Origin of the sequence: Micromonospora palythoicola (genome assembly GCF_036689795.1) — a bacterium.
GTDB lineage: Bacteria > Actinomycetota > Actinomycetes > Mycobacteriales > Micromonosporaceae > Micromonospora > Micromonospora palythoicola.
In genome coordinates, this window is sequence record NZ_JBAGKI010000046.1 from 1 (window position 1) to 47,234 (window position 47,234).

General features: G+C 71.5%; 26 protein-coding genes. 13 read left to right on the forward strand and 13 right to left on the reverse strand.

Going from position 1 to position 47,234, the window contains the following annotated elements; genetic code table 11:
• Nucleotides 1-459 precede the first annotated feature (459 nt).
• Complete coding sequence (locus tag V5O40_RS19490; RefSeq protein ID WP_332906800.1) at nt 460-711, reverse strand: SCO4848 family membrane protein; 252 nt, start codon at nt 709-711, stop codon at nt 460-462.
• 69 nt (nt 712-780) lie between these two features.
• Between V5O40_RS19490 and V5O40_RS19495 the strand changes: the two genes are divergently transcribed.
• Nucleotides 781-1,323, forward strand: a complete 543-nt coding sequence (locus V5O40_RS19495) for a hypothetical protein (RefSeq protein ID WP_332906801.1) — start codon at nt 781-783, stop codon at nt 1,321-1,323.
• 16 nt (nt 1,324-1,339) lie between these two features.
• On the opposite strand, the gene V5O40_RS19500 is transcribed toward V5O40_RS19495, so the two are convergent.
• The 5 genes from V5O40_RS19500 to V5O40_RS19520 form a co-directional block, all read right to left on the reverse strand.
• Nucleotides 1,340-2,230, reverse strand: coding sequence for a DUF6406 domain-containing protein (locus tag V5O40_RS19500; RefSeq protein WP_332906802.1), 891 nt, complete (start codon nt 2,228-2,230; stop codon nt 1,340-1,342).
• Nucleotides 2,231-2,380: 150 nt separating this feature from the next.
• On the reverse strand, nt 2,381-3,223 hold the full coding sequence (locus V5O40_RS19505; RefSeq protein WP_332906803.1) for a DUF6406 domain-containing protein: 843 nt from the start codon (nt 3,221-3,223) through the stop codon (nt 2,381-2,383).
• 27 nt (nt 3,224-3,250) lie between these two features.
• Nucleotides 3,251-20,272 carry a toxin glutamine deamidase domain-containing protein gene (locus V5O40_RS19510; RefSeq protein ID WP_332906804.1) on the reverse strand — a complete coding sequence of 5,674 codons (17,022 nt, stop codon included), beginning with the start codon at nt 20,270-20,272 and terminating at the stop codon, nt 3,251-3,253.
• 45 nt (nt 20,273-20,317) lie between these two features.
• A complete protein-coding gene (locus V5O40_RS19515) occupies nt 20,318-20,659 on the reverse strand; it encodes a hypothetical protein (protein WP_332906805.1) in 342 nt (113 codons plus the stop codon).
• Nucleotides 20,656-21,048, reverse strand: a complete 393-nt coding sequence (locus tag V5O40_RS19520) for a YbaB/EbfC family nucleoid-associated protein (protein WP_099852692.1) — start codon at nt 21,046-21,048, stop codon at nt 20,656-20,658. The genes V5O40_RS19515 and V5O40_RS19520 overlap by 4 nt, the downstream gene beginning before the upstream one ends.
• A gap of 149 nt (nt 21,049-21,197) precedes the next feature.
• Between V5O40_RS19520 and mycP (V5O40_RS19525) the strand changes: the two genes are divergently transcribed.
• Nucleotides 21,198-22,496 (forward strand): type VII secretion-associated serine protease mycosin, encoded by a 1,299-nt coding sequence (gene mycP, locus V5O40_RS19525; protein ID WP_332906806.1) that lies wholly within the window; start codon nt 21,198-21,200, stop codon nt 22,494-22,496.
• Nucleotides 22,497-22,594: 98 nt separating this feature from the next.
• Here the strand turns inward: mycP (V5O40_RS19525) and V5O40_RS19530 are convergent, their stop codons facing one another.
• From V5O40_RS19530 to eccB, 3 genes are all read right to left on the reverse strand, one after another.
• On the reverse strand, nt 22,595-22,885 hold the full coding sequence (locus V5O40_RS19530; protein WP_164449590.1) for a WXG100 family type VII secretion target: 291 nt from the start codon (nt 22,883-22,885) through the stop codon (nt 22,595-22,597).
• A 15-nt stretch (nt 22,886-22,900) separates the two neighbouring features.
• Complete coding sequence (locus V5O40_RS19535; RefSeq protein WP_164449591.1) at nt 22,901-23,230, reverse strand: WXG100 family type VII secretion target; 330 nt, start codon at nt 23,228-23,230, stop codon at nt 22,901-22,903.
• A gap of 156 nt (nt 23,231-23,386) precedes the next feature.
• Entirely contained in the window at nt 23,387-24,814 is a 1,428-nt protein-coding gene (gene eccB, locus V5O40_RS19540) for a type VII secretion protein EccB (protein ID WP_332906807.1), read from the reverse strand.
• A gap of 140 nt (nt 24,815-24,954) precedes the next feature.
• Between eccB and V5O40_RS19545 the strand changes: the two genes are divergently transcribed.
• Together V5O40_RS19545 and V5O40_RS19550 are read left to right on the forward strand one after the other, a co-directional pair.
• Nucleotides 24,955-25,701 (forward strand): SUKH-3 domain-containing protein, encoded by a 747-nt coding sequence (locus V5O40_RS19545; protein ID WP_332906808.1) that lies wholly within the window; start codon nt 24,955-24,957, stop codon nt 25,699-25,701.
• 69 nt (nt 25,702-25,770) lie between these two features.
• Nucleotides 25,771-26,517: an SUKH-3 domain-containing protein gene (locus V5O40_RS19550; protein ID WP_332906809.1), complete on the forward strand. Its 747-nt coding sequence runs from the start codon at nt 25,771-25,773 to the stop codon at nt 26,515-26,517.
• Between the two features lie 8 nt (nt 26,518-26,525).
• Here the strand turns inward: V5O40_RS19550 and eccD are convergent, their stop codons facing one another.
• A complete protein-coding gene (gene eccD, locus V5O40_RS19555; RefSeq protein WP_332906810.1) occupies nt 26,526-27,914 on the reverse strand; it encodes a type VII secretion integral membrane protein EccD in 1,389 nt (462 codons plus the stop codon).
• Between the two features lie 129 nt (nt 27,915-28,043).
• On the opposite strand from eccD, the gene eccCa reads away from it, so the two are divergent.
• The 5 genes from eccCa to V5O40_RS19580 all read left to right on the forward strand — a co-directional run bounded on the left by eccCa (nt 28,044) and on the right by V5O40_RS19580 (nt 36,445).
• Complete coding sequence (gene eccCa, locus V5O40_RS19560) at nt 28,044-32,006, forward strand: type VII secretion protein EccCa (RefSeq protein ID WP_332906811.1); 3,963 nt, start codon at nt 28,044-28,046, stop codon at nt 32,004-32,006.
• Nucleotides 32,007-32,138: 132 nt separating this feature from the next.
• Nucleotides 32,139-32,759, forward strand: coding sequence for a hypothetical protein (locus V5O40_RS19565; protein WP_332906812.1), 621 nt, complete (start codon nt 32,139-32,141; stop codon nt 32,757-32,759).
• A gap of 34 nt (nt 32,760-32,793) precedes the next feature.
• Complete coding sequence (locus tag V5O40_RS19570; RefSeq protein ID WP_332906813.1) at nt 32,794-34,536, forward strand: WXG100 family type VII secretion target; 1,743 nt, start codon at nt 32,794-32,796, stop codon at nt 34,534-34,536.
• Nucleotides 34,537-34,642: 106 nt separating this feature from the next.
• Nucleotides 34,643-35,914 (forward strand): type VII secretion-associated serine protease mycosin, encoded by a 1,272-nt coding sequence (gene mycP, locus V5O40_RS19575; RefSeq protein WP_332906814.1) that lies wholly within the window; start codon nt 34,643-34,645, stop codon nt 35,912-35,914.
• A 24-nt stretch (nt 35,915-35,938) separates the two neighbouring features.
• Nucleotides 35,939-36,445: a hypothetical protein gene (locus V5O40_RS19580; RefSeq protein WP_332906815.1), complete on the forward strand. Its 507-nt coding sequence runs from the start codon at nt 35,939-35,941 to the stop codon at nt 36,443-36,445.
• Nucleotides 36,446-36,448: 3 nt separating this feature from the next.
• On the opposite strand, the gene V5O40_RS19585 is transcribed toward V5O40_RS19580, so the two are convergent.
• The 3 genes from V5O40_RS19585 to V5O40_RS19595 are packed head-to-tail and all read right to left on the reverse strand — an operon-like array spanning nt 36,449 to nt 38,564.
• Nucleotides 36,449-37,705, reverse strand: coding sequence for an SseB family protein (locus V5O40_RS19585; RefSeq protein ID WP_332906822.1), 1,257 nt, complete (start codon nt 37,703-37,705; stop codon nt 36,449-36,451).
• Nucleotides 37,699-38,184, reverse strand: a complete 486-nt coding sequence (locus tag V5O40_RS19590; protein ID WP_332906816.1) for an SUKH-3 domain-containing protein — start codon at nt 38,182-38,184, stop codon at nt 37,699-37,701. The genes V5O40_RS19585 and V5O40_RS19590 overlap by 7 nt, the downstream gene beginning before the upstream one ends.
• Complete coding sequence (locus V5O40_RS19595; protein WP_332906817.1) at nt 38,181-38,564, reverse strand: YwqJ-related putative deaminase; 384 nt, start codon at nt 38,562-38,564, stop codon at nt 38,181-38,183. Before V5O40_RS19595 ends, V5O40_RS19590 begins: the two co-directional genes overlap by 4 nt.
• A 189-nt stretch (nt 38,565-38,753) precedes the next feature.
• Here V5O40_RS19595 and V5O40_RS19600 point away from each other — a divergent pair, with 189 nt between their 5' ends.
• The 4 genes from V5O40_RS19600 to V5O40_RS19615 all read left to right on the forward strand — a co-directional run bounded on the left by V5O40_RS19600 (nt 38,754) and on the right by V5O40_RS19615 (nt 47,118).
• Nucleotides 38,754-40,433 carry a right-handed parallel beta-helix repeat-containing protein gene (locus tag V5O40_RS19600; protein WP_332906818.1) on the forward strand — a complete coding sequence of 560 codons (1,680 nt, stop codon included), beginning with the start codon at nt 38,754-38,756 and terminating at the stop codon, nt 40,431-40,433.
• A 31-nt stretch (nt 40,434-40,464) separates the two neighbouring features.
• Entirely contained in the window at nt 40,465-41,946 is a 1,482-nt protein-coding gene (gene eccE / locus V5O40_RS19605; RefSeq protein WP_332906819.1) for a type VII secretion protein EccE, read from the forward strand.
• A complete protein-coding gene (locus tag V5O40_RS19610; RefSeq protein ID WP_332906820.1) occupies nt 41,943-42,635 on the forward strand; it encodes a hypothetical protein in 693 nt (230 codons plus the stop codon). The genes eccE and V5O40_RS19610 overlap by 4 nt, the downstream gene beginning before the upstream one ends.
• Nucleotides 42,636-42,744: 109 nt before the next feature.
• The gene (locus tag V5O40_RS19615; RefSeq protein WP_332906821.1) at nt 42,745-47,118 is read left to right on the forward strand and encodes an ExeM/NucH family extracellular endonuclease; all 4,374 of its coding nucleotides are present in this window, start codon (nt 42,745-42,747) and stop codon (nt 47,116-47,118) included.
• Nucleotides 47,119-47,234 lie beyond the last annotated feature (116 nt).

A 47,234-nucleotide genomic window follows, 5' to 3' on the forward strand; every position in this document is an offset into this window, starting at 1 on the left:
TTACCCTCTGCGGCGAGTCAAACCGGCTTGTCCCGGTCCGTCACGCTTCAGGCGGTTCGGCACCCGCGATCGAGCGCAGCGGTTGCCCGCTCGACTCGGTCATCGGATTTGGCAGGCCGGCCGCTGCGGTTGCCCGCAGGCTCGCCCGGTTCCCTGCCGGTCGTAAACCTTACCCGGTCGGTTCCGCCCCACCAAATCCGCCCCTAGGCAGCTCGGCAGAGCCCCACCCGGCCGTGTCCACAGAGGAGATCCCTGGTGGACCCGGTGCACTCGGCGGATTGTGACGCTCAGAGCTTTCGCCCTGTTTGCCCCTTCCGCGCTGGCAGAGAGAAAGTTACGCGTCCGGCGGATTGATCGTCAAATCGGCTGGGAGCGGCCCCCGTCACATTGAGCACCTGAACCTGAAGCGGCTGCTCCAGCCCTCACGGGTGGAGCACGGCCTGGCCGACCTACCGTGACTCACGGCGTACCACGTCGGTGCGCCCGCCACCCCCGCAGGCCCAGCAGACCCACGGCCGTACCGATGGCCAACGACGCCGCGATGAGCAGTGCGTGCACCCACAGGAAGCCCGTCGCCGGCCAGTCCCCGACGACCCCGCTCGACCACGACCTCGGGTCGTTCCAGATGGCCACCGCGAACCTCGGCCAGATCACCCAGGTCCAGATCCCCACTCCCGCGAGGAACACCGCCCAGCCGCGTGACAGCACCATGGTCGGCGAGTATGCCAGCGGGCTGGACCGGGACGCCGGCGAAAGCCTCCGATCGGTACGGTGGGTCGCATGAGCCCGCTGCTGAGCCGCACCAACGCGGAGGCGCATCTCTACATGGATCTGCACCCCTGCACCTGCGGGGAGACACGTTTCCCACGAGAGAGTGCGGTCGTGGTGCTCGACGACGGCGACCTGGCCAGTCGGTACACCGGTGCCTGCGCCGGCTGCGGTCAGGAACGGGAGTTCCTCTTCCGGCTGCCACCGACGGCCACTTCTGCCGGCGGCGGATTCCGCTACGGCGGTGACGAGCCCTCACAACTGCTCGACCCCGGCGAGTGGCTGCTGGTCTCCGACGCGTACGCCGGACAGGTGCCGGCCGACCCCGGTGCCGGCGAGGCAGGGCAGCGGGCCCGAGCCGCGCTTACCCGAGCCGTGGCCGCCCTCGACGAGGTCGGCAAGTTCATTCCACCGGACGCGGCCGTTGTCCCGGCGGATGCCTTCAGCAGCGACCGGGGTCGGCGGCTGCACCAGCGCGAGCCCGGGCGGTTCCGGCGAGACCGACTCACCGCCGTCCGCGACGCGTACGCCGGGATGCTCGCGCGGCTCGCCTGACGCACCCCCGCCGCGGCTACCTCGCCCCGTCCTCGTAATTGGGAGGATCGGTGAAGGTTCCCGGCGGCAGCAGCTGAGCCGGCGGCAGGTCGCCCAACTCCACCGGGGTCAGCCGGCCGATCAACTCCCACATCGACCAGGCGACCGCGCGGAGCTTCCGTTCCCGAGCGGATGAGGCTGCTGGCCCGGGTGGGCCGACGAGGTCCAGCTCGTGCATGAAGTAGACCATCTCGTCACCTACGTTCCCGACCGCGACCACGAGCAGTCCGCCGGACGGATTGGCGATCACCAACCAGTCCGGCGACAGCCAAGGGTCCCGGTGTACGCGCTGAGCATGCACCAGGTCGATCGGTGGGTGACCGGGATGCACGCCGAACAGCGGGCGCTCCGGCAACAGGGAGAACGGTTTGCCCGGAACGTGGTGTTCAGTCTCTGGCTCGGCACCGTTGGTCCGGCCGAGCCAGTGGCGGTAACTCTTTGGAAGTCGAAGCCCGAGCGCAGCCTCCAGTGACTGGAGTTGGGTTTCGTCCAACTGGCCGTACGGACGCAGCCGCGCCCGCTTCCACAGCCGCCCGGTCGGCGGCTCCATCACCTCGTTCTCGTCCACCCGCCGGACGGTGACCTCCCAGTCGTCCGCGCTGGACATGTCGAGATCCGCGAACCGCCAGATCTCCTCACCTACCGGGAAGGTCTCACCGAGCGTGACCTCGTGGGCGAAACTCTCGTCGCGCTGGAACGGCATGACGATGATCTCGGCACGCACCGGCGGCCCCACGTCGACCCAGCGCACCCCGAACCGTGCTGGTCCAACGCTTGCCGTCGCGTTGCTGGGCACAGCGGCTACGTGAGTGAACGAGCGCAACGGTCCTGCCCTCCCAGTTTCCTCAGGCACGATCAGGTCCAGCATGTCGTTCGGCGCCGGCTGGACGCTCGGGCAGGCACGTCGCGTGCGAGGCGTTCCCTGGCCGTGGACCGGCTGGCGCGGCCGGCTCCGCGCACTGCGCAACGATCGGGTAGCTCAGCGAATCGGCGGCTGTGCTGTCCACCCGTGCCGCTCTCATGGCTGCCCGTGCTCGTAGTTGGCGGGATCCGTAAACGTCCCGGGCGGGTGGATCTCGACGGGGGGGAAGTGATCCATCTCCATCGGGGTCAGCCGGCCGATGAACTCGTACATCGACCAGGCCACCGCCCGCAGCTTCCGCTCCCGGGCGGCCGCCGCAGCCGGGGAAGGTGGGCCGACCAGGTCAAGCTCGCTCACAAAATAGACGCTCTCGTTGCCCAACTCCGCCGAGACAACGAGCAGCCCACTGGCCGTAGTCGCGATTACCAGCCAGGCCCGCGACAGCCAGGGGTCGCGGTGACGACGCTGGGCGTGCACCAGGTCGAACGGGGGATAGTCGGGGTGGACGCCGAACAGCGGAGCCGACGGAAGCAGGGCGACAGGCATTCCGGGGATGTGGTGCGGCACCTCGGGTTGCGCACCATTGTTCCGCCCCAGCCAGACGCGGTACTCACGCGGGAGCTGGGCCCCGAGCGCCGCCTCCAACGACTGGAGCTGAGTTTCGTTCAACTGGCCGTAGGGTCGCAGCCGCGCCCGTTTCCACAGCCGCCCGGTCGGCGGCTCCATCACCTCGTTCTCGTCCACCCGCCGGACGGTGACCTCCCAGTCGTCCGCGCTGGACATGTCGAGATCCGCGAAGCGCCAGGTTTCCCCGTCCACCGGGAAGGTCTCACCGAGCGTGACCTCGTGGGCGAAGCTCTCGTCACTTCGGAATGGCATCACTATGATCTCGGCACACACGGGCGGACCAACATCGACCCAGCGCACCCCGAACCGGGCCAGCCCGACTTCCGCAATCGCATTGTTCGGGACTACAGCCACATGAGTAAACGAGCGCACCAGCTCTCCCGGTTTTCTCAGGCACGATCAGGTGTCCAACATGTCGTATAACGTCGGCTCGGCGGGAAGCTCGAAACCAAGCACGTCGCGGGCGATCCGTTCGGCCTCCGCACGATCGACCGGTGCCGGCGTCGCCTGCCCTACCCTCTCGCCACCGGCCGTCCAGTGCAGCGAGCGTCCCGAGCCGCTGACCTCGGACACCATCAGGCCAGCCACGCTACCGTCGGCAGCGAGCAATGCGAAGTAGCCGATCGCGTACCGCTCGTCATCGAGGTGGGTGCGACCAAGGGTGCGCGGGGACGACGCGGGCTTGGCCAGCGGGCCGGGCTGATCGACCAGCGGAACGCCCCGGGTCGGAACGGCCAGCGGGCGGTCGACGATCTGCTCGGCGGACGATCGGGGTGACGGCACGAGTGGTTGGACGTTCGCTGCGAGACCGCCGTACTCCGAAGGCGACGGCCGAGCGGCAGCCGGTGACTGCTCCAGGTGCGCGCACCACGGCCCCATCAGGTCCAGCATCGCCCGCACCGACATTGGCGGCGGATGCTCCTTGTTCCAGGGGTTACGTAGCTGCACCTGGCCGTTCTCGACCGTCACGATTTCATAGACATGCTTCGCCTTTAGCCCGTACGGCAACCTGCGCCCGGGGTAGTTTTCCTCTGGCCAGGTCGCGATGGTTATCGGGCTTCCCGACTTGAGCACGGCCGCCAGGTATCGCTCAACCGCCGCCTCCCGACCTGGCGTGTTATCGAGCGGCGTCTGCCGGGCTGGCAGGCCGGTGAGCTGGGTGAGCAGTTCGGCCTGCATCAGCGGAGTGCTGCCGACGTTGAGCCGCGCATAGCCCATTGGGGCAGAACGGTGCGGGTCGTCCTTGCTCTCCCACCCGCGCCAATCGTGCTGCCACTGCTCGTGCCGCTCCTTGGTCCACGTTCGGTCGACGGCCGCGAGCGCCTTCTCCAGCATCGCCGCCCAACTCGTTCCGACCAGTGCCTGGTTCGCGTAGGCGGCCCACGAGCTGCCGAGGTGCACCGGGACGTCAGGGTGCACGTTGATCCGGATGCGCCGACCAGTCGCCGCCGATCCGTCTCCGCGCAACACGGTTTCGTGCAGCAGGATGTCCACCGTGCCGTCCGGCTGCGGCTCGAACAACTGGGGAAGGCTCTCCGGTCGATGCCCGGCGAGGGCCGCCATCGTGGCCAGCATTCCGCAGTCGCCCAGGATGCCCTGCTGCACCTGCGTCGGGCGGGGCTGGCCGTCGAAGAGCGGTGCCGGCTGACCTGTTGCCGGGAGCAGTGAGCGCCCGTACTCGATCGGGTACTTGGGCTTAGGATCGGGCAGGGTCACACGGTCGGCGACCACGGTGACCTCGTCAGCGGTCACCGTCGGGGTGACCTCGACCTCGACGGCCGGGTCGGGCGGCATCATCGCCTGCAGTGCCTCGGTCAGCGCCGTTGGTACCAGCCCCATCCGCCGCGCATCGGAGAGGTAGTGGAAGCTGTGCGTGGCGAGCACCGCCATGGCCGCCGGATTCGACCCGTACTCGACGTTGAAGGCCGCATGGGTTCGCGATCGGTCCTCGGTCAGCAGCGCGTGCCGGCCGGCCGGGGTGTTCAGGTCGTACGCGGGTACGGACCTCTCCAGGTTGAACTCCGGAGCACCTTCGAGGGTGTACGGGCGCAGGTCGAAGCGGCCGGTCAGGTCGACGTAGATGCCCTCGGTGGCGAGCCGATCAGCCAGCTGTGGGTCGTGCTGGCGGACCTGATCCAGCAGGTTGGGTGGCAGGCCGATGAGCTGCCCGGCGAGGGCGGGCATCCGGGGTAGCGAGGACTGGCTCTGCTCCCCGTGCACGGCCAACTCCCGCAACTTCGCGGTCAGCTCGGCGGCGGGCGGCGGCTGGAAGTCGGGAGCCAGCCGGCCTCGGTAGTCGATGGCGCGGAACCGCTCGACCATCGTCTGGTTGGGGTTGAACGCCAGGGCGTCGGCCACCGCCTCCGGTGTGATCATCGGCAGGCTCAGCTGCATCACGTGGGTCCACACGTCGGCAGGCAGGACGGCGAGGCGGGCGGCTGCGTCGGGCGTACCCCAGCGGAGGCCCAAGCGGTCGACCAGGGTGTCGATCTCGGCTCGCAGGGCGAGCCGGGCGGCGGGGTCGGCCTGTGCGTACCAGGCGGCCATGAGGCGCAGCTCGGCCACCCGACCCCGGTCCCGTACCGAGACGCCGGCGGGATCGATCGGCCCCTCCGCCGCGCCCTGATCGAAGAGCCCGACCTGGGCGGTACCAGTCTCGTGCCGGGCCAGTAGTTCGGCTGCCTCGTGCGCCACCGCACGGTCGACCGCCATGTCTCCGGCACGGTCGGAGACGGTGAGGGTGAAGGTGCCGTCCAGATTGCGGATGGTCTGTGCCACGACGCCGTCGGCCAGCGGGGCGGCGGTGACCCGGACTCGCAGCGGCTCCACACCGGACGCGCGCAGCTCGAAAGCGTCGGGGCCGACCGCCACGATCTGATCCGCGCCGACCTGCTCAGCCAGGCTGGGCAGCACCAGCGTGGCCCGGTCCACCACGGCCGGGGCGTCGGCGGCGGGTCGGCCGTGGCCGTGGAACGCCGAGCCGGGCAGCGCCCCCACGGTGCTACGGGCCAATTCGACGTGGGCGTACCACGGGCTCATCAGGTCGAGGAAGGCGCGCAGCGGCATCGGGGCCGGATGCTGCGCGTTCCACGGGTTACGCAGCTGCACCTCGCCGTTCGTGACCGACACGATCTCGTACGCGTGCCCCGCGACCAAGCCGTACGGTGGCTTGCCGCCCGGTTGGGCAGCGTAGGCGGCGGCCGGCCGGGTGCCGGTGATCAGCGGGCTGCCGGCGTCCAGCAGGGCTGCCAGTCGTGCCTCGACGTCGGCTTCCCGGCCCGGTGTCGGGTCCAGTTCACTGACCCCGGTCGGCAGGCCGGTGAGCTGGCTGAGCAACTCGGCCTGCACCAGGCGGCTGCTGCCGTTGTCCAGCCGGGCATAGCCGAGCGGTGCCGCCTGGGCGGCGTCCACACCCGGCCGGGCGGTCCACTGTTGCTGCCACTGGTCGTGGCGCTGCTGGGTCCAGGTACGGTCGATCGCCGCGATCGCCTTCTCCAGCAGCGACGCCCAGGCCGATCCGACCACTGACTGGTCGGCGTAGGCGCTGTGGCCGTTCGAGTTCGGGTGTAACGGCACGTCCGGGAAGACGGTGACCCGCAGCTGTCGACCGGTGGGTGTGATCGCGCGGTCGGGACCACTCGTCTCGTGCAGCAGCACGTCGACCGAGCCGTCCGGGTTCGGGTGGAACATCTGCGCGACGCTGTCCGGAAGTCGACCGGCGACCGAGCCGATCACGGCGATCATGCCGCAGTCGCCGAGCGCCCCCTGCTGTACGTCCTCCCGCTTCGGCGGCCCGTCGAACAGCGGCGGAGGTTGCCCGGTGCGGGCGTCCAGTGCCGACCCGTAGACCGGGCCGGGCTGGTTGGCCGATTCCGGTGGCAGAGTCACCCGGTCGGCCGAGACCCGGATCTCTCCCGCCGTCTCCTGCGTCGCGGAGTTCTCCACGGTCGCCGCGGTGGCCGTCGGCGCCGGGGTGATGCTGCGCAGAACCTCGGTCAGGACGTCCGGCACCAGTCCCATCCACCTCGCGGTGCCCTGGTAGTGGAATTCGTGTCCGGTGAGCAGAGCGGCTGCCTGGTCACCGTGGAGGCCCCGCAGCGCCGCGCGGGCGCGTTGTCGGTCCTCGTGCAGTTGGGCGCGCCGCCCGGCCTCGGTGGTCAGGTCGAACGTCGGGCGTGCCGCACCGAGGTCGACGGCGGGCACGTTCGGCACCATGTACGGACGCAGGTCGTAGCGGCCGGTCAGGTCGACGTAGATGCCTTCGGTGGCGAGCCGGTCGGCGAGTTGCGGATCCACCGCCCGGATCCGGTCTAACTGCGCCTGCGGGACACCGACGATCTGTCCGGCGAAGGCGGACATCCGTGGCATCCCGGCCTGCGCGTGTTCGGCCTCGGTCGCCAGTTCCCGCAGCCGGGCGTCCAGGTCCGCCTGCTGGGGCACCTGGAAGTCCGGAGCCAGTCTGGCCCGGTAGTCGATCATCCTGATCCGCTCGACCTCGGTGAGGGTGGCGGCACCGGCCAGCACGGTGGAGACCGCGTCGGGCGTGATCGACGGCACGCTGAGCCGCATGAGGTGCGCCAGCACGTCCCGGGGTAGCAGCGCCCACCGCGACCGGACGTCCGGGTCACCGACCCGCAGGCCGAGATGACCGGCGAGGGCGTCGATCTCGGCGCGTACGGCCGGTCGGGCGGCCGGGTCGGCGGCGGCGTACGTGGCGGCGAGCAGCCGGATCTCCGCCAGTCGACCTCGGTCGTGGGCGGTGAGCCCCGCCGGGTCGATGGGGCCCTGGATGTTGCCCGGGTCCAGCGGACCGACAAGCGCCCGACCGGACTCGTGCAGCGCCGCCAGCTCGGCGACCTCGTGCGCCAGCGCCCGCGCCACCACCGGATCGGCGGCCCGGTCGGACACCGTGACGGTGAGGACGCCGTCCGGGTCGCGGGTCGACTGGGCCACCAGACCGTCGGCCAACGGACCACTGCTGAGCCGTACGGTCAGCGGATGCTGCCCGGCGGACCGGATCTCGAACAGGTCCGGCCCGACCGGGGCCACCGCGTCCACCTCGGCGTACTGCGCGACCTGTGGCAGCGCGGACCGGGCCGACTCCAGCACCGCCGCCGGGTCGGCGACCGGGCGACCCAGACCATGGAAGGTGGATCCCGGAACGGCACCGGCGGTGATCGAGTCACCCGTCGATACGCTGCCGTCATGGCCACGCCCGCCGACCTCTACGCCGCCGTCCTCGGGCGACGGAGTGGGCGAGACGCCGCGGTAGGGGCCGTCGAGCGTACTCAGGGTGACGGTGCTGGTGGCCGGGTCGATCTGAGCGCCGCCGGGCAACGCTGCACCGCCCGGTGCGGCCTGAACGGCCTCCCCGGTCCGGACGGAATCGGCGTCGAGCAGTGCGCCGCCGAAGGTCGTACCGGCGGCGGCCCGCCGTAGGTCGGGCCCGTCGGCGTCGGTTCCCGGGCCGGTGCCCACCGGTCCCTCGGTACCACCGGGGCCGGCTGATCCCGCATCCGGGGCAGCACCGTCCGACGGTGTCGAGCCGTCGGTCCGGGTCAGGCTGTCTGGTCCGCCTCGGGCCACACCTGCCGGCCCTTGATCCTGCCCTCGCGTCGCGCCTGCGTGTACTCCCGCATCACCCGCCGCGGTGGCAGGCTGGTGTGCGCGGTGACCACTCCCGAGCGGTCGATGATGTAGCTGCCCTGGCCCACGTGCATCCCCGAGGCCCGCTCCTGCTCCGAGAGTCTCTCCCGGGCCAGCCAGCCGAACTCGAACTCCCGTAGCACGATCGGATTCCCGGTCCGCAGCAGTCGACTGATCAGCGTCAGCGCCTCGTCCTCGGTCAACTCGCCCCTCTCCGTCAGGCACCATCATCGCCCAGAGTGCGTGGGTTTCCCGCACATCGGCGGCGGGCATCTCCGCCGACGTCGTTCCGGTCTGCGGATCCCACCACACCGGCGCGTCGGCTTCCGCCGGAAAGACGATCACGAAGGCGTGGGAGCTGTCGACCTCAGGTCGGCCGGCCTGGTCGAGCAACACGTCCCCGGCAGCGTCGAGCAACAGCCAGTCGGCCACTACCAGCGCCGACGCTCCGGGGCCGGCATCCGCCACCTGCCGGTAAAGGTTCTCGTACTGGGCGGCCACCGCGTCGGTACGGGCGGACAGGTCCGTCGGCAGGTTGCCGGGACCACCGATCCATGCCCCGCCGATCCACGCCTCGGCGCGCTCCAGTCCGCCCCGCTCGCCGGTGACGCGATCGATCGAGCCGTCGTCGAAGCGGTCCGCCCAGCGGGGTACGGACACCTGCGGGTCGCCGTGGAAGCTGGCCAGCGCCGCCAGCGACGAGTCGAGGCAGTTGTTGCCCCGCCCGGGTTGTTCCGGTCCGCCGTCGTTCACCAACAGCCCGTACGGATGGGTCGACGGATCCGCGAAGACCGCGTACCCCTGCCCGGTGGTGAGGCTCGCCGCGAGATCGACCTGGAAACGTGGATCCTCCAGCGGTGCCAGCTCGCCCGGCCCGAACCGTCGGCTCTCCGGCAAAGACGGGCCACCAGGGGCGTTGCTCGCGCCGTCCGTCGATACGCTGCCGTCATGGCCACGCCCGCCGACCTCTACGCCGCCATCCTCGCCGACCCCGACGACCTCGACCTGCGGCGACGCTACGCCGACGCCATCGAGACCACCGACCCCGAGCACGCCGAGCTGATCCGCCTCGACCTCGACGGCGGAAGTACCCCCCGACGTCTGCTGCTCCGGCGGAGGATCGGACCACGGCTCGCCCGTCCCGTCGAGCGGCTGGTCGACGACTGGCGGCTGCGGCGCGGATTCGTCGAGTCGGTGACCATGCGTGCCGACGCCTTCCTCGACCACGGCATCGAGGTCTGGCGAAGCGTTCCCGTCCGGCACCTGGTGCTCACCGATGTCTCCGGACGCATCGCCGACATCGCCCCGTCGCCCCTGCTGGGACAACTGGTCGGACTGGACCTGGGCGGAAACCCCATCGGCGACGCCGGTGTGCGGCACCTCGCTGGATCGGCCTGCCTGGGCCGGCTGCGTTGGCTCGGTCTGTCCCGCTGTGACATCGGCGCCGACGGCGCCGATGCGCTGGCCGCCAGCCGCAACCTCCCCCACCTGCGCTACGTCCAGTTCGACCGCAACCGGGTCGAGATCCTGCCGTACGGCGTCGGCCAGGACATCGACGGCAGACCGGTCGGCGTCGACGTGCCTGCTCTCGGGCAGCGTCTGATCGACCGGTACGGACCGCTGCCCTGGCTCGACGTCCGCTGGGCCTGGGAGGGGCCCCCGAGGTACCACGACGTCTAGATCGTCCGGCCCGGACGGGGCATCGGGTACGGTCCGACCGTCATACGGTGCGGTCGGCGGTGCGGGTCGGTTGGCCTCGGCGATCCGTTGCGCATGGAAGCGGATGCTGGGCGCGATACCCCGGGAGTCGTCGGGCAACGCGTTGGCCTGGGCGGTGAGGAGGGCACGTACCTCCGACGGGGTGGACGTCTCGGCGACCACACCCGGAGCGACACTGGCCGCACCCAGGACGCGGAGCCGCCCCGAGACGTCCTGTAGGCCCAGCAGGTCGGTCTCGGCGTCCGCAACGGCCACCGGTCCGTCCAATGGCTCCAGGCCGAGCCCGGTGACGAGGTTGGCGACACCCCCGGGGAACTCGGCCGCCTGGCCGATCGAGAGCACCACCCGGTCGTACGCCTGGCGGCTGCCGTCGGTGAACTCCACCAGGAAGCCGCCGTCGACCGTGTGCCGGAGACTGACGATCTCCCGGAGCGATCGGTCGACCTGGCGCTGCACCGTGTCGGCGTAGGCACCGACGTCGGGCAGCGTGTTCCGCCGGTTGTAGCCGCCGCCGAAGCTGTACCGCAGACGCGCCTCGGCGTCCTGGTCCGGGTCACCGGTGAGCTGGTCGGGCGGCGGGTCCACGGCTCGGGCTGACCAGTCGACGCTCGCGGCGGGGGACGCCACTGCCTGCTCGATGTCCCACGCGCCGGAGGCGCCCGCGCCGAAGACGAGCACCCGGTCACCGGGACGGTACGCGTCGGCGAGGTTCTGCCCGCCGAAGTCGACATGCGGCGCGGCCGGCCGAGGATCAGTGAAGGACCCGTCCGGAGCGAAGCCCAGCCGGGCCCCGACGTCGGCGGGCACGGCACCGGTGTCCACCGGCGAGCCGTCGGGGTCGACGACCTGGCCGGTCGTGACGTCCACCGCGTACCCGGACGTCGGGTCGACCACCAGCGGATCGGTGGGTCGCCCGGTCAGGTCGGCGAGCAGCGGCAGATCACCCCGGCTGGCGCCCGGGCCACCGAGGACCGCTCGGACCTGCGGCGGCACGCTCTCCGGCGCGATCTGGTTGCCGTCCGGGTCCTGGAACAGCGGCGTGCCGCCGGAGCGGTCGACGCGGTACCCGGTGTCCGGGTCGACGTACGTCCCGGTGGCGTTCGTCGGGACGCTGGGTACCCGGGACGGTCCCGGCCCGCTGGCGATGTCGACGGAGGTGGTGTAGATGTCCCGGCCGTTGACGGTCACCCGGAAGTTGGCGCCGTCGGGCCAGCCCGTGGCGTCGGCCGGTCGAGGGGTGATCGAGGTGGCGGTGCCCTGGTAGGTCGGCATGCCGGAGAGCGCACGGGCCGCGCCCACCGCGTCGGCGAAGACGTCGGAGGGGGTGAACTGGGTGCCCTCCTCGGCCAGGTCGGCCGGCTGGAACGGCAGGCCGGGAAGTTCCAGCTCGGACGGGACCTGCCCCATCAGCAGCGCCTGCCGCTCCGCCCACGGGTCGTGTCCCTGGGACACGCAGAGCACCGGCGGCAGGCCGTGGCCGGCGTCCCCGGCGGCCCCCATGGTGACGAAGTCGGCGGTCGCGGCCCAACCACCACCGATGACGAGCCGGTCGAAGACGTGGTCGGGCGCCACGCCCAGGGTGGCGTCCACCCTGGCGGTCAACGCCAGATCGGCCGCGTCGCGCAGGGCGGTGGCCTGCTGCGCCCAGGCCCGCGCCTCGGCGCGGATCGCCGACTGGGCCGCCCGGATGTCGGTCACGAGCTGTTGACCACCACCCTGCGCGAGCCCGATCAGGGTCTCCACCTCGGTGGCGAGCGGACCGAGGAGATGGTGGATCAGGTCGAGGCGGGCACGGGCCGCTTCCGGCCCGACCACCGGCGTGTTGCCACCGAGCCCGTGCACGACGTGTGCCGGTTCCTGTTCGAGGAGACCGGAGGCGACGAGCAGACTCAGCGCCTCGGCACGGAGTTGACCGGCGGTTCCCGGATCGGCGGCGGTGGCGCTGTCGGCGAGCACCACCCGCAGCTCGGCGAGGTGTCCGAGGTCGCGTGCGGTCAGCACGCGGGTGCCGTCGCCCTCCGGTCGGGCGCCCTCGGCGAGTGCGGCGGTCGCGTCGAACCGCAGCCCCTCGGCCCGTTGCTGGGCGATCGCGTCCACTTCGGCGAGCGCCGCCGCCACCGCCCGCCGGACGTGGTCCGGGTGGGCGCTCGTGGACACCTGCACGACGGCCCCGTCGGAGGTGTAGCGGATGGCGGCCACCGGTGCGACCGCCGCGTCCGCCGCGACCGGGGCCGGCTCGACGCGTACCGGGTAGGGACCGTCGAGGGTGGCCAGGGTGACTGTGGCGGTGGCGGGGTCGGCACTCGCCCCGCCGGGTAGTGGCCCGGTGGTCAGGGCCGCCTCGACGGCGATCGCGGTACGCGCGGGGTCGGCGTCGAGCAGCGCGCCACCGAAGGTCGTACCGGCTGCCGCCTGCCGCAGGTCGGGGCCGTCCGGGTCGGCTGCGGGCCCGGGGTCGCCCGGCGGCGGGTCGACAGACGATGGCCCGACCTCCCCGGCCGGTTCGACCGGCGGCGTCAGGCCGTCGGTTCCTCCGTCGGCCAGACCTGCCGACCCGTCATCCGGCCCTCCCGGCGGGCCTGCGTGTACTCCGCGATCAGCAGCGGTACCGGCAGACTCATCTGAACTGTGATCACTCCCGTCCGGTCGATGATGTAGCTCCCGTGGCCCAGTTGCCTGCCCTCCGCCCGTTCTTGTGGGGACAGCTGTTCCTTCGCCAGCCAGCCGAACTCGAACGGGTGCAGCTCGATCGCGTTCGCCGTGCCGAGCAGGCGCCTGATCAGCGTCTGCGCCTCGTCCTCCGTCATCGGTAACCCTTTCCGCCGCGGTCTCCATCGACCACAGCGCGTACGTCTGTGCCAGGTACGCGGCCGGGGGCCGCGGCCACGTCGTCCCTCGTTGCGGATCCCACCAGACCGGCCCGTCGGCACCCTCCGGATACACCAGAACGAAGGCGTGCGAGTCCTGGACCTGCACGTGTCCCCGGTCGAGGACGAGCTCTCCGCTGAGGGGATCCGTCCGGACCCATTCGGCCACGACGAGGGCCGCCGAACCCGGACCGGCCGCCGCGACACGCTGATGAAGCTGCGCGTACTGCTCGGCCACGGCCGCCGCGTGCTCGGCCGGAGTCGTCGGCAGCCCCTCCGATCCGCCGGACCACTCGACGCCGAGCCACTCCTCGGCGCGGTCGAGCCCACTCGCCTCGCCGGTCACCGTCTCGATCGAACCGTCCGGCCGGATGTCCAGCCAGCGGGGGAAGGACACCCGGGGGTCTCCGAAGAAGCTCGACAACGCCGAGAGCGCGGAGTCCATACAGTTGTTGGCGCGACCCTGCTGGCCTGGGCCGCCGTCGTTGACGAGCTGACCGTACGGGTGGGTGGACGGGTCGGCGAACAAGCGATAGCCGTCCGGCGTACGCAGGCTCTGCTCGACTTCCCACTGGTAGCCGGGATCCTCCAACGGTGCCAGCTCACCCGGCCCGAGGCGCCGGGTCTCCGCCAGACCGTGGTCGGTGTCGAGCGGTACCGACGGGGTTTCGGCCGTGACCGGCGAACCCGGGCTGGCCTGGCTCGACTCGCCTGGGTGAGCCGGCGCACCTGTGCCGTCTGCGGTCAGACCGCCGAGCGGCAGATCTCCGTCAGCTCGTCCTCCGTCGGCAACGGCACCGTCGCGAAGTGCGCCACCTGGCGCTCGGCCGTCGCCCGGTCGACCCGCTGGATCTCGTGGCGTTCCGGATTCGCCCACAGGATCGCCGCCGCCACGTCCGGGCGGAACGTCCACGCCCGCTTCGGTCGGTCCCAGATCACCGCCTGGGTCGGCCCGGCGCTGTCCGCCTCCGCGATCAGGTTGACCGGCGGGCCGTCCGGATCCTCCGGTCTCCGCAGGAGGAAGTAGCCGAACGTCAGCGCTGCCATGCGCGCCCCCCATCAGGTCAGGGTCCAGACCCGGCAGGTCGGACAGGGCCAATCCTCGCGCGGCGAGCACGTCGGCGAACGTCAGACCCTGCTGTCCGAGCCAGTCAAGGTACGACTCTCGGATGCTCGCCTGCCGGGGTGCGGCCATCCACTTGGCGAAGCTGGTGTCCTTCGGCGTGTCGAACCGGGCGCTGTCCATGCCCCCCGGCATGCTCGCCGCGATGCCGTTGGCCTTGTTGACCGCCAGGATGTCGAGGAACGCGTGTACGCGGGCGGCCGGCGTCTGCGCCGGATCGCGCATCACCTCGTACTGGTCGTGGGTCTGTCCGCCGACGTGGTAGCTGGTGCCGGTCGGGAACTGCAGCTCGAAGGTACGCCCCGACGGCGCCGTGAGCGTGCAGTTCAGGCCGAAGAAACGGTTTCCCGGGTGCCAGAAGTTCTTCAGGTCGGTGACCTGGTAGCCCCGGGCCTCCAGCGAGGTCAGCAGCGCGTCCACCGCCGGCCCGTACGCCTCGGACTCCGGTCCCCGTACCGAGAACCGCACCACGTCGTTCACGGTGTCCAGCGCCGGACCGATGTCGTACCCGAGAGGCTCCAACTCGGTGCGGTACTTGCGGGCCAGGGACTCGGCACCCTTGACGCGGTGCTGCTCACCGAGCGTGCTGAGCGCGTCCGCGCCGGTCAGTCCGAGCTGCGCGTTCACCTCGGCGTTTACGCCGCGCACATCGGCCAGGATCTGATCGGCCTCGGTCCGCGCCTCGGCCAGGGCGTCGAGCAGGGCGGCCCGGTCGGTGTCCGGCAGCCCGTCCAGGTAGGGACTGTCAGGTGTGGCGTCGGAGTCGCTCAGCCCGTCGGATCCGGAGCCGGCCAGACCTGCCGGCCGGTGATCCGGCCCTCCCGGCGGGCCGCCGCGTACCGCTTCATGATCAACGGCGGCGGCAGGCTGGGATGCACGGTCACCACCCCCGTCTGGTCGATGATGAAGACCCCCTGGCCCAGCTGCCGGCCCTGGGTCCGCTGCTGCGGGGAGAGTGTCTCCTGGGCCGCCCAGCCGAACTCGAACGGGAACACCGCCACCGGGTTGTCCGTCCCCAGCAACCTGGTCATCAGTTGCCGGGCTTCCTCCCTGCTCATCGGCATGGGCGGGCTGCACCTCCATCGACCACAGGTTGTGCGTCAGTCCAACATAGTCGCCCGGCAGTGGATCGGTGGTGGTGCTGCCGAACTGCGGATCCCACCACACCGGCCCGTCCGCGCCTTGCGGGTAGACGAGCAGGAAGACGTGTTCACCGGCCGGCTGGGTGTTGCCCTCGGCGTCGAGCAGCGGGTCGCCGGTGTTCTCGTCGAACAGGATCCAGTCGACGGCGATGACCGCGGACGCGCCCGGGCCGGCGTCGCGAACCCGCTGATACAGCTGCTCGAACTGGTCAGCCAGCGCGGCCGTCCGCTCGGCGGGGGTGCCCGGTAGGGCGTCGTTGTCCCCGGTCCAGTCGCCGCCGATCCAACTCTCGATCCGGCCGAAGCCGTTCAGTTCGCCTAGTGTCGTGTCGACGGTGCCGTCGTCGAGCCGGTCCGGCCAACGCGGATGCGAGACCTGCGGATCGCCGTAGAAGCTGGCCAGGGCCGCGAGGATCGTGTCGACACAGTTGTTGGCCCGACCGGGCTGATCCGGCCCGCCGTCGTTGATCAGCTGACCGTACGGATGGGTCGAGGGGTCGGCGAAGACCTCATACCCCTCCGGAGTACGCAGGCTGTCCTCGACATCGTCCTGGTACCGCGGATCCTCCAGTGGGGCCAACTGCTCCGGCCCGAACTGGCGCGTGTCCGGCATCGGCCAGCCCTGCATGTCCGGCCAGGCGACCGGAGCGGGGTCCTGATCGGTGTTCGCATCCGGGGTGCTCGGATCAGCCGGCAGGGCATCCGGCGTGCTCGGGTCAGTCGGCGTTGGGTCTGGCCTGGTCGGGTCGGTCAGTGTCCCGTCGGTACCGTTCGGGTCGTCCGGTGTGCGGTCGGGGTTGTTCGGGTCGACGGCTGCGCCAGGCCGCCCGGTGGGAGAGTCGTTCTGATCCCGACCTCCGGTCGGTAGGTCCGCGGTCGAGGCCGGCGGGACCGGAGCCGGTGTGCTGGCTTCGGGTGTGGCCCTACCGACCGGATCACCTTCGGCATCCAGCACGATCGACCAGACGCCGTCCACCTCACCGGCGTAGAGCGGGGCGATATCGGAGACCACACCACGCTGCCCGTCAACCCAGATGATCGTGCCGTTGTGGTTCACGGCGTTCCAGGTATGGGCGCGGCCATCAGGGCCCGGCCACTGGCCGATGATGAGGGCAGCGGCCCCGGGACCAGCCGCGCGGAGAGCGTCAGCGACCGCATCCAACCCGCGAGCGCCACTGCCGTGGTGTCCGAAGGTGGAGCGCAGTGCCTGCTCCTGCCGGCTGGTGCTGCCCCGTTCCACCTCGGCTGACGGGACTGTCGGCGCCGCTACCTCGGGACGTCCGTACCAGGCCGACAGGACGGACAGCCCAACATCGGCACAGTTCGTTGCGCGTCCTGGAACGGTCGGCCCGCCATCGTTGAGCAAGTCGGCCCACGAACCGATCCGTGGATCCGGGTGCACGGCAGGTCGTCCCGTCGCCGGATCCCGAATAACGGCCGCGTCGAGCGCATCCTGATCGGCTTGGTCCGGCGGCAGCAGACCCTCCGGCTGCCCGTACGGCCGGCCGTCGCTCAGTGGCAGCCCATTGCCCACCACCCCGGGTACCGGCGGTTGGTAGACGGTGACGTCTCGCTCGGGATCGGCGATCGGCTCGACATTGAACTCTGGCAGGAATTCCGCGCATGATCGGCACGGCGGCCGGTTGCGCCCAAGCTCGTACGTGACGCCGCCGGACCGAGCTGGCTTGATCTGATGCGTGACGATTTTGGCACCCTGTAGCGAGTCCAAGGCGTACTGCTCGAAGGTGCCGGGCTCCCCTGCGTTCCGCCATTGCTGCTCTAGCAGGTATAGCTGATCGGAAACCAGGGCCACCTCGGCACACTTGCCATGCCCGCCGCCCACGCCGTCGACGAGTCTTGCTGCGATCCGGTCCAGTGCAGCCTGCGCGAGCGGATGCACCCGGGGTTGTGTCGGTGGTTTCGTACCCCTGTCGGCGGTCATGCTGGTGTGGGTGGTGATGCTGCCGTCGGGCATCAGCAAGGCACCGGCCATGCCGGGCTGCTTGCTCCTAGAGACCGAGGCGGACTTGACCGCCGTCCGTACGGTCTCGGCAAGCGTCCGGGACGCCTCGATCAGGGCCTGCTCCGCTTCGGGACCGTTGGGGTCGCCGTCCACCGATGTCGGCTCCAGCTGCCAGCTGTGGGTACCGCGTCCGGTCGGTCCCTCCGACCGCCTGAGGGTCTGTGGGTCGACCGCACCGGTCGCCGTCTCGGGGCCGGGGATCGTCGGCCCGCTCTGGACGGTGCCACTGCTGGTGGGCACCGGGATCACGACCGGCCCGTCGGTGCGCTGCTGGGCCGGATCGGTGGGCCCGGAGTTCGGGTCCGTTTCCGTGTCGGCGGTCGGAGCCGCGTCCAGGGACGGCGTCGCCGGCTCGACACCCGCCGTCTGTGCCGGCACCGTCGGGGTGGGCTGGTCGGCCGGCACGGGTGTCGGCGCGTCCGGCCTCGACTGTCCCGGTTGGGCCGGGGTGGCCTGTTGGGCCGGCGTGCCCGGCTGTTGAGTGGGCCCGACCTGTTGCGTGGATGCGGTGGGCTGCGCGGGGTTCGCCGTGGTCGGGCCGGTGGCGGGCGCGAGGGAGACCGAGCCGGCCGTGTTCGCCGCTGTCGGGTTGACGGTCGGTCCGACCGGCGTACCCCGGCCGGGGGTCGGTTGCGTGGCGGTGTTGCCGGGCTGCTGGGTGCCCGTGGTCTGGGTACCGCTCGTGGTCGGCGTCGAGCTGTTGGGGGTGTTCGCCACCTGCGGGCCGGCCGCGGCAGGTGCACCAGTGGGGGACGCCGGGTTCGTCGCGGCGGTCGGGCCCGTTGGCGTAGCCGTGGCAGGAGGTGTCCCTACCGCCGGAGCGGAGGGTGCCGTCACCGGGGCTGCGGTCGCCGTACCCGGTAGCACGGCGGCCGGCATGTCCCCGGTGACGGAGGAGCCAGCGGTGTCGACGTCGGTGACGTCGGATATCGGGCTGCCGGTCGTCGTCCGGCCGGACCCGGTCGAGCCGTCGCCGGCCGGGGCGGCGGTCACCTCCGACGGTGCGGCGGTGACCAGACCGCCGTCGGTCTGAACCGTCGCCTCGCTCGTCGACCGGTCGCTGACGGCGGTTTCGGTGTTCGTATCGGTGCTGGTCCGGTCCGTGCCGGGTGATTCGGTGACCGGCGTGCTCCGGCCATCCGGTGCGCCGCCCTGGTCGTTGGCGGTGGTACCGCCGTCACTGACGGCCGGAGTGCCGTCCGGCGCCGTGGCCGTCACATCGGCAGGGACGGCCACCGGGATGCCGGTGTTGCCGCCGACGTGCGACGGGTCGGCGGTCGTGGCCGTGTCTACGGTCGCCGGCCCGCCATCCGCCGCCGGCCCGCCATCCGCCGCCGGCCCGCCATCCGCCGCCGGCCCGCCATCCGCCGCCGGCCCGCCATCCGCCGCCGGTGCGGCGGAGCCATCGGTCGTCGGTGCCACCGAACCATCCGTCGAGGGGGGTGCGAGGCTGATCGAGCCCGCTCCGCTCTCGGGGACCGTACCGGCGCCGTTCTGGACCGTGCCGCCGCCCGTGTCGGTCGTCCCGGCGCCGGAGCTACCGCCCGCTCCGCTGGAGCTGCCAGCACCGTCCGAACCGGATCCGCCGACGCCCGCCGCGGAGCCACCGCCGGAGGCAGCAGAGCCGCCACCCGCGGCCGAGCCCGTGCCACCACCGGTCGCACCGGCACCCGACGTGGAGCCTCCCCCGGTCGCACCGGCACCGGCGCCGTTGGCACCGCCGCCGAGGTCGCCGAGGCCGTTCGCCCCTCCGACGCCCAGGCCGGGGTCGGTCCCGCCAGCTGGCCCGACATTCGGCGCGACGTCGACCCCCAGCCTGCCGAGGAGTGCGTTCGTGCCCCGCGCCATCAGGTTGCCGGTGGCGCCACCGGCGAGGGTCGCGCCGGTGCGGCCGGCGCCACTGGTGAAGCCGCCCAGGAAGGCGTCCGCTCCCGGCATGGCCCACTGTCCGTTGACCGTGCCGTTGGCGAGCACGCTGGCCGCCGGCGAGATGACGGCGTTCTGGGCGCCGGAGGTGAGGCTGGTGCTGCCCCACCGCACCAGGCCGCTGCCGCGGAAGGAGAGCTGCGACGGGCTGAACGAGAACGGCATGCGGGGCGCCGCCCGCCGACCGGCCCAGTTCATGCCGGTGCCGAGCACCGCGCCGTAGGCGCCACCCACGCCGGCGGTGAGGGTCCGGTTGCCATCCCACTCTCGCCGGGTACCGGTGTGCATCTGGTACGCCTGGGCGCCGACGTCGATGATCAGCTCCTCGCCGATCTCCTCCACCAACTCACGACCGAGGCGATTGAGGCCCCGCCGTAAACCTTGGCTGGTGGCCATCTGGCCGAGCCGGGTGCCGGCCAGCCGCAACGCGGCCCGCATTCCCGCCCGGGTCAGCAACTGCCGACCCATCTGGGCGATCAACCGGCGGAAGGCGATGGTGACCGCCTGCCGGCCACCGGCGAGGATGCCCGGAATGGCACCTGCGGACACCCCGCCCAGCCAGGCCATCAGGAGCGCGACGAAGACCGCGATGACGGTGATGATGACCGCGATCAGCACGGTCAGCTTCGCGTACTCGATCTCCAGAGCGGCCTGGTCGCAGCCGGCGGCGTACGCGGCGGAGATCTCCTGGATCAGCGGCAGACCGGTGTTCGGGTCCACACCGATCTGGTTCCACAAACCGCCGAAGGCCTCGCCGGCACCACCGCCCCAGCTCTGCAGGATCCTCATGACCGCGGGGTCGGCCTGGCCGAGCGTCTCGCTGACCGTGTCGGCCAGCGCCTGCCACGCGTCGGCCAACTCCCGCATGCGATCCTCGTCGCCGCTGGGCCACGCCTCCCCGGCGCTCACCCAGCAGATGGCGTCCCAGACCCACGCGTACTCGCCCAGCGAGTTCCTGGGATTGGGTATCGCCACCCCGAAAGCCCCTCTGTCCGATGCCGACTCGTAGCGGGTGAGCTGCTACTTGTCGTCGCCGCCGAACAGCGTCTTCACCATGTCGTCGGTGTCGACGGTGCCCTCGACCGCGCCCTTGACGGTGGGCCCGAGCACCTCGACCAGCGGCACCAGATCCGCAGCGAGGTCGAGGACCCGCTGCGCCGGCTGATCGTCGCCGCCGAGGTAGTTCTTGTTGAACTCGTTGCCCGGCTCGTCGTCACCCCAGGGTCGTGCGCCGTTGAGCGTCCCGATGGTCGCGGCGAGATTCTGCCAGGTCATGGCGAGCCGAGCACCGGCCGCACCGAGCTCGTTGGCACCCTCCAACGCGGCGTCGGGCTTGACGAAGGTCTCGCGTAGCTCGCTCATCGCCGTTCCTCCCCGGGCAGTTCGCTGTCCAGCTGACGGAAGATGCCGTCGAGATCGTGATCGATGTACGCCTGAAACTGGCTGTCCGGTACGAACGGTCGAACCAGCTTCTCGACCTCAGCCATGGCCTGCTCGGTCGCCCGCCGGATCGTCTCGGTGACCGTCGCGGAAAGCTCCTTCGAGTTGGGCCGGCGGTAGATCCGCGGGTCGAACTCGACCTTCGTCACCTGGCCACGGGGACCGACCGTGACGGTGACCAGGCCGTCTTCGGAGGTGACGGTCGCCTTCACCGTCTTGAGCTGTTGCTGAAGGTCGCCGACGCCTGAGCGCATCCGCTCGAACTGCGCCATCAGCTCGTCGGCCCGGGCGCGCAGCGCCTGTACGTCCATGGCGTTCCTCCCCGCGCAGGTCCCGTCCGCCGTCCACACCGGGGCGTGACAACTCGACGATACTGAATGGGCACGACATCGGCGTGCCCGGTTCGGCTGCCGCCCGCCGCTAGGATGCTGCGGGACCGGTTGACGGGAGGCGTACAGACATGTTCCGGCACCGTCCTGTGGCGACGTTCACGCTGCTGGGAGCCATGTTGGCCGCGCCGCTGACGGTTCCGGTGGCGAGCCCGGCGGCTGCCGCACCGGCAATTTGCGACAATCCGAGCGATCCGGGAGAGGTCAACACCGAGACGCCCTGGCATCAGCGGTGGCTCGCCCCGCAGCGGGTGTGGCCGTTCAGCACCGGAGCGGGGGTGCGGGTCGCCGTTGTCGACTCCGGCACCGACAGCAGCCACCCCCAGCTGGCCGGCCGGGTGGCCACCGGCTTCGACGCCCTGCGCGGCACCCCCGGTGGCGATGTGGACTGCGTATCCCACGGCACCGCCGTGGCCAGCATCATCGCCGCCCGGCAGCAGGACGGGGTCGGCTTCCACGGTCTGGCGCCGGATGTCACGATCGTGCCGATCCGGGTCAGCGAACGCAACGCCAACGAGGGCCCGGGCGCGGGCGGCGACACCGTGACCGGGGCCGTCTTCGGGCAGGCCATCCGACGCGCTGTCGACGACGGTGCCGACGTCATCAACCTGTCGGTGACGCTGTACCAGCCGGACCCGGACGTGGAGCAGGCCGTGCGCTACGCGTTGGCGAGGGACGTCGTGCTGGTCGCCGCCGCCGGCAACCAGCATCAGGACGGTGCCCGCCCGGATCCGCTGCCCTACCCGGCGGCCTACGACGGTGTGATCGGTGTGGGCGCCGTCGACCAGTACGGTGCACGGATCCGGCAGTCCCAGATCGGGCCGTACGTGGACATCGCCGCCCCGGGAGGTGCGGTGGTGGCCGCCACCCGGCTGGTCGGGCACAACACCTTCGACGGGACCAGCTTCGCCGCACCGATGGTGAGTGCGACCGCCGCCCTGATCCGCGCGGCGGAGCCGGACCTGTCGGCCCGGGAGGTCGCCAAGCGGATACTCGCCACCGCAGACCCGGCCCGGGGTGACGCCGCAGGCGGCTACGGCAGCGGGGTGGTCAACCCGTACCGGGCGGTCACCGAACGGCTCACCACCGGGGAACCGGTGGCTCAGCCGCCGCTGCCCGACGTGCCGTACGACGCGGCGGCGCAGGCTCGCGCGGAGCGCTGGGCACTGTTCGGTCGACTGGCGCTCTGGATCGGCCTCGCGCTGGCCACGGTTGCGGTAGGAGTCGCGGTGCTGGCCGCACTGCTGCCGCGTGGCCGCCGTACGCGGTGGCGACCCACCCGTCCATCGGCCTCTCCCCCGACGGAGCCCGAGATCGACGAGCCGGAGGAAGTCTTCTTCCGGGTACCGAGTTCGATGCCGCGCGGCTGACGCGGTCGCGTTGGTCGTGGGACGGTGGCCACGCGCCACCCGCACAACGGGCGATGGCCCGGCGCGGGCCGGGCCATCAGGTGCTGTGGTGCGGGTTCTCAGCCGCCGAACTTCGCGCGGTTGGCCGCCTCGCGGGCCTGCATCTTCCCGGCCGACTCGCGCAGCGCCTTCTCGATCCGACCAAGCAGGTCACGCAGGTCGTTGGCGGCCGACTCCCACTCCGTCTGCCGCTGGAAGTACGCCTCGCGGGCGTCACCGTCCCAGGTGGCCAGCAGCGGAGCGATGCCGGACTTGAGCCCGTCCAGTTCTCCGGTCAGGTTCCGGACCGCTCCACTGCAACTGTCCGCCGCGGCGTTCAACCCGGCGAAGTTGTACCGAATCTCCGTCATGAGTCTTCTCCCCCGTCAGAGCTTCAGCGCCGCGGTGATCTGGCCGGCGGTGGCACCCGCGCTGTCCATGTCGGCCCGGATCTCCTCGTCGCTGACGTCGTAGTCCTTACCGGCAGATCCGACCGCTTCGGCGATCGCCCGCAGCGCGACGTTGAGGCGGGCCATGTCCTGGTCGAACCGCTCCCGCACCTGCTGGAAGGAACCGGCACCCGCGCCCCTCCACTGGTCGTACAGCGGCGCGAGCTGGTCCATCAGCGAGTTGAGATTGCTGGTGAGCCGATCGGCGACGGCATCGACGTCACCCTCGGTCTTCAGCATCAAGCCGGTGTCGGTGTTCATCGACATGGCGGAAGTCACCCCCGTCCTCAGTTGATCGCCCCGATCCGTCGGGGCGCCTGGTCAGTCGGTGCTCGCGCACCATCGTCATACGAACGGTAACGGGTCGTGTCCAGCCCGCGCTAGACCGCAACTCGGCCCGGTTCTCCATTGTGGCTGGTCAGATCACTCCGGGTCGAGCGCAAGTTTCGCCGTCGTGGGATCGAGTACGGGACCTGTCGGCAGCCGGACCACCAGGCTGGCGGGTAGCCGAACCGGCTGCACCTCCGCGTAGCCGAGGATGGCGGGCACCCCCTCCGAAGCGAGCGGGTAGCGATGGCCCAGGTCGGTGACCAGGTTGAGGGTGCCCGTCTCCTGGTCCGGGGAGGAGACCGCGGCAACCAGGACGCCGTGACCCGGCTCGATGACTACCCGGTCGGCGAGTGGGATGCCGTCACCGGTCTGCTCACCGGTGCGCACCGGCTCCCGCACCGCTTGCACCTGCGCGTCGAGCAGCAGCGTCGGCTCGTCCGCGCCCGGTTGGTAGGCCGCGCAGATCGCCGGCTGGTCTCCAGCCAACCGAGCGATCTCCGGCCGCTGCTCCGGCGCGCGATGCCGACCCTGCGCCGGCGCGCCAGCCTTGGGCGCCGCCGCGGCGGTACCGGCGGCCAGTTCGATCGGGTAGGGCCGCGCCTCGCCCGGGTAGGCCAGCTGGGTCTCCGTGTCAGCCAGCACCACATCCGCCTGCAGCGGGGTGATCGGCACCAGGCGCGTCCGCTCGGCGAGGTAGTACTGGCGGCTGCCGCCCTGACTCTCCACCACGAAGACCTGACCGACCCGAGCATCCGGCAACGCGGTCGAGGAAGCTCCCCGGTCGGCCACCCGTCGAGGCGCGATCGGCTCACCGGCCGGCAAGGCGTTCAACCACGCACCGCCCACCTCCACCACCGGCTCGGCGCTCAAGGTGAGACCCTCCAACACGATCTTCTCGCTGCGGATCTCGTACCGGTGGTCGTGCCAGACCAGGTGCAGCCGGTCCGTCTTGCGGTCGCGTACCAGCAGGGCGCTGTCACCCGGATCCCGTCCCCCGCCGGGCGCCCGCCCGACGGTGAGCACGGTGGTCGCGACGACACCGCCGGCCGCGTTACGCGCCGGCTGGGTGCAGAGAGTCCAGGGCCCGTCCAGGATGCGGCTGGCCGGGGGCAGCGCGTCCGGGGCGAACGGAATGCCGATGCGCGGGCCCCTCGGGGTGCCGACGAGCGAGTTCCGGGAGACCGAGACGGTCGGTGCCGCGGTCTCCATCGCCAGCAGCGCGGAGGCGTAGTTGAGCACCGGGTGCAGCCGGCCCTCCCGGTACAGGTAGCGGGTGCCGGTCTCCTTCTCCAGGATGACCGCGCCGCCCTCCTTCCACTTGGTCGCGCCGCCGGGCCGCAACAGGCCGTACACCCCCACCGCGGCCAGACAGAGCACGGCCACCATGACACTGGCGAAGCCGGCACCACCCAGTCGGCGGAACGGTGCCGCCTCCGGGTCAGGCTCGCGCGCCACCAGCGCGGAGGTCATCCGCTGAACGAAGAACTGGTACGACTGGACCTGGTCCCGCCGCGACGGCATGGCAGCCTCCCCTGGCGTACGCCCGCACGGTCACGAGCGCCGGACCGCGGTGCCTACCATAGGCACGGCGTCGAGCCGCCCGGTGCCCGCATCCGGTGTCGGCCGGCGGAACCGACGACGGCAGCCCGAGGAGTCCTTCGATGATCAGCCGCGACGAGGCCCTGGCCATCGCCCGCGAATGGGCCCGTGCGGGCAAGCCTGGGCCGGCGCCCGAAGTCGATCTGTACGAGTTCGACCTCGGCTACGTCGTCTGGCGCGTTCTCCCGGCTGCGCCCCCCACTGAAGGGCCACCCGCGCCGCCCTCTGCCACTGGCTATCCCCTAGCCGTCGTCGATCGGCAGACCGGTGAATTGTCCAGCTGGCGTTCACTACCGCCGTCGCTGGTTGCCGAGGAGTACACGCAGCACCGGGCCGCCGAGGGACGTTTTCCGCCCGACGTGCGGCACGTGTTGGACAAGGCAGGCTGGTATCCCGGCCGAGACGTGACCTCGGCGGTGAACCACTGGATGGTCCGCTTCGCCGACGAACTGGCCGGGCTCGAGTGCTCACCCGTCGCCCGAGCCGCGCTGGTCGAGTTCGGTGGTCTCCAGTTGCCGCAGTTCGGCCGGAGCGGCCGCCTGGGTGGCGGCTTCATGAGCTTCATCCACCCCACGCTGGGCGGAGTGGTCACGGAGGCAGCTCGGGACTTCGCCGAGGAGTTCGACAACCCCGTCTACCCGATCGGCAACAACGAGGACGGGCCGTCCGAGTTGGTCGCCGACGCGCAGGGGCGGGTCTTCATGCTGCACTGGGCCGACGATTTCTTCGTCGGCCCAGACATCGACTCCGCCATTGTCAAGCTGATTCGCGGTGGGCCCATGTCTGAGGCCCACGATCGCGACTGGTGATCCTGTGCGGGCTGTCGTCGCCGCTCGAGCCGATGGCTGTCGTGGACGGAGGCATCCATGAGGAGTTCGATGATCAGCCGCGACGAGGCCCGGGCCATCGCCCGCGAATGGGCCAGTGCGGGCAAGCCGGGGCCCGCGCCCGAAGTGGACCTCTACGAGTTCGACCTGGGCTATGTCGTTTGGCGCGTTCTCCCGGAAACGGGCGTCGTTGACGGCGTGCCCATACCGCCCCCGTCGACGGGGCATCCGCGAGCGGTCGTTGACCGCGAAACCGGTGAGGTATCCCAATGGGCGTCGCTCTCCGCACCAATGGTGGCCGAAGAGTATGCACTCTACCGGGCAGCCGAAGGACGGTTTCCCCCCGACGTGCGACGGGTGCTGGACCGGGCCGGTTGGTTTCCCGGTCGTGACTTCAGCGCCGGAGTGAACCACTGGATGGTCAGCTTCGCGGACGAACTGGCTGGATTGGAATGCCCGCCGATCGTCCGGGCAGCACTGATCGAGTTCGGCGGCCTGGAGCTGCCGCAGCTCGACAGACCCGGTGAACCGGAAGGTGGCTTCACCAGCTATCTCTTTCCAACCGTGGGCGAAATCGTCACGGACAAGGCACGGGCTTTCGCGGTGGAGTTCGACAACCCGGTCTATCCGATCGGGAACAACGAGGACGGACCGTCGGAACTGGTCGCCGACGCGCAGGGAAGGGTGTTCATGCTGCACTGGGCCGACGACTTCTTCGTCGGCCCAGACATCGACTCCGCCATCGTCAACCTGATCCGAGGTACCGAGATGTCCGAGGCCAGCGACCGCGACTGGTGACAGAGGCGTCAGCCGTTGATCGCCCGCATGAACGCGTACAGGCCCAGCACGCTGCACGCGACCGGAACCACCGCCAACTGGAGCAGGATGTCGAACACATCGCCGAGTCGGGCCAGTCGGGGCGACGGGGCGCGCCGGCTGTAGGCGAGCCCGGCGGCGGCCGACAGTCCGGCCGCGACCAGGGCGATGGGCAGCACGGCCAGCACCCGGGCCCCGGTCGACGCGTCGGCCGCGCCGATCAGGGGCAGCAGGCCCAGGCCCACCAGACCGACGGCCAGCATCGGCACCCGGTGTCGGACCGTCGACACCAGTCGGGCGCGCAGCAGGTAGCCCAGCGAGATGATGCCGGCGAGCAGCAGGGCGGAGAGCGTGCCGGTCGCGGTGAGGACGATCAGGCCGGCGATGGTGACGACGAACGCTCCGAAGACCATGCCGGTGAAGACCTCGTCGGCTCGGGCGGTGGCCTGGTAGATCACTTCACGCTTCGGCTGCGGCTCGTCGCGCAGCAGGTCCTCGGCGGTACGCGGCAACGCCGGCATCGGCATCTTGCCGAGCCGTACGGAGACCAGCGGCATGGCCGGCAGCAGCAACACCACCGCACCGACCACGATCGCGCTGCCCTGCGCGGCGTCCATCGAGCCGAGCGCGATCATCCCGCCGACCATGCCCCAGAAGCCGACGAAGACCGCGGCCACGAAGACCCTCGTCGCATCGCCCACGCCGAGCAGCCCGAGCAGCCCGGAGAGCAGCAGCACAGCGGAGCCGAGCAGCACGTGCGGGGCACCCAGCGCCCAGACCGACTCGCCGGTGCCGATCACCAGCACGCCGCCGACGAAGGCGTAGGGCAGCCCGGCGGCGGCGACGACCGCACCGGCGAGCGAGTCGGCCATCGCCCGGGACAGCACGATCCCGCAGACCAGCAGCAGGCCGGCCGTGCCGAGGGCAACCACACCGCCGAGCCAGCCGGGCTCCTCGGACGTCACGATCACGACGAGGCCGAGCAGGAGCAACACGCCGGCCACGATCAGGCCGGTCAGCCGGGTCGCGAAGGGGCTCCAGGCCACCCCGCGCCGTCGGGCACCGTCGGCGACGGCTTCCATCAGGTCGTCGTACGCCAGCTCCGGCCACTCGGTGCGGCGCGGCACCAGGTGCAGCGTCTCGCCGTCCCGGACGTTCTGCGCGGCGAGCGTGCGGGCCAGGTCGACCGGACTGCCGTCGCCACGGCGCAGCATCCAGCCTCCGTGGCTGGTGCCGTCCGACGGCTCCTCGTCGGCCTGTCGGAGCACCGCGGGCAGCAACCCGACGAGCGGCAGGTGCTCGGGCAGGGCGAGATCCAACCGGCGGTTGGGGGCGACGACGGCGATGCGCGCGAGTCCGGTTCCGGCCTGGGTGACCACTATCGACCCCTCGGTACGAGGAGCGGGCCGGCGGCCCGCGGCTGTCCTGACGGGCAAAGGCTACCTACCATGTGCCGGTGACGCGGGGGCGGTTCACCGCGGCGCACCGAGGCGACGGAGGTCTGTCACGTGAGCACGGTGGTCGTCAAGCGACCTGCCCGCCAGCCGGAGCCGGAGTACCCCTCCGGTGAGGTGCTGCTGGACGCGCCGCCCGAGGTGCCCGCGCCGAGCGGCAAGGCGTGGGGGCAGATGCTGATGCTGCTGCCGATGCTCGCCGGCTCGTTCGCGATGGCCCTGATGTTCGCCGGCCGGGGCGGATCGACCCTCGGGTACGTCACCGGTGGCCTGTTCGGACTCTCCGCCATCGGGATGCTCGGGTCACAGCTGACGAACAACTCCGGCGGACCGGGCAAGCAGGAGATGCTGCAGAAGCGCCGCGAGTACATGACACATCTGTCCCGTCAGCGGCGCCGGGTGCTCAAGACGATCCGCAAGCAGCGCGAGGCGGCGTTCTACCGGCACCCCGACCCGGACATCCTCTGGTCCCTGCCGCTGGGCCCCCGGCTGTGGGAGCGTCGTCGTGGCGACGTGGATTTCGCCACCGTACGCATCGGCCTGGGGCCACAGGAGCTGGCGACTCCGCTGGTGCCGCCGCCGGCCACGTCGCTGGAGAAGCTGGAACCGATGTGTGCCCTCGCGCTACGCCGGTTCCTCACCACCTACGGCGAGGTGCCCGACCTGCCGGTGACCATGGCGCTCAACGGATTCGCCCGGGTGCACCTGCGTGGTGACACCGACGCCGCCCGGGGCATGGTCCGGGCGGTGCTCGCCCAGGCCACCGCGTTCCACGCGCCCGACGACATGCTCGTCGCGATCTGTGTGGCGCCGGACCGGCGGGCGGACTGGGAATGGACGAAGTGGCTGCCGCACGCGCTGCACCCGTCCCGCACCGACGCGCTCGGCCAGTTGCGACTGGTGGCACCGTCGGTCACCGGCCTGGAGGCGATGCTCGACGACGTGCTGGCCAGCCGGCCCCGGTTCAACGCCAGTGGCGGTACGCCCCAGGTCGCCGGGCCGCACGTGCTGGTGGTCATCGACGGTGGCGACACCGCCGGTTCGGATCATCTGATGACCGAGGGTGGGGTGGAGGGCGTCACCCTGCTCGACCTGTCCACGCCGGCGCCTCGCCTGCTCGATCGGGCCCGGCTGGTGCTGGAGGTGGCGGCGGACCGCGGGTTGCACAGCATCACCGTGGACGGTCCGGCCGAGATCGGCCGGGCCGACGAGTGCCGGGTGGCCGAGCTTGAGACGTTGGCCATGCAACTGGCTCCACTGCGCCTCTCCGCCGCCTCGCGGGGCGGGGGCGACACTCCGCTCACCACCGAGCTGGGCCTGGCGGAGCTGCTCGACATCGGCGATCCGTACGAGTTCGACGTGGACCGGGCGTGGCAGCCGCGCCCCAACCGCGACAAGCTGCGGGTGCCGATCGGGGTGGGTGCCGACGGTGGGCCGGTGGAGCTGGACCTCAAGGAGTCGGCGCAGGACGGCATGGGGCCGCACGGGCTGCTCATCGGCGCGACCGGTTCCGGCAAGTCCGAGCTGCTGCGCACGTTGGTGCTCGCGTTGGCGGCCACCCACTCCTCGGAGAGCCTCAACTTCGTACTCGTCGACTTCAAGGGTGGTGCCACCTTCACCCGGCTGGACGGCCTACCCCACACCAGCGCGGTGATCACCAACCTGGCCGACGAGTTGCCGTTGGTGGATCGGATGACCGACTCCATCAACGGCGAGCTGGTCCGTCGGCAGGAGCTGCTCCGCGCGGCCGGCAACTACGCCTCACAGCGGGACTACGAGAAGGCCCGGGCGGCGGGCGCACCACTGTCGCCGCTGCCGAGCCTGCTCATCATCTGCGACGAGTTCTCCGAGCTGCTGACCGCGAAGCCGGACTTCATCGACATGTTCGTGCAGATCGGTCGGGTCGGTCGGTCCCTCGGGGTGCACCTGCTGCTGGCGAGCCAACGGCTGGAGGAGGGCCGGCTGCGGGGGCTGGACACGCACCTGTCGTACCGGATCGGTCTGCGGACCTTCTCGGCGATGGAGTCGCGGGTGGTGCTGGGGGCCACCGACGCGTACGAGCTGCCCCGTTCTCCGGGGCACGGATACCTACGGTTCGGCACCGAGCCGTTGATCCGGTTCAAGGCCGCGTACGTCTCCGGCACCTACCGCAGCAAGACGGCGGCGGCGGTCGCGGCCGGTGACGGCGAGGACCGGGTCCGCGAGTACACCACCAGCTACGTGGCACCCCCGGTGACCCGCGCGCCCAGGGAGGAAGTGGCGCCGGAGCCGGCCGACGGGGTGGGCGAGAGTGTGCTGGACATCCTGGTCGGTCGGCTCGCCGGTCGGGGCAAGCCCGCGCACCAGGTGTGGCTTCCCCCGCTGGCCGAGCCGCCGACGTTGGACCAGCTGCTGCCTCCGATGACGGCCGATCCCGCTCGTGGCATCACCGTCGCGCACGCCGGCCTGCTCGGCGAGTTGCAGGTGGCGGTCGGCATTGTCGACAAGCCGTTCGATCAGCGCCGCGACGTGCTCTGGTTCGACCTGGCGGGCTCGGCCGGCCATGCGGTGATCGTCGGCGGCCCGCAGAGCGGCAAGAGCACCCTGCTGCGGACGGTCGTCACCGCCCTGGCACTGACCCACACGCCACGGGAGACCCAGGTCTACTGCCTCGACCTGGGCAGCAGTGCCCTGTCGTCGCTGCGCGACCTGCCGCACGTCGGCTCGGTGGCGACCCGCCTCGACGCCGGCCTGGTCCGGCGTACCGTCGCCGAGCTGCAGCTGCTGATGGGTGAGCGGGAGCGGCGGTTCGCCGAGCGCGGGGTGGACTCGATGGCCGAGTACCGGCGGGCCCGGCGGCACGGCCAGCACGACGACGACCCGTTCGGCGACGTCTTCCTCGTCATCGATGGTTGGGCCACGCTGCGCACGGAATTCGAGGACCTCGAACCGACGATCAACGACATCGCCAACCGGGGTCTCTCCTTCGGCATCCATCTGATCGTGACCGCGAGTCGGTGGATGGACCTGCGACCGGCCGTCCGGGACGTCTTCGGCACCCGGCTGGAGTTGCGGCTGGCCGACGCCAGCGACTCCAACCTGGACCGGCGGGCGGCGATGAACGTGCCGGAGAAGTCACCGGGCCGGGGCATCACGCCGGACGGGCAGCAGTTCCTGGCGGCGTTGCCCCGAGCGGACAGCGCGCAGGAAGCGGAGACCCTGCCCGAGGGCGCCCGGAAGTTGGTCACCGACCTGGCCGCCGCCTGGCAGGGGCCGGGAGCGCCGCCGATCCGGTTGCTGCCGCCCGTGGTGCCGTACGGCAGCCTGCCCAACACCGGCCGCCCGGGGATCCCGATCGGTATCGCCGAGGTGGACCTTCAGCCGGTGCACGTGGACTTCGCCGCCGATCCGCACTTCATCCTGTTCGGTGACGGCGAGTCGGGTAAGAGCACCTTCCTGCGGGCGCTGGCGCAGACGATCGTCGACCGCAACGAGCTGACCGAGGCTCGATTGGTCATCGTCGACTACCGGCGGAGCCTGCTCGGCGACATCGACACGCCGCACCTGATCGGGTACGGCTCGACCGCCCAGGTCACCGAGAGCATCGTCACCGAGGTGGCCACGGTGATGCGCGACCGGCTACCACCGCCGGACATCAACGCCGAGCGGCTGCGGGCCCGCGACTGGTGGAAGGGTCCCGACCTGTACGTGCTCGTCGACGACTACGACCTGGTGGCCGGCGCCGGTAGCAACCCGTTGACCCCGTTGCTGGAGTTCCTGCCGCAGGCCCGCGACATCGGCCTGCACGTGGTCATCGCCCGGCGTACCGGCGGTGCCAGCCGGGCGCTGTACGAACCGGTGCTGATGCGGCTCCGGGAGATCAGCACGCCCGGCATCGTGATGTCCGGCAACCGGGACGAGGGGGTGCTGCTCGGCACCGTCCGGCCGGGGCCGCTGCCGCCGGGCCGGGGTTGGCTGGTGTCCCGGCGCGGCGGTACCCGGTTGGTGCAGCTGGTGCACCTTCCGCCCCGCTCCTGAGTCCGCTACGGGGTTGCCCGATCGGGCTACTGTCGGCCAGAGTGGACTTACAGAGCGCGGCTGCCTGACCCCCGACCAGTCGGAGACGGAAGCAACCGCGCCGGCATCGTGTGAGCGAACGGGGGAGGGAACATGGGCGACGAGTGGCTCGTCGACGAACAGATCGACGTCGACATCCAGCAGCTGAAGGATTTCGCGCTGGCCATCCAGAAGGAAATGGAGCAGAACTTCCAGCCCAGTTTTGACAACGGCCTCCGGCCCATGCTGACCGTGCAAGCGCCGTTCGGCGGCGGCGGGATGAAGGAGGCCGCGTTCTTCCGAGGGCGGCACGACGAGAGCCGGATGGCCGTTTCCCAGCTGATGGGCGATGTGATGAAGGGTCTCGTCGCCCTCAGCACGGCCGCCATGTCGATCTCGGCGGAGTATCTCACCGGGGACGCGCTCGCCGAGGCCACAAACGTCGACGTCTACAACGCGTTCTCCGCGGTGGACGGCCAGGAGACGCTCAGCGGTCTCTGGCAGCAGGGCGAGGGGGATCCCACGGAGCGGATCCCCGCGGAGGCCGTCGACCCGACGGCCATGTCGCCCTACGCGGGCATGGACTCCTGCCCGACCGGTGACGAGCGCGAGGAGACCCCGCAGTGGGCCCAGCGAGAGGTCGTCGGTGAGGGCTCCGGTGCGTACGTGATCCAGGGCGATTCGGAGCAGATGCACGGTGACGACCTCGCGCTGGACCAGACGAGCATGCGGTGATGGTCGGCTCGGGCGCGGAAGCTGAGGAGCGGGGATGAGCGACTACTACGGCTGGCAGCCGCCCAGCTACCACATGTACTCCGGCGTGTCGGACGACTACGCGGCCGAGCGGGCTGCCCAGTCCACGCCGTACGAGCCGACGGCCTGGGGCGACGTCACCATCGAGCAGATGTGGGAGTACGTCCGCAAGGAGAGCGACGAGCGCACCACGGCGCTGGCCGACATGTGGCGGCGGGCGGCCAGCCTGCTACAGACCACCCGGGACAATCTCCAACGTCACGCCGACTCGCTCAACGCGAAGTGGAGTTCCCCGGCCGCCCGGGTCTTCATGTCCCGGGTGGGCGCGACGCTCCACTCGCTCGACGAGTGGCGGGACGTGGCCAGCAACAACGCCACCGGCCTCGACCAACTCGCCAGCAAGATCGGGACTGCTCAGCAGGACATGAGGGAGCTCTGGCTGGAGTACCAGGCGGAGCAACGACGGCAGCAGCAGATCTACGACGAGGACAAGGCCGAGATCACCTTCGGCGACATCTTCGGCGACCGGCACAAGTCGCACGAGGACGTCCAGCGGGAGTTCCACCAGCGCGCCAGGGACATCGCCAAGCCGCTGGCCGATCTTTACATCGACGTCTACATCTCGAACATCTCCCGTGGTGGGAAGTTCAAGGGCCCGACCGACGCGGTCATCAACAAGCCGGGGCTGCCCGGCGGGCCGGGAGCGCCGGGAGGGCCACCAGCGGCACCCGGAACGCCCGGGCCGGCGCCGAACCGGCCCGACATGCCCAACCGGCCGGATCTGCCGGCTCGGCCCGGTGGGGGCGACGCGCCGGCCGGTGCGGCGCCACCACCGCCAGCCAATCTTCCGGAGGGCGTCGGTCTGGCCGGCGGCGCCGCCGCGCCGGTCGCCCCACCGCCGACCGCCCCGCCGGTGACCACCGCGCCCACCGCCCCGGTGACACCGGGTCCGGTGGTGCCGCCGGTGGCGCCACCCGGGCCGCGGCCGGGCAACCCCGGCCTGTCCGCTCCGAACTCAACGCGACCGAACGCGCCCCGGACCACCCTGCCGGGTGCGGGCGGTCCCGGCGCGCCTGGCGGCCGTGGGCCGGGGCCCAACCGGCCCACCCTGCCCGGTGCCGGCGGCCCGGGCAGCGGGTCCGGGGCACCGGGCGGTGGCCGGCGAGGCGCCGCGCCGAACCGCCCGACCCTGCCCGGCAACACCGGCGGCGGCGCGCCCGGTGGTGGCCGAGGTCGGCCTGGTCCGGGCAGCCGGCCGGGTGCCGCGACCACCCCACCGCCGTCGAGTCCACGTCTGCCCGGCTCCACCGCCCGCCCCGGTCAGCGCGGTGCCGCCCCCGGGCGTCCAGCCGCACCTCCGCCGAGCCTCGGCGGTCAGCGAGGTGCCACGCCGGGCGGGTCGCCCGGGGCCGGGTCGCCGCTGAGCGGCAAGCCCACAACCGGCAAACCGGCGGCCGGCAAACCGGCAGCCGGCGGGAAAACTGCCGGTGCCCGACCCGATCTGAGCGGACGCGCCGGTGCGGGCACCGGCCGACCCGTGCCGACGACCGGGCCGGCTCCCTCGCTGGGTGGCCGACGCGGTGGCCCGACCGCCCCGGCTCCGCGTAAGGGTGCGCCGCCCGACGGCGACCAGGAGACCTGGGAGTACGGCGACGGCGACGACGAGCTCTGGGTCACCGAATCGTCAGCCGTCGGCGTGGTGGAGGCTCCGACGGAGCACCGGCCCCGGGAGCAGGGCAAGGCCCTCGGCCACAGCTGATGTGTTGCGGGTCGGTCACCCGGTGATGGGTGGCCGGCCCGTACCATGCAGTGACCGTCCGACCTGGCCGTCCCGGCTATGGCCCGACAGAGGAAGGTAGACGGGCATGCGTGTCCTAGCCCGATCGGCAGCCATCTTGGCGATCACCGCCGCGAGCGTCCTGGTGCCCCTGGGGCTGCCTGCGGCACCCGCCCTGGCCGATTCCACAAGGGACAAGTCGTGGCACCTGAAGGCCCTGGAGATACCTGAGCTGCACAAGATCACCCAGGGCGAGGGTGTCGTGGTGGCGGTGATCGACACCGGGGTGGACGCGAAGCACCAGGACCTCAAGGACAACGTCCTGCCCGGGGTCGACTTCTACGACGAGGATGCCAAGGGCCGAGTCGACCGGGTGGGCCACGGCACGTCCATGGCTTCGTTGATCGCCGGTCACGGGCACGGGCCGGGCAAGCGTGACGGCGTGCTCGGCATCGCCCCGAAGGCCAAGATCCTGCCGGTGACCATCAAGAGCGAGCGGAGCCCGCTGATCCAACCGACCGCGATCGCCGCAGGGATCAACTGGGCGGTCGACCACGGGGCCGACATCATCAACGTTTCGCTGTCCAGCAGTTTCAACGACGAGCTGAACCGAGCCGTCGAACGGGCCTACCAGCGCAACGTGATCGTCGTGGCGTCCGTCGGCAACCGCCAGGATTCGATCATTGGCAACCCGGCCTCACACCAGAACGCCATGGCTGTCAACGGCACCGCCCGCAACGGCACGATCAGCAAGGAGGCTTCCCTACCGGCCGAACAGGTCGACATCGCCGCGCCGGGCGAGGACATCGTCCACGCCGTGCCCGGCAACGGTTACGAGACCGGGCTCGGCAGCAGCCTCAGCACGGCCCTCGTCTCCGGCGCGCTGGCGTTGGTGCGGGCCGAACATCCGGACCTGAACGGCTACCAGATGTTCCAGCGCCTGCTGGAGACCACTCGTGATGAGGGCGAGCCGGGCCGCGACCTGCACTACGGGTGGGGCGCACTCGACATCCGGCAGGCGGTGACCGGTGAGCCGGACGGCCGGGGCAACCGCCCCACCGCCACCGCGCCAAACGTGCAGCAGTGGGCCGACCCTCGCGAGCGTGAGGACGGCATCCTGATCTTCGTGTGGGCCGTGATCATCGCCGTGTTCCTGCTCATCGTCGGCGGGATCGTGGGCACCGTCATGTTGCTGCGGGGCCGCACACGCCGACGTCGGACGGAGTCGGCCGACGAGGAGTCGCCGGCGGCCTCCGGTGCTGTTGCGCCGGCGGCCGGAGGCTCGGCGACGCCGGCCGGCGGCACCGGTCAGGCGGCCGACGGCAGCGACGACGTCGTCTGGCAACGCCCGTCCGGGTGACCCGATCGCACCGAGGAGGCTTCCATGTCGTCTTCCGCGCCGGCCGGCGAGTCTCCCGACCTCGGCCCGGCCCCGGGCACGTTTCCCGGCACACCCTCCTCGACGCCACGTCGGCGGCCGGTCGTCGTCACCATCGCCGCCCTGCTGATGGTGCCCTCGATCGTCACCTGGCTGATCGCCGGGTTCGCCTTCTTCCGGGCGATGCTGCGCGCCGAGGGCGACGGGCTGGGCAAGATCCTGGTGGTGGGCATCGGTGCCGGCGTCCTCGCGATCGCGTTGCTTGTGGTGCTGCTCGCGGCCATGGGGATCTTCATGGCCTGGACCGGCGACAATCCGGCCGGGCTGGCCGTGCCGGCCGGGTTCACCTTCGGGCTCTTCGTCGTCGTCATCGTCACGCTGCTGGCGCAGGGCAAGCTCAGCTTTCAGCCGACGATGGTCACGCCGCTGGTGGTGGGCGGGCTTGCCGGCGTGTCGCTCATCCTGATCAAGAGTCCGCCGGCGCGGGCCTGGTTCGCCAGCCGTGGTGGCTAGCGACTAGGCCGGGGACCAGCGGCGGGCGGTGGCGTCGAAGCGGGCCAACAGTTCGTCCCGGCCGTCCGCGTGCAGACAGCGCAGCTCGGTGCCGTCCGGTACGACAATCGACTCCATCCGCGGCTGGCCCCGACCCCACTCGTCGGGTGTGGCCTCGCCGGGCGGCCAGCGCAGCACCGTCACCCACTCGTCGGACTCCTCGAACGGAGAGCCCTCACCGAGCAGCCCGAGCCGTCGGTACAGCCGGCTCGGTGTGTCCCGTCCCGGTCCGTGCCAGGCGTGCACCAGTCCAGCCGCCCGGTCGTATCCGTCGTCCAGGTAGGACGTCAGGTAGCGGTGCGGGATGACAAGTTGCAGCAGCAGCGGTGCGGCAGGGTCGGGACCGTCATCATCGGCTTCGGGTGCCGGACGGGGCACCGGCCCCCCCACCGCCGACGGGTTGGCGTATCTTGCCGTGTCGCGGCGCGCCTGCTCCTGCTTGGCTGCCTCGTCGATGACCTGTCGCAGCTCGCCGAGCCAGTCGCGCAACGTCAGCAGCGCCTCGCCGGGTAGCGCCGCGGCCAGCGGCGTCTCTGGATTCACCAGCAGCTGCCAGGAGATGTCCGGCCAGTGGTCGGTGAGCTGGAGGCTGCTGACCACCACCAGGTCATGCTCGCCCAGGACCTGTCGCAGCCGGGCTTCCGAACTGAACACGGGCAGACTGACCCGGCCCTGCTCGTCGGGCAGGGTCCACCACGGGAACTCGGGATCGGACAGATCGCGGGTCGCCGGTCCGTCCGGGTCCACCGGCAGCACCAGTTCGGCTCGGAGCAGTGCGGCCATCAGGGCGTTCGGGTCCTGCCCGCGGACCGCCTCGCGCAGCGGTCGCTCGGCCTCCATGACCGGCTCCGTCAGGGCCCTGAGCTCGTCAGCGGCCAGCCGGATGCCGATCGGCAACCCGGCGTCGATCGCCAACATCCATTCGTCGTCCGGCCAGTCGACGGCGAGGTCGACCAGGCTCGACACCCGGTAGCTCACCGACTGGCCGGGCAGCCCGGCGGCGATTGCCGCCGGCGAGGTGTACGCGAGCACGTGCGTGACGCCGTCGTGCTGGCCGGTCGCCCAGGCCACCGTTTCCCGGCCGGCCGCCGCGCCGGGCGACACGGGCAGCAGCAGCGGACCGGTGACGAGTTCGGTCAGGAAGCCTTCCCGGTCGTCGGCCTCGGCGGCGGCCAACAGCGCTTGCTCGGCGGCGGTGCTCGGCTGCCAGCCGGTCACCAGGTGCCGTCCGCCCGTACCCGCAGGGGGCGGTGACCGAGCACGAGCGTGGTGAGCGCCTCGTCGAGATCCGCACCGAGGAACCAGTCCCCGGTGTGGTCCAGCACGAACACCCGGCCGTGCTCGTCGAGAGCCAGGATCCCGCTGCCGTCGCCCTCCTCACCCAGTGGGCTCAACGGCGCACCGATCGCCTCGGCAAGCTCGGCGAGGGTGTCCACCGAGTGCCGCACCAGGAACGGGTCGAGGTGGACGTCGCTCGGTGCGACCTGTTCACCTTCACCCTGCGGGCGTACCCGCAGACCACCGAACTCGGCGTACGCCTCGATCGCCCGTGCCGTGACGGTGTGCTGACGACCACCGGGGGTGGCGTGGGCGGCGATCCGCAGCCCCCACTCGCGGCCCCGGCTCTGGTCGGACCGGTCGGGCGACCAGCCTGCGGCGGCGAGGGTCTGTGCCACCAGGGGCGGAAAACGTTCAGTCATGCCAGCGCCTCCACACCGAACCAGTCCAGCAGCGCGGCGCAGGAACGGCAGGGCGGCTGCACCTGGCCGTGGCGCGGGTCACCCTCCTCCCGTACCCGGGTCACCCGGACCTTCGCGCCCCACAGCAGCGCGCGGGCTCTGGCCGCGTCGAGCGGTGGGCCGCCGGCCTCGGCCGCGTAGAGCCGGTCGGAGATCAGCACCGCCTCGGCGCACCAGCCCGCATAGCGCTCGCGTTGCTCGACGGGCAACCCGTGCAGGAAACGCCGGACCACCGGATGCAGGTCGGGGGCCAGGTCGCCGCGTACCGAGGTGTGCGTGTGGACGGTGCCGTCGGCCAGCAGCGCGCCGGCCGCCAGCGGCAGCATTCGTGGCTGCGCCATCCCGTCCTCCCGGTTGTCGACAGGGGATTCCCGGCGAGGTTTCGCCCGGCCCGCCAGCGAGCCTAACCGTCACCGGGCACCCCGACGGGGGTGGTGTGCGGGCACCACTGGCATCGAGGGGCTCACACCGCGTCGACCGCCTGGGATATCGTCGGTCCAGCCCTCTCCTCGCCGTCCAGAGCCGGAGCCATGACGCGCACCCTTCTCGTCTCCCCGGATCAGCCCGGTGCCTACCCGTCCATCGGGGAGGCACTTGCGGTGGCCACCGACGACGCGGTCGTCTCGGTCAGCCCCGGCACCTACCACGAGGCCCTGTTCGTCAACGATCGTGCCGTCAGCGTGGTCGCGGCGCAGGGCCCGGGCACGGTCACCATCGACGCGTCCGCCGGGGCTTACCCGACGGTGTCCTGCAACTCGGGTCGGTTGGAGCTGCGCGACCTGGTCCTCAGGGCGGGTGACGCACCGGTCGTGGTGGCCGACCGGGCGCGGCTCACCATGACCGGGTGCGAGCTGAGTGCCGGCTTCGGCGCGGCGATCCAGGTGGCCGGCCGGTCCGAGTTCACCCTCGACCGTTGCCGGGTGACCGGCGGACGGTACGGCCTGGTGGTGGAGGATTCCGACGGTAGCGTCGAAGGCTGCGAGTTCACCGATCTGAGCGAGGACGGCATCATCGTGCGGATCGGCGCGGCCCCGACCATCCGCACCAGCACGGTGACCCGCTGCGGCAACCGGGGCATCTACATCTACCAGTACGGCCGGCCCACCATCGAGACCTGCGACATCTCCCAGACCGGACAGGCCGGTGTGGCGGTGGTCCATCAGAGCGCCCCGGTGCTGCGTCGCTGCCGGATCCGCGACACCCGCGGGCCGGCGGTCTCCTTCGCCCGGGGTTGCCGCGGCACCGTCGAGGAGTGCACCACGGAGAACACCGGCCAGCCGGCGATCGAGATCGCCGAGGGAGCCGAGCCGACCGTCGTCGAGGGCACCGTGAACCGGAAGGCCGCCTTCGGCGCCGACGCCGCCCGCGCGACCACCGGTCAGGACGCCGCCCGGGTGGAGAAGCTGCTGGCCGAGCTGGCGGCGATGGTCGGCCTGGAGTCGGTGAAGGAGGAGGTACGCGCTCTCATCGACGAGATCCAGGTCAACGAGTGGCGGCGCAGTGCGGGGCTGCCCGTCGGTGCGGTCAGCCATCACCTGATCTTCGCCGGTGCCCCCGGCACCGGCAAGACCACCGTGGCGCGTATCTACGGTGACCTGCTGGCGGCGTTGGGCGCACTGCCCGGCGGCGCCTTCCGGGAAGTCTCCCGACGTGACCTGGTAGGCCAGTACATCGGCCACACGGCCGAGAAGACCGCCGCCGCGTTCGAACTGGCGCGCGGCGGTGTGCTCTTCATCGACGAGGCGTACACCCTGTCCCGGTCGTCGGGCACCGGCGGCGACTTCGGGCAGGAAGCCATCGACACGCTCGTCAAGCTGATGGAGGATCACCGGGACGAGATCGCCGTGATCGCGGCCGGCTACACCGGTGAGATGCTGCAGTTCCTCGATGCCAACCCCGGTCTGGCCTCCCGCTTCGCCAAGACCGTGGAGTTCGGCAACTACTCCCCGGAGCAGTTGGTGGTCATCGTGGAACGAATGGCCGGCGGCGACGAGTACCTGCTCGCCGACGGCGTCTCCGAGGTGCTCCGCGAGCACTTCGGCACCATCGAGCGGGACCAGAACTTCGGCAATGCCCGGGAGGCGCGCAAGCTTTTCGAGGGTGTCCGGAAAGCGCAGGCCCAGCGGTTGCGGCAGTCCGGCCAGCGACCGAGCCTCGACGAGTTGCGGACCGTGACCGTGGCCGACGTGCGCGTCGCGATCGGGCGATGACGATGCGGCGCCGGGCAGGGAGGGACGCGCGGTGACGCAGCCGGGTGCGGCGCAGCCGGGCGAGCCGGGTTGGCAGCATCACCCGGGGGCGGCGGCACCGCCGCCGCAGCAACGCCTGCCCCAGTCGGGCGCGGTGCCGGCACCGACGCTCGGCGGCGCCGGGCCCGGACACAACTGGGCGGCCCAACGCGGGCAGGGCCGGGCCACCGTGGGCACCGCGTACACCAGTCGGGCCGCCGCTGCGGCACCGGCCGCCGTCGCCGCGCCCGCCGCCCGACCACCGGAGAGCCGGGTCGCACCGCAGGCCATGGCCGCCCCGGCGGGACAGCCCGGCGCGGGGGTCGCCGCCGAGGACGCCGCGCCGGTCCCGGTGGTGCGCCCACACCGACGGCAGCCACGCGTCGGCGGGATCCACGTGGCTCAGCTCGTGGCCTGGCAGGCCGGCGCGGCGGCAGTGCTGGCGGCCACGCCGCACGGCCTGCCGCTGACCGTCGCCGTGGCCGCCGTAGCCGTACTGCTGCTCGCTCCGACGATGGTGCGCCGCCGGGGCCGATGGCTCCACCAGTGGCTGGCGGTGTGGTGGGCGTACCGGAGGCGCAGTCGACAGCTGGTCGACGCCGGGTCCGACGGCCCCTGGCAGTTGCTGCGCCACCTGGAGAGCACCGTCGAGCTGGATCAGGTCGAGATCGACGATCAGCCGGCCGTGCTGCTGACCCACCGCGGCGGGCTCAGCGCGGTGCTGGAGGTCGATCCGACCGAGGGTGCTCTGCTCATGGGCGCGCCACAGGCCCTGCCGTCGCCGGTGGCCCTGCTGCCCGCCGCCGACCCGGCGACGCCGGTGGTGACGGTCCAGGTGCTGATCCAGGTGACGCCGGCACCCCGTGCCCGGGCGGCGGCGGTCGACCGGGCCTACCGCGAGCTGACCAACGGTGGCGTCCCGGCCAGCCGGCAGGCGTGGGTGGTGCTGCATGCGCCGCGGACCCCCGACTTCCATGCCAACCGCGACCTGCGGCCGGCGCTCACCGCGGCGATCCGGCGGACCCGCCGTCAGCTGCGGCAGGAGCGGGCGACGGCCCGGCTGCTGAACCGGGACGAGGTGCTCGCGGCGGTCGCCCAACTGACCCATCTCACCGGCGGTGCGGTGGGTACGGACCGACCGTTGGCCCGGGAAGGCTGGCGGAACTGGTCGGTGCAGGGTGTCCCGCAGAGCTGTCATCGACTGCTCGCCTGGCCCGGCCGGGCGTGGGAACTGGACCCGCTGCTGCGTGGGCTGCCCGCCGCGGCCGGCGTGGTGTCGGTCTCGGTGGCGCGGGAGAACGACCGCCCCGGTGACGACGACGCTCTGGTGGAGGTGGCGTTCCGGCTCATCGGCGCCGACCCGGCCGCGCTGGCCGCCGCCGATCACGCGCTCGACCGGGCGGTCCGCGATCACGGTGGTCGGCTGCAGAGACTCGACGGTGAGCACGCCCACGGCGTGGCCGCCACCCTGCCGTTGGGAGGCTTCCTGCGATGAACGGCGTCGCGTTTCCCGGCAGTCGGATGGGGCTGCACGTCGCGGACGGTGCCGCCGTCGCCGGGCTACGCCTGGTCGCCGGTGGCGGTGGGCTGGTCGTCGGCCGTAACCGTCAGCAGGAGCCGGTGGGACTGCGGGTGTTCCGGGCCGAGCCGACCCGGCTGATGCTCACCGGCGGGGTGCGCGCGGCCGAGCTGCTCGCCTTCCGGTCCCTGGCGCTCGGCGCCCGGCTGTTCATTCAGACCGCGCGGGAGCAGGAGTGGGACGCCCTGCTGCGGCGCTGCGTCATCGGCCGGGAGATCGCCTCGTTCCTGCCGCCCGGTGTCGCTCCTCCGGTGCCGGCCACACCCACCGAACCGCAGCTCGTGGTGATCGACACCGGTCCGGTGACCGGGCCGGACACCAATCTCAGCGCGCCCTGGCGGGCCACCCTGGTGGTCCGCGACGATTTGGCCGGCTGGGACGTCGAGGTCCTGGTACGCAGCGACATCGTGGTGCTTCAGCGGCTCACCGAGGCCGAGGCCGCCACCGCCGCGAGCGCCCTCGGTCTGGCCAGCGTGCAGAGCTGGTTCACCCAGTTGCATCCGGAGATGGTCGGCCTGATCACCAAGGGCAGGGTGCAGTGGGTGATGCTCAGCATGACCGGCACCGAGCGTCAGCTGATCGGCCCCGTCGCTCGGGCGGGCTGACCGAGGACCGGCGTCACGGTCTTTGCCGCATTGGTACACCCGGCGGCTCCCGCATGGACACCGGTGCCGCTTATCCTCCGACGGTCTACTCCCTTCGGAGGCCGCTTACATGCAGCGCACAAGAAGTACCCGACTACTCACAATCCCGGGCGTACTGGTCACCGCCACCACGCTCATCCTCTCCAGTGGCACCGCCGCCGCCGCAGACCCGGCGCCCACCGTGCCGTTCATCAGTGAGATCCACTACGACAACGTCGGCGCGGACACCGGCGAGGCGATCGAGATCGAGGGGCCGGCCGGCTTCGACCTGACCGGCTGGCAGATCGTTCTCTACAACGGTGCCAACGGCGCGGCGTACGGAACCCGGACGTTGAGCGGCGTGGTGCCGGCCTCGGGTGTGGTCGTCGAGTCGTACCCGACGGACGGCATCCAGAACGGCTCCCCCGACGGCGTCGCGCTCGTCGCGCCCGGCGGTGACGTCGCCGAGTTCCTGACCTACGAGGGCACCTTCGCCGCGGTCGGCGGGCCGGCGAGCGGCCGGACCGGGGTGGACATCGGGGTGCAGGAGACCGCGTCGACTCCGGCGGGCCACTCGCTCCAGAAGATCGACGGAACCTGGCAGGGGCCGGCGGCTAACACCCTCGGGGTCCGCAACGCCGCGCCGGATCCGGACCCCGATCCGGACCCGACCGGCTGCACCGTCACCGTCGACCACACCATCGCCGAGGTGCAGGGCACCGGTACGGCCACGCCGCTGGCCGGCAGCCGGGTGACCGTGGAGGGCATCGTCACCGCCGACCACCGCAGCGGTGGCTACAACGGGGTGTACGTGCAGACGGCGGGCAGCGGTGCCGAGCGCCCGGTCGCCGCCGGCACCGCCTCGGACGGCATCTTCGTGTACCTCACCAGCAACACCGCGAACCATCCGGCGGTCGCGATCGGCGACCGGGTCCGGGTCAGCGGCACGGCGAGTGAGTTCAACGGCCTCACCCAGCTCACCATCGCGGCCCGGACCGACGTGCAGGTGTGCGCGCAGGGCGCGCCGCTGCCGGCACCGGTCCCGGTCGAGCTGCCGCTGGACGAGGCCGCTCGCGAGTCGGTCGAGTCGATGCTGGTGGCGCCGGTCGGCGCGTACGCCGTGTCGGAGGTGTACAACACCAACCGGTACGGCGAGGTGGCGCTCACCGCCGGTGACCAGCCGGCCCGGACGCCCACCGACGTGGCCCGCCCCGGTTCGGACACCGCGCAGGCCCTGGCCGCCGAGAACAAGCTGCGTCGCCTGCTGGTCGACGACGGCCGGACGACCAACCTGGCCACCGCCGGGCTGCTGCCGCCGTACGTCTCGCCGGCCAGCCCGTTGCGGGTCGGTGACCAGGTGGAGGCGTTCGGCCCCTCGGTGCTGTCGTACGGCTTCAACGAGTGGCGCCTGCAGCCGACCCGCCCGGTCGACGCGGACACCCCGCCGGCCGCCCGGACCACGTTCAAGGCCACCAACCCGCGTACCGCCGGGCCCGTCGACGTGGGCGGCGACCTGCGGGTGGCCAGCTTCAACGTGCTGAACTACTTCGTCCACTTCGGCGGCGACGCCCGGGGTGCCGCCGACGAGGCGGCGCTGGCCAAGCAGGAGGCGAAGATCGTTTCGGCGATCTCCGCGCTGGACGCCGACGTGGTGGCGCTGGAGGAGATCGAGAACTCGGTCCGGTTCGACGCCGAGGACCCGCAGCAGGCGCTCAAGCGCCTGGTCGCCGCCCTGAACACCGAGGACGGCGCGGGCACCTGGGACTACGTACGCACTCCGGCGGAGCTGCCGAGCGCGGCCGAGCAGGACGTCATCACCACGGCGATCATCTTCAAGCCGGCCAAGGCACAGCCGAAGGGCCCGTCGCGGTCGGTGAACGACGAGACGGTGTGGTCCAACGCCCGCGAGCCGATCGCGCAGACGTTCACCGCCGGCTCGGTGGACTTCGTCGTGGTGGCCAACCACTTCAAGTCCAAGAGCGGTGCCGGCACCGGTGACAACGCCGACGCCGGGGACGGTCAGGGCGGTTGGAACGGAGACCGGGTCCGGCAGGCCGGGGCGCTGGCCGCCTTCGTGGATCAGGTGAAGGCGGACAGCGGGACGGACGACGTACTGCTGCTGGGTGACTTCAACGCGTACACCCAGGAGGATCCGATGCAGGTCCTCTACGACGAGGAGTACCGCAACCTCAACGACACCGGGAAGACCAGCTACGTCTTCAACGGTGAGTCCGGCTCGCTCGACCACGCGCTCGCCTCGCCGTCGCTGGCGTCGCGGGTCACCGGCGTCGACGTCTGGCAGATCAACGCGGTCGAGTCGTACGCCTTCCAGTACGACGGCCTGGCCGCGTTCTACGCACCGGACCCGTACCGGGCCAGCGACCACAACCCGCTGGTCGTGGGCATCGACACCGGGGCGGACCCGGGCCCGGTGGACCTCCAGCTGTTGAGCATCAACGACTTCCACGGCCGACTGGAGTCGCCGGCCACCGTGGGGGGTCAGCCGGTCGGCGGTGCGGCTCAGGTCGCCGGTCTGGTGAACCAGTTGCGGGAGCAGAACCCGAACACCGCGTTCGTCTCCGCCGGTGACAACATCGGTGCCTCCACCTTCATCTCGGCGATCGACGAGGACAACCCGACGATCGACGCGTTGAACCAGGCCGGCCTGCTCGTCTCGGCGGTGGGCAACCACGAGTTCGACAAGGGCATGGCGGACCTGACCGGTCGGGTCACCGACCGGGCCGACTTCCCGTACCTGGGTGCCAACGTGTACCGGGGTGACACCCGGGCGCTGCCGGCGTACGCGGTGGACACCATCGGCGGCGTCCGGGTCGGCTTCATCGGCGTGGTCACCGAACAGACCGCCGCGCTGGTCAGCCCGGACGGCATCGCCGGCATCACCTTCCGCGACCCGGTGGCCGAGGCCAACCTGGTCGCCGGCCAACTCAAGGACGGCAACCCGGACAACGGCGAGGCCGACGTGGTGGTGCTGCTCGCGCACGAGGGCGCCGCGACGGAGAACATCGACTCCCCCGAGGCGTTGGCGAACGACCCGGTCTTCGGCGAGTTCACCCGCGCCGACGCCACCGTCGACGTCATCTTCAGCGGGCACACCCACCAGCCGTACGCCTTCGAGGTGCCGGTTCCCGGCACCGACAAGCTGCGGCCGATCGTGCAGGCCGAGGACTACGGCAAGCGGCTGGGCAAGGTCACGCTGACCTTCGATCCGGAGGCGGGTGCCATCACCGCCGCCGACGCGTCCCTGGTGGACGTCGTCGGCGCACCGCAGGACCAGGCGGTGGCGGAGATCGTCGCCGCCGCGAAGGTCCGGGCACAGGAGCTGGGTCAGCGCAAGCTCGGTGAGATCACCGCCGACATCCGGCGGGCGTACACCGACGGCAACGAGGATCGGGGCAAGGAGTCGGCGCTTGGCAACTTCATCGCCGACGTGCAGCTCGCCGGTACCCGCGACGCCGGCCGGGGCGGGGCGCAGATCGCGTTCATGAACCCGGGCGGTCTGCGGGCCGACCTGCTGTACGGCGAGGACGGCACGGTGACCTACGCCGAGGCTTTCGCCGTCCAGCCGTTCGCCAACGACGTGGTCACCAAGACCTACACCGGTGCCGAGATCAAGCAGGTGCTGGAGCAGCAGTGGCAGCCGGCGGGCGCGTCCCGCCCGGTGTTGTGGCTCGGCGTGTCGGAGGGCTTCAGCTACACCTACGACCCGCAGGCCGCCCAGGGCTCGCGGATCACCTCGATGAAGCTGAACGGCACGCCGATCGATCCGGCGGGCAGCTACCGGGTGACGGTGAACTCGTTCCTCGCGGCCGGCGGGGACAACTTCACCACGCTCGCCGGCGGCACCGACCCGGTGACCACCGGCGACAACGACCTCACCATGCTGGTGAACTACTTCGCCGCCAACTCGCCGGTGACCGCGGACACCGAGCCACGGTCGTCGGTCGGTCAGGGCGGGCCGGAGTGCACCACCACGATCACCGGTAGGCACGCCAGGCCGCTGCTCGTGACCACCGGTCTGACCTGCGTGGAGAACGCCACGATCGCCGGCCCGGTGTCGGTCGCCGCGGGGGCCTCGCTGCGGGTGACCGGCGGCACCATCAACGGCCCGGTGTCCGCCATCGGGCCGGTGCTGTTCGAGCTGTCGGGGACGAAGGTCTCCGGTCCGGTCATGGTGATCGGCGCCACCGGCGACCTGAAGATCAGCAAGGCTCGGATCAACGGACCGTTGGCGCTGGTGGCCAACCTCGGTGGGGTACGGGTCGACGGAGTCACCGTCAGCGGCCCGGTGGGCGTGATCGGCAACTCCGGCAGCCAGCCGGTGGTCGTCGCCGCGAACACCGTCAGCGGCCCGCTGGCCTGCTCGGGCAACACTCCGGCCCCGGTGAACGAGGGTCGGGCGAACACGGTGCGGGGCCCGGCCTGGGGTCAGTGCGCGCGCCTGTGACCGGTAGGTGACAACGCCGGTCCGCGGTCGGAGTTCCTTCGACCGCGGACCGGAGCCGGGGTCGTTTCCGGCCGGCCCGTGCGGATGGCCGCTGTATACCCCCCCGGGTCTATTCG

Coding starts and splice junctions, on each gene's coding strand:
- V5O40_RS19490 (WP_332906800.1), bottom strand. CDS start 711: ATGGTGCTGTCACGCGGCTGGGCGGTGTTCCTCGCGGGAGTGGGGATC.
- V5O40_RS19495 (WP_332906801.1), top strand. CDS start 781: ATGAGCCCGCTGCTGAGCCGCACCAACGCGGAGGCGCATCTCTACATG.
- V5O40_RS19500 (WP_332906802.1), bottom strand. CDS start 2,230: ATGCTGGACCTGATCGTGCCTGAGGAAACTGGGAGGGCAGGACCGTTG.
- V5O40_RS19515 (WP_332906805.1), bottom strand. CDS start 20,659: ATGAGCGAGCTACGCGAGACCTTCGTCAAGCCCGACGCCGCGTTGGAG.
- V5O40_RS19520 (WP_099852692.1), bottom strand. CDS start 21,048: ATGGACGTACAGGCGCTGCGCGCCCGGGCCGACGAGCTGATGGCGCAG.
- mycP (WP_332906806.1), top strand. CDS start 21,198: ATGTTCCGGCACCGTCCTGTGGCGACGTTCACGCTGCTGGGAGCCATG.
- V5O40_RS19530 (WP_164449590.1), bottom strand. CDS start 22,885: ATGACGGAGATTCGGTACAACTTCGCCGGGTTGAACGCCGCGGCGGAC.
- V5O40_RS19535 (WP_164449591.1), bottom strand. CDS start 23,230: ATGTCGATGAACACCGACACCGGCTTGATGCTGAAGACCGAGGGTGAC.
- eccB (WP_332906807.1), bottom strand. CDS start 24,814: ATGCCGTCGCGGCGGGACCAGGTCCAGTCGTACCAGTTCTTCGTTCAG.
- V5O40_RS19545 (WP_332906808.1), top strand. CDS start 24,955: ATGATCAGCCGCGACGAGGCCCTGGCCATCGCCCGCGAATGGGCCCGT.
- V5O40_RS19550 (WP_332906809.1), top strand. CDS start 25,771: ATGATCAGCCGCGACGAGGCCCGGGCCATCGCCCGCGAATGGGCCAGT.
- V5O40_RS19565 (WP_332906812.1), top strand. CDS start 32,139: ATGGGCGACGAGTGGCTCGTCGACGAACAGATCGACGTCGACATCCAG.
- V5O40_RS19570 (WP_332906813.1), top strand. CDS start 32,794: ATGAGCGACTACTACGGCTGGCAGCCGCCCAGCTACCACATGTACTCC.
- mycP (WP_332906814.1), top strand. CDS start 34,643: ATGCGTGTCCTAGCCCGATCGGCAGCCATCTTGGCGATCACCGCCGCG.
- V5O40_RS19580 (WP_332906815.1), top strand. CDS start 35,939: ATGTCGTCTTCCGCGCCGGCCGGCGAGTCTCCCGACCTCGGCCCGGCC.
- V5O40_RS19590 (WP_332906816.1), bottom strand. CDS start 38,184: ATGACTGAACGTTTTCCGCCCCTGGTGGCACAGACCCTCGCCGCCGCA.
- V5O40_RS19595 (WP_332906817.1), bottom strand. CDS start 38,564: ATGGCGCAGCCACGAATGCTGCCGCTGGCGGCCGGCGCGCTGCTGGCC.
- V5O40_RS19600 (WP_332906818.1), top strand. CDS start 38,754: ATGACGCGCACCCTTCTCGTCTCCCCGGATCAGCCCGGTGCCTACCCG.
- V5O40_RS19610 (WP_332906820.1), top strand. CDS start 41,943: ATGAACGGCGTCGCGTTTCCCGGCAGTCGGATGGGGCTGCACGTCGCG.
- V5O40_RS19615 (WP_332906821.1), top strand. CDS start 42,745: ATGCAGCGCACAAGAAGTACCCGACTACTCACAATCCCGGGCGTACTG.